The sequence below is a fragment of the Streptomyces sp. NPDC001890 genome (assembly GCF_042891445.1).
Taxonomy (GTDB): domain Bacteria; phylum Actinomycetota; class Actinomycetes; order Streptomycetales; family Streptomycetaceae; genus Streptomyces.
This window is the reverse complement of record NZ_JBIATE010000020.1, coordinates 114,251-161,525: the sequence shown is the minus strand read 5'-3', so window position 1 is coordinate 161,525 and position 47,275 is coordinate 114,251. Positions and strand designations below refer to the sequence as shown.

Below are 47,275 nucleotides of genomic sequence, written 5' to 3'. Positions count from 1 at the left end.
CAACAGCCCGATTCCGCACACGGGAAGACGTCGCCAGGTTCCTCGACCCCGACAAAACCAAGATCAAACCGACGTGTTGATTCCCGGCAAGCCCTAACTGATCGTTTCAGAATGAAGTTCGTTGTGGGTGTTGGCAGTTGGATGTTGTGTCGGCAAAATCTGTTGGGTGTCTGCTGATCTTGTGCCTGATGACCTGTGGGAACGTGTGGCCCCGCTGCTGCCTGCTCGTCCACCTCGGCGGCATCGGTATCCCGGACGGTTGCCGGCGGACGACCGGGCTGCGTTGCGGGGCATCGTTTACGTGCTGTGCAAGAGCGTGAGCTGGCGGGACGTTCCGGCTGAGCAGGTCGGCTGCAGCGGTGTGACGGCCTGGCGTCGGCTGCGGGACTGGACCGAGGCCGGTGTCTGGCCGCAGCTGCACGAGGTACTGCTCGCCGAACTGCGGGCCGCGGGCCTGCTGGACATGACCGACGCGGCGGTCGACGGCTCTCACGTCCGGGCTCTCAAAGGGGGGCTCACACCGGACCTTCGCCGGTCGACCGTGCGCGTCCGGGCAGCAAGCACCACCTGATCGTCGACCGGCACGGCACCCCCTTGGCCGTCTCGCTGACCAGCGGAAACCGTCACGACGTCACTCAGCTGATGCCCCTGCTGGACGCGATACCCCGCATCCGCGGGGTCCGCGGACGGCCGAGGCACCGGCCGGACCGGCTGTTCGCGGACCGTGGCTACGACTACGACAAGTACCGCCGACTTCTCCGGGCCCGCGGCATCACACCCAAGATCGCCCGCAAGGGCACAGCCCATGGATCCGGCCTGGGCAAGACCCGCTGGGTCGTCGAGCGGACCTTCGCCTGGCTCCACCAGTTCAAACGCCTCCGGATCCGCTACGAGATACGCGCCGACCTCCACCTCGGACTGCTCCAACTCGCCTGCAGCATCATCTGCTTGAGACGACTTCGAACCTCATTATGAAACGATCAGTAAGAGCCTTCACGGAGGCCGCACGCCATGCGCTCGACGATTCAGGGGCTGAGGTACCTACAGAAGACGAGCAATGAGCCGCGTCAAGTCTGTAAGCACTGCTGGGGAGTTGCCATGCCGACGCCCCGTCATCGCAATATACCGGCCGGTTCCATAGATCTCCACGGCCGTACCGTCGGGGCGTCGAATGCGCCGTCCATGTCGGACGTCAGCGCGGCCCCAGATGTGCAGGCCATCGCCGGACGGGGACACCTCTACGTAGGTGGCGCCCGCGTCGCGGAGAATGGCTGCGGCCCACGGGGCGAGTCGCCCGGTGAGCGGGTTCAAGCAGTGGTCCAGGTCGAGACAGACGATGTCGTCGACGTCGCTCAGGACGAAGCCCGGACCGGCGCCAACCGTCGAAGCGGCGGCGTCCTTGTAGCTGCTCCACGTCCGCGGGTCCGTGCTGGACGCTGCCATGCCGGCCGTCGTCAGCGGGACTTTCGTGGAGGAGCGTCGGACCCACCTGTCGCGGGTCGTCAGTTCCGTGGGGAGCGCGTTCTTCTTCGCCGCGCGATGGAGCGCTACGCGGCAGCGCGTGGAGCACGTCCGCGCATGCGCCCTGACAGCAAGGGGCATGTCGCTCCCACACCAGTCGCATACTCGGTTGGCTCTCATCATGGCTCCATTGTAGCAGCGGGCGTGTAACACTTTCAGGTGTTTGACCTGCGGGAATCGTCGGATGGACAGGCATCGGCGCGTAACACTTTCCGCCTCCCCCGCTCTCCAGGTGCTCCTAGAAAGCCCTGTGCGGGCACCTGGCGGCCTCCCGGGACAGTCGGCTCCTCAGCCCGATTCCAAAGCCCCAGCCCCGTACAGAGCGCGAGACCCAGCACTCTTACGGTCTCCAAGGTGGCCGGCAGGGGATCACCCCCCTGGGGTCAGGGCTAGTCGATCTTCGCCGCGAAGCCGGCGCGAGGCTCCCGCCGGTCGCCGTCAGCGTGCTCGCCTCGGATCTCCAGGCGAGCCGGCACGAGCATCAGGGTGACCGTCGTCAACGTGCGGCTGTCCTTCGTGCCAACGTCGATCTTCGGTGCCTTCGCAAGACGACCAACATCAACGCCGTTGACGCTCACGCGCGTAACCATGAGTCCATCCTCGCCCGTGTCGTCGGCCTCCTCCAGCACCACATGGGCACCGCTCATGGGCTGCTCCTCCAGGGCCGGATGGATACGGACCGGACAATGCACATTCACGCGCGTGCGTGACGCTGCTGTGCCGCCCTCACTGCTGCTCTTCTGTCTGTGGTGCCACGCGCACAGGAGACGGAGGTTCGTGTCCCTGTGGTCGTCTCCAGGAACGATGTGGTCGAGGTCGGTACCAGGTAGCTCACACCGTCGGCCGTCGCTGTACCGGGCCGTACAGATGCCCCCGTCACGCCGGATGATGCGGCGCCTGATCGCGGGCCAGCCCTTCGGGAGGCGGCTCCTGCGGGTACTTCCGTCCCATGCCATTTCGCCCCCCATCCCGCAGATTGCCCCTACGATTCGGGCATGTTGAAGAAGCTGCTCAAGAAGATCGCGATACCGGGGATCGAAGAAGCCGCGGGCACTGCCTTCAAGCGGGGCGATGCGATCTTCGTCTACAAGTTCCACCCGTCGCCGTCACCCCGGAACCGGGATGCCGACCTGCCCGCGCCATCGCGTCAGTGGAAGCGATCGGATGGACGCTGCTCAGCCAGCAAGCAGAGGGCGAGGGACTTCAGCGGTTCGTGTCCCTGACTTTTCGTCGGGCCGGCGCCTGAAGTTGCTCAGCCCCGCTCACGGGTGCACGTCGTCACCGTGGCGGGGCTGCGTTGTGGTCGGGATAGCAGGATTCGAACCTGCGGCCCTCCGCTCCCAAAGCGGATGCGCTGACCAAGCTGCGCCATATCCCGTGGAACAGAGGCCTCTTGCGTCCCAGCACCGCCAACGCCTAGGATCGCCAGGTCACTTCTACGTCTGAGAGGAGCCCGAGTGCGGCGTCTTTGGCTACGGTAGGGGCAGTCGCCCCCGCCGTCATCTGAAAGCACGTGCCTCGGTGAGGCGTGCCCGCTTTCAGAACCTGACGCGACGACACTTTGGAGGCGCTCCACCCATGACGACCACCTCAGCCCAGCCCACCGCAACGCGGAAGGGGCTGGAGGTCACCACCGTCTTCTTCGCGGCTACGACCGCAGCTCTCGCTGCGGGCATTGTGGCCGCACTCTGCCATGCTCAGGCGCTGGCCATCGTGGGCGCCGGAGGCGCTACGTTCGGCGTCGCATTCGGCATCGGCATGAAGGTCTTCGAGCACCTCAGCCACAACAACTAGGTTGATCGAGGCGGGGGTGGAATCTGCCACCCCCGCCCCACCGTGCGCTGCCGTGGAATCGAACCACGCTAGTCGTCGCCGACGCAGGCTTTACAGGCCCGCTTGCCTCCCAGGGCTCAACGCTTGGCGGAAGGTGAGGGAATCGAACCCCCAACGGGTTGCCCCGTGACGCTTTTCGGGAGCGCTTGGCACGCCAATGCCCGACCTTCCAGCTCCCCGCCGAGGATTCGAACCTCGATTTCCTGGTCCAGAGCCAGGCGTGCTGCCGATTGCACCAACAGGGAAGGTGCTGTCCGTCCTGAACTATGAAACCCTGACGTCGACCGGAGTGTCACCGGGTTTTCCCCGGGTGCGGAGATTTCGCCCCGCCTACGGCCATCCGTCCGTCCGAGCCGTGAGGCCCGGGTGTTGGGCGTCGCGCCACGGTGACAGCACCGAGGCCACGCTCTCTGTACACGGCAGTGGAGCCCCGTTGCCGGCGCCTCGTGTACAGCTCGTCCCTTCGCCCGGAGTCGAACCGGAGTCACCGCGACCACAACGCGGGGCTCTACCACTGAGCTACGAAAGGTGTGTCGTCGGGCCACTCCTCCGCCCTTCCGCTTATCCCGGGTGCGCAAGGCTCCGACGCTTCGGAGAGGTGGATTTTCCGGCCGAAGCCGCCCCGTACCTTTGCCGTGGCGTCCCCGCCAACCCACGGTCAGCCAGGTTCCAGTCGACACCCTGACGAATCCCTCCGCGCTCCCGCATGGCTCATGTCGGCCGTCGCGCCACGGTGCCAGCACCGAGACCACGGCCTCTGTCCGCCACATGCGGGCCGTCGGGCTGAATCACATCCGCGCCCGCGTAGTTGCGGGAGGACCCGATCGGCGCATGCTGGAAAGAGACGTCCAATCGAGAGGTCGCACCATGGCTACCGTCCACCGCCCGACGGAGATCGAGGCGTCCGCCGTCGAGGTCTACAGACTCGAACTGACCGAGGCCGAGCAGGGTGCTCTCAAGGCAGCTCCCGAAGAGTTCCTGAGAGAACTCTTGGAGCGCGATGGGCACACGGTAAACCGCCTGTTGGTCGACACGCGCATACTGAATGGAGGCTGCCCCGAAGGAGAATATGAGGTGGTCCATCTGCTCTCACCCCCATACCGGCGCTCCGATCACGCTGTTAGGTGCATCCCCCGACCGTGAGACGAGGGGCACCCACAGGGTGCTTGGAGGCGGCTGAGTCGGTGCCCTGAACGTTGACGGGGCCTGGACGGCCGGAGCGCTCAACCGCGCTCTACCCGGAGGAGAGTGCGGGGAGCACGGGAGCGCCACCGGCCGTCTAAGGGAAGCGGGCGCCGCGCCATTCGCCGGCGCCGCAGTCCTTCCCTCTGTATTAGTTATGTGGGGCACCTTGCACGGTAACGATCTTGGTCGCCTCTCCCGCCCCTCTCCGACCCCCGGTGTCCAAAATTCAAACTAGACCCCTTTTTTCAAGACTCTCTAACGCACGTAGAGGGTTATAGAAATAAGGGGTCAGTTTGGCACTTTGGCCCCTGATTTGAACTGAGCAATAACCCAGAGCCACCAAGTGACCCACACTTGAAGCTCTCCGCAGTTATCCACAACTCACCTGTGGATAAAGGAGAGGAGCTTAACGTTCAGCAAGACGCTGTACCCGAACTGGGGCCAGGACCACCGCGCCGCGGAGATACCGAAGACGTCGTTCTTCCAGGGCAATGACGTCGTCGTGCTGCAGGAGGCCTTCGACAACTCCGCCTCCGATGCCCTGCTGCGCAACGCGTCCGCCCAGTACCCGTACCAGACGCCCGTGGTGGGCCGGAGCAAGAGCGGCTGGGACGCGACCGGCGGCGCGTACTCGGCGGTGACTCCGGAGGACGGGGGTGTCACCGTGCTGAGCAAGTGGCCCGTGGTCCGCAAGGAGCAGTACATCTACAAGGACGCCTGCGGCAGCGACAGCTGGTCCAACAAGGGGTTCGCCTACGTCGAGCTGAATGTCGGCGGCACCCGGGTCCATGTCGTGGGAACCCACACGCAGTCGACCGACTCCGGCTGCAAGGCGGGCGAGGCCGCCGCCAAGCGCAGCCTGCAGTTCAAGCAGATCGACGCCTTCCTCGACGCCAAGAACATTCCGGCCTCCGAACAGGTCGTCGTGGCCGGGGACTTCAACGTCGACTCGCGCTCCGCCGAGTACGCCTCGATGCTCACCGACGCGGGACTGACCGCGGCCGCCGCCCGCACCGGGCACCCGTACTCCTTCGACACCCAGGACAACTCGATCGCCGCCGACCGCTACCCCGACGACCCCCGCGAGGATCTCGACCACGTGCTGCACCGCACCGGGCACGCGAAGCCGTCCGGGTGGACGAACGAGGTGGTCAAGGAGAAGAGCGCGCCCTGGACCGTGTCCAGTTGGGGCACGAGCTACACGTACACCGATCTCTCCGACCACTACCCGGTGGTCGCGTCGGTGCGATAGCGGCAGCGACGGGCGACCAGCGGTACCGGCAGCGCGCGTTCGGGGGCGAGCCGGTTCCCGGCGGCGGTGCGGACTCCTCCGCACCGCGGTGAACCTGCTCGCACCATCCGGCGCCAAGAAATGGTCTCTTCGTGGTCATCTACGATCGTTCGCGTGTGCGCAAACGTCATGGTCGCCGAAGACGACGAGAAACAGGCCGAACTCGTACGCCGCTATCTCGAACACGAGGGCCACACCGTCACGGTCGTCGGTGACGGCCTCGCGGCGCTCGCCGAGGTCCGGCACCGGGAGCCCGATCTGCTGGTGCTCGATGTGATGATGCCGCGGGCCGACGGTCTGGACGTGGTACGTGTGCTGCGCTCCGAGCATCGGGAGTTGCCGGTGCTGATGCTGACGGCCCGCAGCACCGAGGACGACCTGCTGCTGGGACTGGATCTCGGCGCGGACGACTACATGACCAAGCCGTACAGCCCGCGTGAACTGATGGCCCGCGTACGGACCCTGCTGCGGCGCAGCCGGCGGGGCGCGGAGGGTGCCGGGCCCGCCGCGGACCAGGCGCTGAGAGTCGGTGCGCTCGTCGTCGACCCGGACCGGCACGAGGTGTCCGTGGAGGGCCGGCCGGTCGACTGCACACCCGGCGAGTTCCGGATCCTCGTCGCCCTGGCGACCGAGCCCGACCGGGTCTTCACCCGGCAGCGGCTTCTGGAGGAGCTGCACGGCTTCGACCGGTACATCAGCTTCCGTACGGTCGACGTGCACATCATGAACCTGCGCAAGAAGATCGAACCCGCACCGCGTCGGCCCGCCCGGCTGCTCACCGTTTTCGGTGTCGGTTACAAGCTGACGGACCCGGCGAGGAATGCTTCGCGTGCCTCGTGACCGGCGGCGGAACCGGCCACCGCTCCGCAAGAGCCTGTTCGGCCGGCTGCTGGCGGTCTCCGCGCTGGTGGCCGCCTGTTCGGTGGCCGCCACGGCCTGGATCGCCGTGCAGACCACCTCCGGCGCCATCAGACAGGAGCAGGGCCAGAACCTCACCGCCGACGCCCGGATCTACGACACCCTGCTCGGTTACGCGGCGGGTCACCCCACCTGGGAGGGCGTCGACCGTACGGTGCGCGAACTGGCGCGGAAGTCCGGCCGGCGGATCGCGCTCACCACCGAGCAGCGCCGCCCGCTGGCCGATTCCGCCGCCCGGTCGTCACCGCCCGCGCTGCCGCCCCAGGCGTCGGCGATCGTCGACCCGCTGTCCGTGGACACGGCCCTTTCCCGGACGGCCGACCGGACGGGTGGCGCGGCCGACCGGGTCGACCCACGCGCGGTCGGTCCGTTCCGGTTGCCCGCGGCCGAACGCACGGTGTTGCAGCGCGCCGCCGAACGGAGCGCGGAGTGCCTGAGCCGGGTCGGGATCGCGGCGGACGTCGTCCGCGGCCCGAGCGGACGCCCGCGCGTACAGGTCGTGGGCAACGACCCGGACCGCGTCCAGGGCGTCCGGTGCGCGTCCAAGGACCTGGACTCCCCGACCGCGACCGAACAGAAGGCGCTGACCGCACTCAACGCACTCGCCGACGCCTGCCTGAAGCGCCAGGGCCGCACGGGCATCCACCTCGATCCGGACCTGACCTGGGGCGACCACCCCGCGCAGAAGGCCCCCGCCGATGTCTCCGTCGCGGTTCCCAGCCCCGTACCGAGCGTCCGCAGCGGCGAGGACGACCGTGCCGCCGCCTCGTGCGTGGACACCGCGCGCCGGGAACAGCTCGGTTCGTACGTCGCCTCGCCCGCACTGCTGTTCATCGGCGACGAGGGCGGCACGACCGTTCCCGGCTTCGACCTCTCCCCCACCAACACCGCGAAGATCGCGGGCGCCGCGGCGCTCGTCCTGGCGCTCACCGTCGGAGCGACGGTGCTCGCCGGATCCCGGCTCGTACGGCCGCTGCACGCCCTGACGGGCGCGGCGCAGCGGATGCGGGACGGGGAGGACTCCGCGCCCGTGCAGGTCCCCGACGACAGCGAGATCGGCCGGCTCGCCACGGCCTTCAACGACATGGCCGACCATCGCGCGCGGCTGGAGGCGCAGCGCAAGGACATGGTCAGCGATGTCGCCCACGAACTGCGGACCCCGCTGAGCAACATCCGGGGCTGGCTGGAGGCGGCCCAGGACGGCCTGGCGGAGCCCGACCCGGCGTTCATCGCCTCGCTGCACACGGAGGCCGTTCAACTCCAGCACATCATCGACGACCTCCAGGACCTCGCCGCGGCGGACGCGGGCGCGTTGCGGCTGCACCCCGAACCGGTACGCATCGAGGACGTGCTCGCACAGGTGGCCGCGGCCCACCAGGCACGGGCCGAGACCGCCGGGGTGACGCTCGCGGCGCTTCCGGCGCCGGCCGACGCCCCCTCCCCCGCACTGTGGGCCGACCCGGTCCGGCTGCGCCAGGCCATCGGCAACCTGGTCTCCAACGCCGTACGGCACACCCCGCCGGGCGGACGTGTGACGGTGCGCGCGTACGGGGCGTCGTGCGCTGCGGCGCCCGGCGGGGAAGTCGTGGTCGAGGTCGCGGACACCGGCGGCGGCATCTCCGCCGAGCACCTGCCCCACGTCTTCGACCGCTTCTGGCGGGCCGAGAAGTCGCGCAGCCGCCGCACCGGGGGCAGCGGGCTGGGACTGGCGATCGTACGGAAACTGGTGGAGGCGCACGGGGGTTCGGCGAGCGCGGTGAGCGTCAAGGGGCAGGGCTCGGTATTCACCCTCCGCCTGCCGGCGGACGGGAGTGCGGCGAATCGGACGGCAGCGGCGGGAGCGGTCGGGGCGGTGGGTCCGGACGACGGGGATCGGGACGGCTCCGGCCTGGCCTGATGCGATGACCACAGCGTTCTGACAGCTTCTTCATAACTTCACGCCAGCCTGTCGGCATGCCTCGCGCCCGGTGCGGACCAGCCGCCGCGGAACCGCCACGGCGAACCGGACGCCGGGCGCCGTCGAGGCCGAACTGGAATGGAGTCATCCCCATGCCCCACCGTCTGTCCCTGCGCACCGCCTTCCTCGCCGCCGTCGCGGCGGGCGCGGTGCTCGTCCCGTCCGCCGCGGCGTTCGCCGACGCCGCGCCCTCGCCGTCGGCTCCGTCCGTCGAGCGGTCGGCCGCGGCGGCCCCGGCCGACAAGTCCGGCAGCGCTCCCGCCAAGAGGGCGCAGCCGTCCGCGGTGCCGCGTGGCGGTGTGGCCGCCGGCGACCGCCCCGCTCCCGCCGTGGCCAGGGAAGGAAAGGGCGGTGCCGAGGCTTCGCCCGTGCCCGCGCCGCGCGGCGGTGTCGCCGCGGGTGAGCGAACGGTCGGAACCTCTGCCTCGGGCGACAGCACCGCCACGATCGCCGGATCGGCCGCCGCCGCGCTTCTTCTCGCCGGAGCGGGAACCGTCGTACTGCGCCGCCGCTCGGCCGCACAGCGCAACGGCTGACCGACCGCCTGCCCTTCACTTCGTGGCGCCGTCCGTTCCCGGGCGGCGCCACTGCCCATCTCCGCCCGGCCCTGGAGCCCTCATGCCCCGTACCTCACCCTCGTCCTCCTCCGCGCCCTCGCCCTCGCTCCGACGCGCCCTGCTTCCGGTGTTCGCCTGCCTGCTTCTCGCCGGCTGTTCCGCCGAGGCCGCGGACGACTCGTCCACCGCCGCCCCAGGCACCGCCGCGAGCACCGCTCCCGACGCCCCGGAACAGACCGGGTCGAAGGGAGCGGGCAAGCCCGACGGTCCCCACTCCTCGGCAGCCGTCCCCGTCAGCGTCAGCATCCCCTCGCTCGGCATCCGCAGCGAGCTGATGCGCCTCGGTCTCAACCAGGACGGCACCGTCGAAGTCCCGCCCGCCGAGAAGGGCATGACCGCCGGCTGGTACACCGGCGGCGCCACTCCCGGCGAGCGCGGTGCCGCGGTCATCATCGGGCACAACGACACCCGCTACGGGAAGGCCGTGTTCCACGATCTGAAGAAGATCGACAAGGGGGCGGACATAACCGTCCGCAACGACCGCGGCGCGGAACTCCACTTCCGGGTCACCGGCACCGAGACCGTGAGCAAGAAGGCGTTCCCGACCCAGAAGGTCTACGGTGCCACCGCCACCCGCACTCTGCGCCTCATCACCTGTGACGGCGCCTTCGACGCCCAGGGCCACCCGGTGGACAACCTCATCGTCTACGCGAACTGGAGCTGACGGCGGGGCGGCCAGGACCCCTGGGCCCGGGACATTTCAGCGCCAGGGCCGCCAATGCCTCCCGGGCGCCCTTCGGGCCGCGGATACCCGGGAAGGCGTTGATGTCGACGACCAAGGGCGCCCCCTCGCGGTCCAGCAGGTCGACACCGTAGACGTCCAGGCCGAAGACGTCTCCCGTGCGCAGGGCGAGCCGGGTCCAGGCCCGCGGCAGGTCGCGGACCAGCGGGGCGGGCCGCGCGCCGCCCGGCGGTGCGCCCACCGCTGCGGGACGCACCCCCGCGAACACCTCTCCCGCGATCACCCACAGTTTGTGGTCCCAGCCGCTGTTCGCGATGAACTCCTGCAGCACGACGGGCTCTTCGGACCACTCGGCCGCGAGGGCCCGGAGACCGGCCGGGCCGTCCACGCGGGCGACCAGGTCCACGCGGCGGCTGTGGCGGCTCTTGACCATGAGCGGGTATCCGCTCTCCGGCAGTTCCGGTCCGTGGAGGGCTTCGGACAGCGCGTTCAGGGTCCAGGTCCGGGGCATCGGCAGACCGGCGTCCTCCGCCACGGCGGCGATCCGGCTCCGGTCCTGGCACAGCTCCGTCGCGGCGGCGGAGTTCACCACCCGGGCGCCGAGCCCTTCGAGGAAACGGGCCAGCGCGAGTGCCCGGGGGGTATGGGCCTTCAGGAGGTAGACGTCGGCGAGTTCGTCCGGGCCCACCGCTTGCGACGGCGATGCCGTTCCGGCGTCCGGATCCAGGAACGTCACCCGGTGCCTCGCCCCGGTCAGCGCGGCGGCGGTCTCGGCGAGCAGTGGATGATCCGGCTTGTCGGTCAGCACACAGACCCTCATGTCCGTGCGCCTTCCGGTACGGCTGCCACCATGTCCGGCTCGGGGCCGACGGTGGGGTGCGGACGGTGCCGTCCGTGGGAGGTCTCCGGCTGCACGGGAACGCGCGGGACGGGGGCGATCGCGCCCCTCCGGTCCGCGCCGCCGGTCCTGGCCAGGTCGAGAACGGCTCCGGCCAACCGGGACGCGGCGTCCGGGACCTGGCGGAAACTCGGGAAGTCGTTGATGTCGACGATCACGGGGCCGTCCGGGCCGAGCACCACGTCGATGCCGTAGAGGTCGAGGCCGAAGACCGCTCCCACCTTCGCCGCCGCCTCGGCCACTTCGGCGGGCAGCGGGACGGCTCGCTCGTCGACCGGCGCGTCCGGGTGGAGCGGGGAGCGGCGCACGGTCGCGTGGAACTCGCCCGCGAGACAGTAGACCTTGAGGTCGGAGCCCGCGTTGGACACGTAGGGCTGCGCGATGAGCTGCCCCTCGCCCGCCCACTCCGCGTCCGCCAGCCGCCCCGGCTCCGACACAAGCCGTACCCCGCGCCCCGAGCTGCCGTCGGCCGGCTTCACCACCAGAGGGAAGAGCTCCTCGGGCACATCCGCGAAGAACGAGGCCCTCGGTGCCGAATAGGTCACCGGGACCGGCAGCCCGTGCTGCCGGGCGATGACCGAGGTGAGGACCTTGTCACGTACCGCACGGATCGACCGCGCATCGTTCACCGTGGTCAGTCCCACCGCCGCCGCGGCCTCCAGCAGGGTGAGCCCGGGGCCGCCGGACACGGTCTTGAGTACCCAGGCGTCGTGGGTCCCCGCCCGCACCTCCTCCGATATCCGCAGGAGTGAGCCGCCGGGGCGGACCACGTCCACCTGGTGTCCCCACGACGTCAGTTGCCGGACGACGTCGAGCGGCATGCCGTCACGCCGGTACAGCTCTTCGACGAGGAAGCAGAGCTTCATCCCAAAACCCCTCGGTGCCCCATGGTCGACGGGGACACAACGGTGCCTCGCGGTGCTCCTTCGAACACCACCAAAAGGGCAACGCTACGTCACGCCCACCCCAAGGCAACGTCGGCCGTGGGTTACTGATGGTGTGTTCCTCCGCCGCATGCCCCTGTCAGAAGAAGACCCCGCACCGCAGGAGCACGTTCGCGTACGGCCGCGCCTCCCCCGTCCGCACCACCAGCCGGGCTCCCGTCGAGAGCGCCTTGAGCTCGTCGTGGGGTACGTGGACGAGTCCCGGGAGGCGGTCGTCCAGGAGACGCGCGGCCTCCGGGTTGGCCTCCGTGACCTCGCGGGCCGCCGTCGCCCCCTCCACCACGAGCTCGTCCAGCAGGCCGTCGAGCACCTGGGCGAACGACGGGACGCCGGCCCGGAAGGCCAGGTCGACGACGCGGGGGCCGACCGGTATGGGCATGCCCACGTCGCAGATCAGCACTCCGTCGCCGTGGCCCAGTTCGGCTAGCGCCCCCGCAAGGTGCCGGTTGAGAATTCCTGCCTTCTTCACGGGGCCGGAACCTCCCGCGCGGTCGGGAAGGACGCCTGCGCGCCCTGTCTGGTGACGGCCGCCGCCCCCACCCGCACGGCGAACGCGGCGGCCTGAGCGAGTTCCTCGCCGAGGCCGAGCCGCCAGGCCAGGGCGGCGGTGAAGGCGTCGCCCGCCCCGGTCGTGTCCACGGCCTCGACCCTGGGGCTCGGTACGGTCACGGCCTCGCCCGTGCGGCCGTCCGCGACGAGCGCCCCCGCCGCCCCCAGCGTGACCACGACCGACCGCGGGCCGAGACCCAGCAGTGCGCGCGCCCACTCCTGGGGCGTGCCGCCCGCACCGTCGCCCAGGATGTAGCGCGCCTCGTGTTCGTTGACCACCAGGGGGTCGCAGGCGGCCAGCACATGATCGGGCAGCGGCGCGGGCGGGGACGGGTTCAGCACCAGCCGGGCATCGGCCGGCATCGCGGCGGCCACCTCGGCGACCGTCTCCAGCGGGATCTCCAGCTGTACGGAGACGACCCGGGCGGCGGCGAACAGCGGGCCTGCCGCCCGGATGTCCTGCGGGGTGAGCCGGGCGTTGGCCCCCGGCGACACCACGATGCTGTTGTCGCCCGAGGGATCCACGGTGATCAGCGCGACCCCGGTGGGGGCCCCGCCCACGAGGACGCCGGCGGTCTCGACGCCCGCCGCCCTCTGCGACTCCAGCAGCAGCCGGCCGTGCGCGTCGTCCCCCACCCGGGCCAGCAGGGCCGTACGGGCTCCGAGGCGGGCGGCGGCGACCGCCTGGTTCGCGCCCTTGCCGCCCGGGTGGACGGCGAGATCGGAGCCGAGCACGGTCTCACCGGCGGCGGGGCGCCGTTCGACGCCGATGACCAGGTCGGCGTTGGCGGAGCCCACGACCAGCAGGTCGTACCGGTCGTGATCGTTGACGTGCATGGTTCCTGCTTTCCGAGGTCGGGACGCTGCGCGAGTGGACGACGCGGGAGGACGCCGTTCAGGAGAAGTCGGCGACGTTGTTCCTGGTGACGACCTTGACCGGCACCTTCACCATGCTGTCGACCTTCTTGCCCTCTGCCGCCTTCACCGCGTTCTGCACGGCGATCCGGCCCAGCTCCTTCGGCTGCTGGGCCACGGACGCGTACAGCGTGCCCGCGCCGACCGCCTTCAGGCCGTCGGGAGTTCCGTCGAATCCGACGACGGAGACCGTCTTGCCCGCCTTGGTGCCGAGCGCCCTGACCGCGCCGAGCGCCATCTCGTCGTTCTCGGCGAAGACACCGGTGATCCCGGGGTGGGACTGGAGCAGGTTGGTCATCACGTCCAGCCCCTTCGTGCGGTCGAAGTCCGCCGGCTGCTTGGCCACGACCTTGATGCCCGGATACGCCTTGAGGCCCTCGGCGAAGCCCGAGCCGCGCTCACGGCTGGCCGAGGTACCGGCCGTCCCCTGCAGCACGACGATGCTGCCCTTGCCGCCGAGCCGCTCGGCCAGTGCCTTGGCTGCGAGCCTGCCACCGGCGACGTTGTCGGATGCCACGAGCGTCGCGGTCCGTGCCTTGTTGACCCCTCGGTCGGCGGCGACCACCGGGATGTCCGCCTTGTTGGCGCCCCGGACGGCGGGGCCCGCCGCATCCGAGTCCACCGGATTGACGATGATCGACTTCACTCCCGAACTCGTGAAGTTCTGGAGCTGGTTGGCCTGCTGCGAGGCGTCGTTCTGCGCGTCGGTGACAGTGAGGTCGACCCCGGCCGTCTTCGCCTCCGCCTGCGCGCCCGCCTTCATCTGCACGAAGAAGGGGTTGTTGAGCGTGGAGAGCGACATGCCCACCTTGGTGTTGCCGCCGGAGGAACCGGAGTTGAAGTAGGACACCGCGCCCACGACGACGGCCACGCACAGTGCGGCGATGCCGAACTTGACCGCACCCGCCCCCTTGCGGCCCGATCCCGGGGAGCCCGGCGCGGCGGACGAGCCGCCCGGTGCGACGGCCCCGGATCCGGCCTTGCGGCGGACGGTGTCCAGCAGCACCGCGAGGGCGATGACGACACCGATGACGACCTGCTGCCAGAACGCGGACACGGACAGGAGGTTCAGCCCGTTGCGCAGCACGGCGAGGATGAGCGCGCCGATCAGCGTCCCGGACGCCTTCCCGACACCGCCGGCGAGGCTGGCGCCGCCGATGACGACCGCGGCGATCGCGTCGAGCTCGTACCCCTGCGCGGCCTGCGGCTGCGCGGAGGTGAGCCGGGACGCGAGAACGATGCCCGCGACGGCGGCGAAGAGCCCGGAGAGGGCGTAGATGGCCAGCTTCTGCCGCTTGACGCGCAGTCCGGAGAGGCGGGCCGCCTCCTCGTTGCCGCCGATGGCGTACATCGAACGGCCGATGTAGGTGCGGGCCAGGATCAGCGCCGCGACCAGTCCCATCACGACCATCACGAGGACGGGGACGGGCAGCCAGCCACCGAGCGTGTCGCCGAGCACGGAGACCGAGCCGGGGAAGTCGATCGGCTTCCCCTGGGAGATGACCAGGGACAGACCTCGCGCGATCGACAGCATCGCCAGGGTCGCGATGAACGGCGGCAGTTTGCCGTACGCGACGAGGGCCCCGTTGACGAAGCCGCAGGCGATGCCGGTGACGACGGCGAGGACGAGCGCCAGCCAGACCGGCAGCCCCTGAGAGGTGGCCGACCAGGCGAGGACCGTCGCGGAGAGCGCGGCCACCGAGCCGACGGACAGATCGATGCCCGCCGAGACGATGACGAAGGTGACACCGAAGGCGAGGATCGCGGTGACGGCGGCCTGTACGCCCACGTTCAGCAGGTTCTGCGTGGTCAGGAAGTCGCCGGAGAGCAGCGACATCGCCACCAGGAGGACGACCAGGGCGCTCAGGGCGCCGTTGTCGAGCAGGAGCCGGCGGACCGTGCGCCCTGCGGCGCCACTGGCGCCCGTATCGCTCTTGAGCGTGTCAGTGGCCACGGGGGCTCTCCTCTTCGTTCGCTGCCGGACCGGTCGGGTCGGCCGGCAGATGTGTCATGGGGGCCGTGCTCACGGCGAGGGCCATCACGGCGTCCTGGGTGGCTTCGTGTGCGGGGAGCTCTCCGGCGATCCGGCCCTGGGACATGACCAGCACCCGGTCGCTCATGCCGAGGACTTCGGGCAGATCGCTGGAGATCATCAGAACCGCGTGCCCCGATGCGGTCAGTTCGTTGATGAGCTGGTAGATCTCGACCTTGGCGCCGACGTCGATGCCGCGCGTCGGTTCGTCGAGGATCAGCACCCTGGTGTCGGCGAGCAGCCACTTGCCGATGACGACCTTCTGCTGGTTGCCACCGGAGAGCGTACGGACGTGCTGGCCGAGACCCGCCATCCGTACGCCGAGCTGTTCGGCGATCCGGGCGGCGGCCAGGCGCTGCCCCTTCAGATCGACGAGTCCGGAGCGGCTCGCCGAACGCAGGGTGACCAGGCCGAGGTTCTCCTGCACCGAGGCGTCGAGCACCAGGCCCTGCCCCTTGCGGTCCTCGGGTACGAGTCCGATCCCGGCGCCCATCGCGGCGGTGACGTCGTGCTTGGCCAGCCGCTCGCCGAGCACGTCGACGGTGCCGTCGTCGTAGGGGTCGGCTCCGAAGACCGCGCGGGCGACCTCGGTACGGCCCGCGCCGACGAGGCCGGCGAGACCGACCACCTCGCCCGCACGCACCTCGAAGCTGATGTCGTGGAAGACGCCGTCGCGGGTCAGGCCGCGCACCGCGAGCAACGGCTCGCCGGTCTCCGGGCGTTCACGGGGGTACTGCTGGTCGATGCTGCGTCCCACCATCAGCTGTACGAGCTCCGGCTCGGGCGTCGAGGCCGGGACCTGGTCGATGCTCCGGCCGTCGCGCAGCACCGTGACCCGGTCGCCGAGCGCCGCGATCTCTTCGAGGTGGTGGGTGATGAAGACGACCCCGACCCCGTCCTCGCGCAGCTGCCGCACGATCCTGAAGAGCTTGTCGACCTCTTCCGAGGTGAGGACCGCGGTCGGCTCGTCCATGATCAGGACACGTGCGTCCAGGCTGAGCGCCTTGGCGATCTCCACCATCTGGAGCCTGGCGATGCCCAGTTCACGGACCTTGGCCTTCGGCGAGACGTGCAGGCCGACCCGGCGCAGCAGCACCTCGGCGTCCGCCTCCATGCGGCGGCGGTCGATCATCCCGAAACGGCGCGGCTGCCGGCCGAGGAAGATGTTCTCGGCGACCGTCAGATCGGGCACCAGGTTGAACTCCTGGTAGATCGTCGCGATGCCGAGCCGTTCGGCGTCCTGAGCGCTGTGGATGCGGACCTCGCGCCCCTGGGCGAAGATCCGCCCGCTGTCCGGGCGATAGGCACCGGAGAGCATCTTGATGAGGGTGCTCTTGCCCGCTCCGTTCTCGCCGAGCAGGACATGCACCTCGCCGCTGCGCAGGTCGAAGTCGACGCTGTCCAGCGCGACCACACCGGGGAAGGTCTTGCGTACGCCTTCGATGCGCAGCAACTCGTCCGGATTGCTCACAAGTTGCTCCTCTGGTCCGAAGCGGGCTCGCCGCAGGAACGGCGTACGACGAGGCGGGCGGGAAGGGTGACGGACTGCGGGGACCGGCCCTCGACGATGTCGACCAGCGCGCGGACGGCGGCGCGGCCGAGTTCACCGGTGGGCTGGGCGATCGCGGTGATCGGCGGGGCGGTGTGGACGAACCACGGGATGTCGTCGAACGCGGCGAGCCCGATGTCCTGCGGGACGCGCAGGCCGGCGGCGCGGATGGCGTCCAGCGCGCCGAGCGCCATCAGGTTGTCGGCGGCGAAGACGATCTCGGGCGGCTCGGGAAGCGCCAGGAAGCGTTCGGTGACGCGCCGGCCGCTGTCCACCTGGAAGTCGCCCTGGCCGATGTAGACCTCCGGCAGGTCGAGCTCGTGCGCGCGCAGCGCCTCGCGGAAGGCCTCGACACGCTCGTCGCCCGTGGTGGTGGCCGCGGGGCCGGCGATGATCGCGAGCCTGCGGCGGCCCAGCGCGTACAGATGGGCGACGAGGTCCCGGATCGCGTGGCGGCCGTCGGCGCGTACGACGGGGACGTCGACGCCGGGCATCCAGCGGTCCACGAAGACCATCGGGGTTCCGGCCCGCGCCACGTCCGCCATCAGCGGGGAGTCGCCGTCGGCGGGCGAGACGAGGAGCCCGTCGATCCTTCGGTCGAGGAGTGTGCGGACGTGATGGTCCTGCAGCTCCTGCCGCTCGTCGGCGTTGCCGATGATGACGCTGTAGCCGAGGGCGCGGGCCTCCTCCTCGACGAAGCGGGCCAGCTCGGTGAAGTACGGATTGAGCACATCGCTGATGACCAGGCCGAGGGTGCGCGTCTGATCGGTGCGCAGCGAACGGGCGACGGCGTTGGGCCGGTAGCCGAGGGCGTCGACGGCGGCGAGGACCCGGGTCCGCGCGTCCGGGCTGACGGAGGGATGACTGTTGAGAACACGGGAGACCGTGGCGACAGAGACCCCTGCCTGAGCCGCGACGTCCTTGATGCTCGTCATGTCCGGACCACCTCCTTGTGGTTTCCGTGAGCCTCGAAACCAGCGGGCCGAGCCCGTGGAATCGATTACACGGAAGATTGGAAACGATTACACGGCCGGAAACAAGCCCCCACGGGCTGTCCGAGACCAGATCGTGACGAGCGCTACGGAAGCGGGGCGGGCGCGACGAAGAGGGGGCGCCGGGCGCACAGGCGGGGACGCGGCGTCACGCCCGAGAGCCGGGCACGAGCCCGGAGACGCCCGAGGCGGCCAAGCCCCGCGATCCGAGAACGCTCAGCAGATCGCCGCAGGTCGCCGCAGGCGTTTTTGCCGGTTCACCACACGCCACACGCCATGAATGCCGCACAAGGGACCGGATCGCACCGAGAGAGCGAAGGCACTGTCGAGCTTCCGTCGGATCCCGAGCAATCGCGGTGCAGCGCGACAGCACCCTTCCGCGAACCCTCGATTGAAACTTATCAACTAAGGAGTTTAGTATCAGTCCGGTCCTTTGAACTGTCGATCACCCGCTGGGGGTGGCGGCGAAGGATTCGCCGCATCCGTGCCGTGCGGACGGAGCCGGGATACCGGAGTGGTCCTGGCGGGCGGCCGAGGAAGAAGGAGTTCGCCTCAGTGGCGTCCCATCGTCGTCCTAAGCAGCCCGGCCAGACCTGCGTGACCGTGCTCACCGCAACAGCTGCGGCGGCCGTTGCGCTGTCGGCGCAGTCGGCTTCGGCCGACCCGCTGCCCGATCCGAGCAAAAAGGGTGTCCAGGCCCAAGTCGACCGTCTCTACGAGGAAGCAACGCAGGCCACCGAGAAGTACAACGGGGCCAAGGAGACCGCCGACAAGTTGGAGAAGGAGGTCAAGAACCTTCAGGAAACCGCTGCTCGTCAGCAGGGCGGTCTGAACGGCCTCCGGAACCAGGTCGGTTCCATAGCAGCAGCTCAGTATCGCAGCGGGGGGCTCGACCCCTCCGTCCAGTTGCTGCTTTCTTCGGACCCCGACGGATTCCTCGACAAGGCGTCCGCGATGGATCGCCTGAGTGCACAGCAGGTCGCCGCGCTCCAGCAGTACGAGGCGCAGCAGCGCGGTCTCCAGCAGCAGCGGCGCGAGGCCGCGGAGAAGCTCCAGGACCTGCAAAGCGTCCGCAAGGGGCTGGGTGACAGGAAGAAGGAGATCCAGGGCAAGCTGGCGCAGGCCCAAAAGCTCCTCAACACTCTGACAGCGGAGGAACGGGCCAGGATCGCGGAGAAGGAGGAGCGGGCGAACCGGTCCAGTGAGCGGGTACAACTCGGCAACGAGGCCAGTGCGTCACAGCGTGCCGCAGCGGCGTTCAGCGCAGCCAAGAGCCGGGTCGGCCTTCCCTATGTATGGGGCGCTTCAGGTCCCAACTCTTTCGACTGCAGCGGTCTGACGTCCTGGGCGTTCAACCAGGCAGGGGTGTCCATCCCCCGTACCTCGCAGGCTCAGGCCAACGTCGGTACGCGCATCAATTCGCTGAGTGCACTCAAGCCGGGCGACCTCATCATCATGCGGACAGACCTCAGCCACGTCGGGTTCTACGCCGGCAACGGACAGATCTTGCACGCTCCGAAGCCGGGCGCCCAGGTGCGCTACGAGTCGATCGCACGGAGTGGAATGCCGTTCATGTGGGGCGTACGGATCTGACCGCCGGCACGCGCGAGCAGTGGGGCAGTTCAGCTCCACACCGCACGGCGCCCCTCGCCGAATCCCAGTGGTTCCAGTTGTCGCCCGACGTGCCCGGCCCCCAGCAATTGCTGCTGGTCGGGGAGATGGCGGCCCGGGGGGAGGTTTCGCTGGACATGCTGTTGCCTGCCGCGCACCCGGACTTGGGTACGTGGCCGGGCTTGGCGTACAGCGGGCAGTGGCCGAGAGCGCCGGTGACCAGGAGGTCGAGTCCGGCGACGATGAGCAGCAGCTCCAGGACGAGGGCGAGGACCGATCCCGCGCCGGCGATCAGGACGAGGCCGACGATGATCCCGGCGAGGCCGACGGCGACACGGCCGACGCGCTAGGCGGGGGTGATGTTGATGCTGCGCCGGCGAGGTGTCGGGTGCACCACGGTGGGACGGGCGGTCATGGCGATTCCTTCTCGGCGAGAGCGCGATCACGGAGCCTTGCGGTTGGACTGGTCTCGCGCTGGCCTGGTGTGTCATCCCTGTTTCGTGGAGGGCGGGGAGGCGCGCAGCGCGGTCAGTCGCCGCTGGTATTCGTCCTCGTCGATCTCGCCGCGGGCGAACCGTTCGGCGAGCAGCTGCTCGGGCGAGGGCCTGGCCGGGCTGTGGGTGTGGGTGTGCTCGCTGGTGCGGCCCAGGGCGCGGAAGAGCAGGACGGCGGCGGTGATGATCAGCGCCCAGAAAAGGATCATGCTGGCCGACATCGCGAACCAGCCCCAGCCGCCGAAACCGTGGTCGAACCAGAACATCATCACGATCACGTCCCCAGTCACCCGGACGGCGGGGGCGGGCCACTGTCCGGCTCGGTTGTTGCGTTACTGCCATGGTCACGCGCTGTCGGTCGTGGGGTGCAGGGTCCACCGGTCCCGGCCGTTGGGCCGGTCAGCCCCTACCTGGCACAGGTAGCCGCGCGCGAGGATGGAGGGGAGCGAAGAGGAGCGAACACGCCGGAAGGGCGATCTGCCATGGGTGTCGCAGATGTCGTCGTAGTGGTCCTTGCCGCCGTGCTGATCGCCGGGCTGGGCTGGTTCTTCTTCGGTCCGCGCCGGGCCCGTACAGCGCGGCTGGAAGGCGGAGTGCAGCGGGTCGAGGTGACCGTGCGCGGCGGTTACAGCCCTGACGTCATCCGGGTCCGCCAGGGGGTACCGGTGGAGGTGGTCTTCGACCGGCAGGAGAGCGGGGAGTGCACCTCCCGGGTCGTCTTCCCCGACCTGCGGGTCAGCGCCGGGCTGCCGGCTCACGCACGCACCACCGTGCGCCTTCCCCCGCCCGACGTGGGTTCCCTGGGCTTCGCCTGCGGGATGAACATGATCCACGGCACGCTGATCGTCGAACCGGCGGACGGTCCCGGCGCCACGGAGGCAACCCCGGACGGTGACGGCCGTGACGCGGCTGCCGCCGCCGTGGGATCGGCGAGCGGCGGGGATACCGGAGCCGAGGCGGAAGCGGCGGAGGCCGCCGAGCGGAGGGCGGAGATCGACGACCTGACCCGCCGGGTCGCCGTCGGTGCGGTGCTCACGCTGCCGGTGCTCTTCGCCGTGATGGCCCGTGAGCTCTTCGGCGCCGACTGGGTCCCCGGCTGGATGCTCAACCACTGGCTGCAACTGGCACTGATCACACCGGTGATGTTCTACACCGGCTGGCCGATCCACTCGACCGGCTGGCTGACCCTCAAGCATCGCGGCGCGGACATGAACTCCCTGATCACGCTGGGCACCACGGCCGCCTACGGCTACAGCCTGCTGGTCACCCTCGCCCCCGGCCTGCTCCCGCAGGACGTGCGGGAGGTGTATTTCGAGGCGGTCGGGGTGATCCTCACCCTGATCCTGCTCGGCAGGTTGCTGGAGGCCCGCGCCAAGGCCGGCACCGGGGAGGCCATCCGCGCCCTGCTGGGCCTGCAGGCCCGCACCGCCCGCGTCGTGCGCGACGGGGCCACGACCGAGATCCCGGTGGAGGATGTCACGGTCGGAGACGAGGTGGTGATCCGGCCCGGGGAGAAGGTGCCGGTCGACGCCGTGGTGCTGTCCGGGTCCTCGGCACTGGACGAGTCGATGGTCACCGGTGAGCCGATGCCGGTCACCAAGCGGGCCGGGGACACGGTCATCGGCGCCACCGTCAACGGCACCGGGTCGCTCCGGGTCCGGGCGAGCAAGGTCGGGGCCGACACGATGCTCGCGCAGATCATCCGCATGGTTCAGCAGGCCCAGGCGTCCAAGGCCCCCATCCAGCGGCTCGCCGATGCGGTCTCCGCCTACTTCGTGCCCGCCGTCATCAGCATCGCCATCGCCACCTTCGCCCTCTGGTACACCGTCGGACCCGCCCCGGCCCTGACTCTCGCACTGGTCTCCGCCGTTGCGGTGCTGATCATCGCCTGCCCGTGCGCGCTGGGGCTGGCAACCCCGCTGTCGGTCATGGTCGGTACCGGCAAGGGTGCCCAGGCGGGCATCCTCATCCGCTCCGCCGAGGCGCTGGAGACCGCCCACAAGCTGGACACCGTCGTCCTGGACAAGACCGGCACCGTCACTGCGGGCAAGCCCGTCCTCACGGATACACGCGCCGCCGACGGCTTCCAGGAAGGCGAGTTGCTGGCCCTGGTGGCCGCGGCGGAGGCCGACAGCGAACACCCGCTCGCGGCGGCAATCGTCACCGGGGCCCGCGACCGCGGCCTGACCTGGCCTGCGGCGAGCGGCTTCGACTCGGTCACGGGCAGGGGCGTGCAGGCCACCGTGGACGGCCGCATGGTCCTGGTCGGCACCGCCCGCCTGCTCGGCGATGTCGGCATCGACACCGGTGCGCTCGACTCGGTCGCGGACGGCTTCTCGGCCGAGGGCAAGACCCCGGTGCTCGCCGCGGTCGACGGGCGGCCCGCCGGTGTACTCGCTGTTGCCGACACCGTCAAGGACGACTCTGCTCAGGCCATTGCCGCCCTGCACGGGCTCGACATCGAGACGGTCGTCATCACCGGCGACAACGCCCGCACCGCCGCAGCCATCGCCGCCCAGGTCGGCGTGCGCCGCGTGCTGGCCGAGGTGCTGCCCGAGCACAAGGCCGATGAGATCCGCCGCCTGCAGGGCGAGGGCCGCACGGTGGGCATGGTCGGCGACGGCATCAACGACGCCCCCGCGCTGGCCGCCGCTGACGTGGGACTGGCCATCGGCACCGGCACCGACGTCGCCATCGAGGCTGCCGACATCACCCTCGTCTCCGGCTCCCTGACCGGCGTCGTCACCGCCATCCGGCTTTCCCGCGCCACCATGCGCAACATCCGGCAGAACCTCTTCTTCGCCCTGATCTACAACGCCATCGGCCTCCCCGTCGCCGCCGGAGCCCTCTACCCGCTGTGGGGCATCCGCCTCAGCCCCATCATTGCCGCCGCCGCGATGGCGCTCAGCTCCCTCTCGGTGGTCACCAACGCGTCCCGCCTGCGCCACTGGCGTACCAGCCCGCTGCCACCCGCCACGACGGAACCCGTCGAACCCCAGGTTCACACCGCTGCCGACCTTGCCCGGACCCACCCCGCGACAGCAGGCGACGGGCAGGAACCGCACCACTCGCCCGCGTCCTGAGCCGGGAAGAAACAACACCCAGGCGCCGAGGCAACGGCGGTGGACCCGGTGTGCGGCATGCGCGCACGAACACCCAGGCAACCCGATCGGCTAGATACCCCTAGGGGGTAGTTGACGTGCGAGCGTGTCGAGCCTTACCCTTCCCTTTATCTATACCCCCTAGGGGTATAAGCGATCTGGGAGGCCACCATGTGCACCACTTCCGCCACATCACAAAGCGCCCCCGCCGTCGTCCGAGCGGGCACGAATGACAGCACGCTGCCCGACTGGCACTTACGGGGCGAGTGGTTCGACGTGTGCAGCTGCGCACTGCCCTGCCCCTGCACGTTCGCCCAGACACCGACCCACGGGGACTGCCTCTTCACGCTCGTCTGGCAGGTTCACGAAGGGCACTTCGGGGACGTGCGCCTGGACGGCCTGGGCGTGGTGGCACTGGGAGAGTTCGCCGGGAACATGTGGGTCGGCGACCCGGACGCCACGATGAAGGTGATGCTCTACATCGACTCCAAGGGTGACCAGGCCCAGCGTGACGCGCTGGAGCAGATCTTCGCCGGCCATGTCGGCGGCTGGCCGGGCCAGTTCGGCTCGCTCATCAGCGAACTGCGCGAGGTACGGTACGCTCCGGTCCACTTCGACGCCGCCGAGGATCTCTCGTACTGGCGGGCACGTGTCGAAGACAAGGTCTCCGTCGGCGCGACCGCCCTCACCGGTCCCACTGCCGACCCCTCCCGTCGCGTCCAACTGGTCAATGCCCCGGGCGCCGAGGTCGGCCCCGGCCAGATCGCCACCTGGGGCGTCGTCGAGAGCGACCGCGCGGAAGGGTTCGACTTCTCCCATGAATATCGCGGGGGATCCAGCAAGCACTTCCCGTTCGACTGGCGCCCCTGACCGCGAGACAGGGGCGGGAAGGCCGATCAAGGGCCTCCAGCGGTTGATCGGCGGAACCGGGACGATCGGCCACACCGACAACACTCCGGCCCCGCGTTCAGGGCGTCGGCGCATTCACGGCGCGGTGCGCCCGTACCGTGGCGCACATACAGCACGACGCGAACTCCCGGACCGAGCACGTGAATCGGGCTGCGGCAGCCGAACACCCCGCGAGAAGGAGAGACCTCGGTGAGCACGTCGCCAAGCACCCCCGTGGACCGAATCACGGAGAGGTCGTAGGGCGAAGGCCGTTCGCTCGCCGCAGCCGGCAACGGTGTCCTCGACGCCGCCGCACTCGCCCAGCCCGGCCTCGGCCTTGCCATGGGCGCCGGCATCGACGGCGCAATCGAGGTCGGCGACCTCACCCGTCCGCGGCGACGTGCACGCCGCCGCCGACCCATCCGTACGGCCCGCAAGACGCCGGCACCATCAAGTCCGCCCTGTTCCGCGGGCATCGCGACCGTCGGAGCGAGGCCGAGCCGCCTGCGGCTGTTCGGTTTGAACCGGCCGTGGTGTGGATCCAGAACACTGCAGCCGGGTGGCCCGCCGGACCCTGATTCCCAGGTCCGGCGGGCCACCCAGCGCCCGCTACCACCAGAAAATCCGGCCAGTGACCCACCAGGAGGTCCTCCATGGTCACACCGTCATGGACCAGCACGGTATACCGGGTAGCCAGCCATCCCCTCGTCAGGATGACAGCCACCGCCGCACTGCAGGCCCTGGCTTCCCATCTCGCACAGCAGAACAGCCCTCGCCCGTCCTGCACGGACGCGTGTGCCCTCGTGCGCGCAGGCGGTGCCAGATCCCCTGCCGCACGTCGGCAGATGCACTGACCCGTTCGCACCGTCCGGCCGAGGCAGCCACCGCCGGGGCAGTCATGCCGTATCAGCGCCATGGTGCCGACAGGCGGGTGACTCCACCCGGTGGATCCACTTCGGCAATCCCTCTCGCAAGATTCCAACCGTCGAGACTCCCGGAATACCCCCAGGGGGTATATGGTTGTGATCGTTGTCCTGAACGGACGACGCCAGAAGGCGCATCACACCCATGGAGACGTCATGAGGAATCACTCCGGCCACGACCAGACCGACCACAGCCACCACGGCGGTCACGGCGGCCATGGCGGAGCCCGGCCCGGAGGGCTGTCGGTCTCCGAGAACGGGTACACCCTCGAACTCGACTCGACGATCCTCACCGCCGGCGTGCAGCCGGTCAGCTTCCGGCTGATCGGCCCGGACGGGCAGGCAGTGACCGAGTTCATACCGGAACACGAGAAGGAACTGCACTTCATCGCCGTCCGGCGCGACACGGCCGGGTTCCAGCACGTGCACCCCGTGATGGACGAGAAGGGCACCTGGAGCGTCGAACTGGCCCTGGAACCGGGGGACTGGAGGTTCTTCACGGACATCCACCCGGTCGGCCACGACGGGACCATGACGCTGGGGATCGACGTCGCGGTCGCCGGACCGTACGACCCGCGGCCGCTTCCCGAGGCCACGGGGATCGCGCAGATCGGCGAGTACACCGTCGTGCTCGACGGCGAACTCCTGCCCGGCGAGACGAGCGAACTGACCCTCACCGTCAGCCGGAACAACCGCCCGGTCACCGACCTGCAGCCCTACCTGGCCGCGTACGGTCACCTGGTGGCCCTGCGGGTCGGCGACCTGGGCTACCTCCACGTCCACCCGGAGGGCGACCCCGGTGACGGCACCACCGCACCGGGACCCGAGATCGCCTTCATGGCCGTCGCGCCTTCGGCCGGCACCTACCGCCTGTACCTGGACTTCCAGCACAACGATGTCGTCCGGACAGCGGAGTTCACGGTACGGACCGCCGCGACCACCCACCGCTCGGACACCGCACCCCTGGCCGCCCCCGAGCACGGGAGCCACCACCACGGCCACCACGCGCACCACTGACCGCATGTACGCCACTGATCAGCTGCTGCGGCATCCGGCACGGCCGAGGGGCGCTCGCCCCGCCGCGCCCCACCGTTCCAGCGCATCCATCACACCGGAAGGAGCGTCATGCCACGCCTGACCCGACTTACGCCCGACACGGCGGTCGGCGCCTCGCGCGACCTCCTCGCCGACCTGGTCTCCCGCCATGGCCAAGTCGGTGACATGGTCTCCACGATGGCGCACTCGCCGGCCGTACTGGGCGGCTACCTCCAGCTCAGCCGGGCCATGGGACGAGCCAAACTCGACCGAAGGATCAGCGAACGGATCTCGATCGCCGTCCAGGCGCTACAGGGCTGCGGACTGTGTCTCGACGCGCATGTCGGTGCCGCCCGCGCCCTGGGAGTGGACGAGGAAGAGATCGAGCGTGCCCACGCAGGCACCTCGGTCGATCCCGCGATCGCGGCGATCATCGCTCTCGCCCTCCAGATCTATCGCGAGCCGACATCGATCACCGACGAGCAGGTCACCGCATTGCGTGAGCACGGCTACAGCGACCGCGCGATAGCCGATGTTGTCGGCGTCGTCGCTCTCAACATCCTCACCGGCGCCTTCAACCTGCTCGCCGGCCTCACACCGGGGGGCGACACCGGTGCGTAAAGACACCCCCGCCTGTACTCGCGGGGCACGGTCCCCACCCCGGGACCGTGCCCCGCCGCATGGACACGGAAGGAACCCGCCATGCGTCTCTTCGCCATCCGCGACTACCGCCACCTGTTCGGCGCCCAGGTCATCGCCCTGTTCGGTACCGGGCTGACCACCGTGGCCCTCGGGCTGCTCGCCTACGACCTCGCCGGCCCGCACGCCGGCATGGTCCTCGGCACCGCCCTGACCATCAAGATGGTCCTGTACGTCGTCATAGCCCCGCTGGCCGCCGCGTACGTCGACCGGCTCCCCCGAAGAACTCTCCTGGCCCTCCTCGACGTGATCCGCGGCGCGGTGGTCCTGGCACTGCCACTGGTCACCGAGGTCTGGCACATCTACGTCCTGATCGGTCTGCTCCAGTCCGCCTCCGCGGCGTTCACCCCGACGTTCCAGGCCGTCATCCCCGACATCGTCACCGACGAGTCCGACTACACGCGTGCGCTGTCCGCCTCCCAGGTCGCCTCCACCATGGAGAGCCTGCTCAGCCCCGTGCTGGCCGCCGTCGCCCTGACGTTCATGACTTTTGACCGGCTGTTCCTGGGAACGTCCGCCGGATTCCTCGTCTCCGCGTTGCTCGTCCTGTCGACGCGCATCCCCGACGCCCGCCCCAGCACCCACACCAAGGCGTGGGACAAGGCGGCAGCAGGTATCAGAACCTTCCTGCGGACGCCGCGACTGCGCGGCATCATGGCGCTGAACCTCACGGTCGCGGCCGCCGGCTCGATCGTCGTCGTCAACACCGTCAATTACATCCGTGACGTGCTCGGCGGCTCCCAGTCGGATGTCGCCTGGATGCTCGCCGCCTCCGGCACCGGAACCCTCCTGGCCGCCCTCGTCCTGCCCCGCGTCCTCGACCGGATCGCTGCCCGCACCGTCATGATGACCGGCGCCGGAGTCCTGGTCGGCGGCACGACCGCCGCGGTGACGCTCATCGCGGCCGGCCTCGCCTCATGGACCGGTACGGCGATCATCTGGACCGTGATCGGCATCGGCATGGCACTGATCATCACCCCGACGGGCAAGGTCCTGCGCGCCTCCGTCGGCCGGAACGCGATCCCCGAGGCATTCGCGGCCCAGTTCTCCCTGTCCCACCTGGCCTGGCTGATCACCTACCCCATCGCGGGATGGCTCGGCACGAGCGCCGGCTTCACCCTCGCCTGGTCCGTCCTCGCGGTCCTCGCCGGAGCGGGAGCGACGGGTGCTCTCCTCCTGTGGCCGCGCCACGACGGACGAGGAGTGACGACCGCACCCGCGACACCCGCCCGGCACGCACCCAGCGAGGACCGGTCCACCCTGGCCAAGGCCGCGTGAAGCGCCGCGTACAGGGCTCTGACCGAACGGCCTGGCCAGGAACCCGGGCCAGGCCGTTCTCCGGAGGTGTCCCGGTCTACTTGAGGTAGCCGAGGACCGTCATCATCCCCGACTCGGCGTGGTAGACGTTGTGGCAGTGGATCATCCACAGCCCGGGGTTGTCGGCGTCGAAGTCGACGTCGAGCCGCTTCCCCGGCAGCACGATCGAGGTGTCCTTCCGTGCGCCGCCGTCGGCGAGCGCGTACGTGTGGCCGTGCAGGTGCATGGGGTGCCACATCGTCGTGTTGTTCACGAACGACAGTCGTACGCGCTCGCCGGAGCGAACCGCATAGCGCTGGGCGGGGTCGTACTTCTTGCCGTTGATGGCCCAGTCGTACTTCATCATCGAGCCGGTGAGTTCGAACTCGATCGTCCGGTCCGGGCGCCCGGGCTCAAGCCGTACGGGCTCGGCTGCCTTCAGCTGACCGCCATGGACGACCTTCCCTGCGAGCTCCTTCGGGCGTACGGAGGCGGTGGGCGCAGCGCCGCCCCCGGTGCGCAGGACGGCGTGGGCGGAGCGGCGTTTGCCCTCGGCGAGCGCGGTGAGCGGGAAGGCGCCGTCCCCGACGGTCACGACGGCGTCGATGCGTTCGCCCATACCCAGCAGGAGTGCGTCGGCCTGCGTCTGTTCGACGGGGAAGCCGTCGGTGTGCGTGACGGTGAGCTTGTGTCCGCCGAGGGCTATACGGAAGGCGGTGTCGCCGCCGGCGTTGATGATCCGGAGCCTGATCCGGTCGCCTGGCCGGGCCGTGAAGGTCTGCGGCTTGTCCGGCGTCCGGCCGTTGATCAGATAGTGCGGGTACCCGACGTCCCCGGCGTCGCCGCCCAGCAGGTCGCTCGTTGCGCCCATGAGCATCCGGGAGGGACCGGAGGGCTTCGGCGAGGGGGACTTGCGGGTGGTCATCGACATATTCGACATGTCGTGGCCCTCCATGCCGCCCGATCCCCCGTGGTCCATGCCGCCCATGCCCTTGCTCAGCTCGGCGAGCACGGCGTCCGGAGTGGAACCGTCGACGCCGTCGACCCAGTCGTCGAGGACGATCACCCACTCCTTGTCGTACTTGAGCGGCTCCTTGGGGTCTTCGACGATCAGCGGGGCGTACAGCCCGCGGTCCTGCTGAACGCCTGAGTGCGGATGGAACCAGTAGGTGCCCGGGTGGGAGACCGCGAAGCGGTAGTCGAAGGAACCGCCCGGCTTGATGTCTCGCTGAGTGAGACCGGGGACACCGTCCATGTCGTTGCGCAGGGCAAGTCCGTGCCAGTGGACGGAGGTGGCCTCGTGAAGGTTGTTCGCGAGGGTGAGCGCCAAGGTGTCGCCGGCGGTGACCCTGACTTCCTTGCCGGGGAGGTCGTCCCCGTACGCCCACGACCGGACGATCCGTCCTCCGCCGAGGTCGAGCGGGGTCTCGACAGCGGTCAGCTTGAACCGCCGTTCCGGGCCGGGCTTGCGGAGGGCTTCGGTCGCGGCGATCTCCTTGCTTTCCGGGCCGAGGTAGTCGGCGCTCGACGACATCCCACTCCCTGCGGAGGAGTGGTCCATGTCGCTCATGGAACCTGAGCAGGCGGTCAGCAGACCGGTGCCGGCGGCGGCGAGGCCGGCGCCGAGGACGGTACGACGGGTGGGTCGGGACATGACTGTGAAACCCCTTGAGGTGGTCGTTGCATGAACAGGGCGTTCCGCTCACGATGTGGAGCGGCCGGTCCGCCTATATGCGCAACAACGAGAGGCGGGTCAGCAGGGACCTGGGTGGCTCGGGAGGCGGGATCGCACAGAGGGCATGGGCGAGCCGCACGGCAGTCGGCAGCCCGCCGGCCGCACAGCGTCGGCCTCGTCGTACGAGCGCGCCACGGACCGCCAGCACGATGCCGGCCCCGGCGCCGAGCACCGCCAGGCACACGCCCGCGAAGCCGACCCCGTGCGTGGGGGCGGGATCAGGGTGCGTGGCATGGCCGGCGTCGGCCACCACATGCTCCATTGCGGCGGCCACATGCCCGCCTGATACGTGAGTGGTATCCACATGCTCGCCAAGGTGGCCGAGGCCGTGCATCAGCACGATGCCGACGAGCAGCGCGACGGCGAGCACGAACCGGCCCCACCACGTCGCGGCCCTCGGGCGCCTCGTCACCTCGGATTCCACCCGCTCATCATACGGTGAGGGGGTATGCGGTGCGTGAGCGGGAGGAGCGGTGACGGTGATGCCTGTGGCGACCATGGGCCGGGGCACGCTGCACCTCGGACCCGCCCCCCGCGCGGGACGGACGCCCGTCTGCAGCTCGACGGCCGCTGTGACGCGACCTCGTGAACCGGCGGGTGCCTGGCAGCTGCCCGGCGAGCGGGCACGTACGGATGGGGGTCGACTGCAGGGGTGGCTACGGATGGTCTGCGTGGCCGGCTGGAGATTCTGCGGCGTCGAGCGCATCCTCCGGACGATGGTTCTTCCCGAGCAGGGTGCCTATGAGGGCAGCGCCGAGTGCAAGGAGGGCGGCAGCGACGGTGAGCGCGAGTGAGAAGCCTTCCGTTGCGGTCAGGGTGTTGCTTCGGCGCGAAGCCAGAGCGACAAGCACCGCCACCCCCACGGCGCCGCCGACCTGTTGAACGGAGCTCAGGACGGCCGAGCCGAGTCCGGCGTTCTCCTCTGTGGTGTCCGTGAGCGCGGCGACGGTCAGGGCGGGCAGACTCAGTCCGCATCCGAGGCTCGTGACGAGCATGCCGGGCAGCACTCCGGAGGCATAGCCGTCACTCGGTGCCACGCCGGACAGCAGGAGTAGTCCGACCGCGCTGATCAGGAAGGACATGACGAGGGCAGGGCGCACGCCGAGCCTGAGCACGGCTCGGGAGGAAAGCCACATGCCCGCAAGGATCCCGGCGCCATAGGGCAGGTAGGCGACGCCGGCCATGAGCGGGCGGTAGCCCAGCACGGTCTGCAGGTGCACCATCAGCAGGAAGGCCATCGCGTACATGGCGGCGGAGAACAGCAGTGTCGCCCCATTGGCGACGGCGCGTATGCGGAAGGACAGGAACGACAACGGCACCAACGGCTCGGCGGTCCGTGCCTCGGCCGCAACGAAGGCAACGGTCAGAATCACGGCCAGAGCCAGGGGCCCGACAACAGCGGTGTCGCCCCAGTCCGATGCCCCGGTCCGGAGCAGCCCGTAGACCAGGGACACCAGGGCACCGGTGCCGAGCACCGCACCCGGTACGTCGAGGCGCCCTGCGCGCCCGGCGCGGCTCTCGGGGACCAGGCGCGGGAGCAGCAGAACGGCTGCAAGGGCCACCGGCAGGTTGATCAGGAAGATCCAGCGCCAGGACGCCAGGCCGGTCAGCGCGCCGGAGACGACCAGGCCCGTCGTGCCGCCCAGACCCGCGATGCCGCCCCAGATGCCGAACGCCTTGGCGCGCTCCTCGGTACCGGGGAAAAGCAGCGTGATCAGTGCCAGAGCGGCGGGGCTGGCCATGGCCGCGCCCGCGCCCTGGACGAACCGTCCGGTCACGAGCTGCCAGGGCTCCTGCGCGAGCCCACAGACCAGGCTCGCCGCACCGAACAGCGCCACGCCGGTCAGGAAGACGCGCCTGCGGCCCAGCAGGTCGGCCATACGGCCGAACAGCAGCAACAGCCCGCCGAAGGCGAGAAAGTATGCGTTGACGACCCAGGCCAGGCCCGCGGTGCTGAAGCCGAGATCCTCCCGCATGGTGGGGAGCGCCACGCTCACCACGCTGTCGTCCAGGACGAGCATGAACTGTACGAAGCACAGCACCACCAACGCCGGTCCGCGGCGCCCGAGGCCGTTGGCAGTGGCTGTGGTTGGTACCGGCGTCATACCGGGCGTCCTGTCCTCGTGAACGGCCCCTGTGAACTGCGGTAGCGCCCGTGGCGCGGTGGGTGATTGATCGGCATGCGAATGACGCTATGCACCGGCTGCGCTGACCGCGATGCGCTACCAGGCCACGTCGTATCGCGTTGAGGACATAGGCTGGTGGCCGTGACCAAGGCCGTCGTGGGAGCCGTCCCGCCTGGGGTGGGCGCAATCGTCGTCGGGAACTTTCCGTTGGCGTATGGGCAGTGGTTCGTCCCGCACAGCCACCCGCAGCACCAGTTGGTCTGGGCTCGGCGCGGTGTGCTCGGCGTCGCCGTCGACGACGCCTACTGGGTCCTGCCACCCACACGGGCGCTGTGGTTGCCGGCGGGGGTGGTCCACCGAACCGGTGCGACCCGCGAGGCGGCGCTGTGCAGCCTCTACCTCGAACCGGACAGATGCGCCCTGGACTGGGCGGATCCCACGCCGGTCGGCGTCGACGGGCTGCTGGCCCACCTCATCGCCTATCTCAGCCGCGACAACCTCCACGATGATCAGCGGCTACGGGGCGAGGCGGTCGTCCTGGATCTGCTGCGGCCCTTGCCGGCCACCCCCATCGATGTCCCGCACCCCACCGACGACCGCGTGCGCGCTGTGGCCGACGCACTGCTTGACAACCCCGCGGATTCACGGAGCCTTGAGGCGCACGCACAAGCCATCGGGGTGAGCCGACGCACTCTGACGCGGTTGTTCGTCCATGACACCGGCATGCACTTCGACCGCTGGCGCACCCATGTGCGGCTGCGTGCCGCGCTTCCCCTGCTTGCCGAGGGCCAGCCCGTTTCCCGGGTCGCACACACCGTGGGATACGCGACAGCGAGCGCCTTCCTCGCGGCGTTCCGTCGAACTGTCGGTACTTCCCCGGGACGCTATCTCAATGGCGACGCTTCGTTCGACGCACCTGCCACGGGCCCCGCCGATGACGACCAGGCGGAAGGTGGGATGGAGCCGACCGGCCTCGAACCGGCGTCCTCCCCCATGCGGTGAAGGCGCGACGACGGCTGCGCTACGAGCCCCATCGTGCTCACGACGATGCGAGCCACCTGCACTTCACCGCTCTTGAGCTTTCGAAGGCGACGGATCGCTCGGCGTGGCCTCAAACGCATTGCAGCCAGGGGGCCGTCTGGATGCTTCCGCGTTCGGACGGGATGGCCGGAACGTGAGCCGAGGGCGATTCCTCAGCCTTCCGGCCTCCGGGCGACGCCGATGACGCATGGTGAGCTGGGCATTGCGCGACCGTTGACGAGGAAGTCGAAGTGCCGTGCCCGCTCGATCGTGAATCCGGCGTCCATGATGGCCCGTTCGCTGTCCCGGTCGAGGTTGCAGCCTCCGCCGAGCAGCGGCCAAACGATGTTGATCCTGCGTTGCTTCCTCGCGAACCGGGGGTCGGCGGAGCGGATGTGCTCGTAGAAGTACAGCCGGCCGCCGGGCCGCAGTACGCGAGCAGCCTCGGCCAGCGCCCCTTCGACATCGGCGATGCTGCACAGGACGAGCGAGAAGACCACCCCGTCGACGGACCCGTCCGCCACTGGCAGATTCTCCGCCCGTCCCTCGCGGACCTCCACGGAAATGGATGAGTCGGCCGCCGCCCGCGTGGCGAGTACCCGCAGTCGTGGCTCGGGTTCCACCGCGATGACCTTGCTCACGTGCGCCGAGTAATGCGGGAAGTTGGCCCCCGTGCCGGCGCCGACCTCGACGACACAGCCCTTGGTGTCGGCGAGCAGCTCTTTGCGGTGCTCCACGGCGCCATGGGCTTCTGCGTAGGCGTTGATCTTCGGATAGATCCGCGCGAAGAGCGGGTGCCGCAGTCGTGACTGTCTGGCGGTAGCAGTGGACATGACGCGGCTTCCCTCGGTGGGTGACAACCTCAAGCTACTGTCCGCAGATTAAGGTGCCGAAGCTGCTTGAGTCAGTCCTTCGCCGGCTTCGTGCGAGCTCGTTTCTCCTCGACGCGGCCGTGGCGCCGGATGAGCAGTGCGGACGCCCAGGTCTCACGGCGTCGCCGCTGACCCTGATCCGCCCGTTCTCGTACCCGAAGACCGTGCCCTGCCCCCCTTTGCAGCCGGTCCTCGGACGCGCCGGTACCCCGTACGGAAGTGCTCGGCCACGCACCACTGGTGGCATCGGCCGATGGTTCGTTCCCGATCCGGACCCCTCTGGGTGACTGTGGTCAGTCGAGACCGGGTGGGCAGACCACCAGCAGCGGAAGCACAGGAGCCGCCGCAGCCATGACAGCGACGGACCACCGCAGCACGGGGTGCGGAGCTTCGCGCGGTCCCAGGACCCGCTTCGCACGGATCAGGACGGATTGGCCGCCCGCTGAGATCGCTCCCTGCGGGGTCTGCGCCGCAGCCATCTCGTACATCGCGGTGACGAGCACCTCGTGGGAGTGGCTGCGCAGTGCGCGATCGTCCGCGGCCATCTCCAGCAGGAGCGCTGTCTGCTCCCGGACGTGGCGAGCCAGCGGCAGCCGACGGAACACGGAGTGGAACGCCTCGGCAGCGGCCAGCGCGAGGTGGTGACGGCCCGCGATGTGCGCCTGCTCGTGCCGCAGTACGGCATCGAGCTGCTCGGGCGTCAATCGGTGTACCGCCGCGTCGCTGATCACGATCCGTGGGCGGCGGCCGGGCAAGCAATACGCGGCGGGAACGTCGTACGGCAGGACTGTGGCACGCAGCCGGGCCGAGTGGCGGCCCACCAGGTCCACGGCTTGCCGATGCCGTGCTCGGGCTCTGCATGCTCGTACGACGTGCCGGCAGAAGCTCGCGACCAGGGCGAGCGCGAGGGCAGCCGGCAGAGCGATGGCGAGCCGGTGCACCGTGCCGGGATCGGGTCGACCCGCACTCGCCTCCAGTCCGCAAAGGTGCAGCAGGCCCACCAGGCCGGCGTGCAGATGCTCCGTCGGCAGCGCGAGGGCGTAAGCGGTGAGCGTGGCAGCGACCGAGAACGAGACCGCCAGGGCCTGCCACACCACTGCCGCCAGGGCAGGAGCGCGATGAGGCCAACTGCTGCGCAGCAGCACTCTCGGGGCGACGAATCCGACGGCTGCCGTGTAGCCGATCAGAGCGGCTGCCGAGATCACGGCTCGGCCTGTCGCCCTACGCTGCGGAGCGCGCTGCGGAGGGCGGCCACCTCGTCCTCCGACATGCCCTCGACGAAATGCACCAGCGCCGCCGAGCGGTCCTTGCTGGCCCCGAGGCCGTCCTCCATCAGCGCGGCAGCGTACGCCTCGCGGCTGCGGACCGGTGCGTACAGCCAGGCGCGCCCCTCCTTCGCACGCGACAGCCAGCCCTTGGAGTACAGGATGTTGGTGACGGTCATCACGGTGGTGTAGGCGAGAGGGCGGGTCTTGTTGATGTCATCGACGACCTCGCGCACAGTCGCAGGACGATTCCACGTCCAGAGGCGGTCCATGATCTCCGCCTCAAGGTCCCCCAGCCGCCGCATTGCTCTGACTTCCTTCTGCCGCCCGGTACGCGGATCCATGGTAGACGGGCGCCGGCTCAGGCCCCCCGTACGGATACCGAGAAGGAGACACGCACCGGACAAAAACACCTGGCCCTCTGCGAACCCGCAGAGGGCCAGAACCTTATCCGCCACAACAACAGAGCCGGTCAAAGCGACAGGGTGTCGCTTTGACCGGCTCCGCTTGGTCGATTGACCATGGTGTCCGAGGGGGGACTTGAACCCCCACGCCCGATAAAGGGCACTAGCACCTCAAGCTAGCGCGTCTGCCATTCCGCCACCCGGACCAGGTGGTCGGCCCCGGTTTCCCGCAGCGACATGGAAAACAATACCAGGGGTTCAGGGTGGCTCTCACCTGCATTTCCGGTGGTCAGTGCGGTGCGGCGGATCCGGTCGACGTGATCCCGGGCCATTTCGCCCACTCCACCCACGATGCGTAGTCACACCCGTACGCATGGTGCAAGACCGCCCGGCGGTCGCGGCATCGGGAAAGGACGACGACGGTCCTCCCCGCCCCTTGCGAGGAGGACCGTCGTACGCGCGGGTCCTAGCAGCCCTTCCGGCGCAGGGTGTGGAGGTGAGCGGCCGAGCGGCGGGCCGTGGTGAAGGAGTCGACGATCGGCTGGTCGTGCTCCACCTGCCAGTGGTGGTCACGACGGCCGCCCTGGGTCCTGGTGACGGCGGAGAGGAACTTCTTGTAATCGATGTCGCCGTCCCCGACGTCCACCATGCGGTAGCCGTCGCGGGCCGCGATGTCGTGCTCGCCGTCCTTGACGTGGAAGAGCGGGTACCGGTCGGGCTGCTTCAGTACGTAGTGCAGCGGGTCGAAGGTGTCCGGGGTGCCGTCGGCCCGCTTGCCGAAGCGGAACTGGCCGACGTAGGCCCAGTAGATGTCCATCTCCAGGAAGACGAGATCGGGATCGGTCTCGGCGAGCAGTACGTCGTAGAGGCGGACGTCGGGCCGGTCGGTGGCGAAGGAGAACTCCTCTGCGTGATTGTGCTGGTAGAACTTCATGCCGCGCTCCCTGGCCGCGGCGCCGTAGGCGTTGAAGTCGGCGGCGGCGCGCTTCCAGGCGTCGACCGTCGATCCGTAGCGGAACGGGCCCGAGGCGGTGCCGACGTGCTGGAGGCCGAGGGCCTGGGCGTCGTCGAGGACCTTGGTGAGGTTCTGCGCGAAGGTGTATGCATTGGGGTTGTTGTTGTCGTAGTAGCCGACGTGGCTGCCGATGCCCTTGAGCCCGTGGTCGCGGGTGAGCTGCTTGAGCTGGGCGAGGGTGATGGCGCCGGCCGAGCCCTGGGTGTAGCCGGCGTACTCGACCTCGTCGTAGCCGTACGCCTCCAGTTCGGCGAAGACCTTGTCGAAGCCGAGGGTCGAGACCTTGTCGCGCAGGGTGTAGAGCTGGATTCCGAGACGGCCGGGCGGCAGCAGGGGGTCGCCCTGGGGCATGCCCTGGGCGGTGGCGGCCGGGGCGGCGGCGCCCAGGAGGGCGGCTGCGGTGGCTCCGGCTGCCACGCCGAGCATGGAGCGCCGGCTGAGCCTGTGGGCGAGCTCGGCGTCGACGGGGGTGCGGCGGCTCATGGGGGAACTCCTTCTGGGGGCGGGACGTTGTCAGTGCAGTCCGGCAAGCTGGAGAAGCAAGGACTTCACTTCGGTGGCCCGGACGGGGCCGGTGAACGCGTGGGGGGTGGAGCACAGGATGAGCGGACCTTCTTCGTCGCTCTGCGGAAGGCGGCCGTGGCTGCCGCGAATAGGTGACGGGTCCAGCGGCACCACCGCCATGCGATAGCGCATGCCCAGCTTCTTGCGGGCGACGGCCGTTGCTGCCTTGACCCTGACGTACGGGTCCTGGGGGTCCAGGAAGAGTTCGACCGGGTCGTAGCCGGGTTTGCGGTGGATCTCGACGAGCTGGGCGAAGTCGGGCGCGCGGGCGTCGTCGAGCCAGTAGTAGTACGTGAACCAGGCATCCGGCTCCGCGACGGCGACCAGTTCGCCCGAGCGCGGGTGGTCCAGGCCGTGTGCCTTCTTGCCCTCGTCGTCGAGGAGCTGCTCGATGCCCTGGACGTCCCGGAGGGCTTCGCGGGTGGCTTCGAGGTCCTCGGGGCGGCGTACGTAGATGTGGGCGAGCTGGTGGTCGGCGACGGCGAAGGCGCGGGAGGCCATCGGGTCCAGGTACTCCATGCCGTCCTGGGTGTGGACCTCCAGGAGGCCGGCACGGCGCAGGGCCCGGTTGATGTCGACGGGCCGGTCCACGCGGGTGATGCCGTATTCGGAGAGGGCGACGACGGTGCGGCCCTCGCGGCGGGCGTCGTCCAGGAGGGGGGCCATGGCGCGGTCGAGTTCGGCCGCGGCCCGGTAGGAGCGCGGGTCGTCGGGGCCGTAGCGCTGGAGGTCGTAGTCGAGGTGCGGGAGGTAGCACAGGGCCAGGTCGGGGTGGCGGGTGTCGAGGATGTGCCGGGTCGCGTCGATGATCCACTGCGAGGAGACGAGGTCGGCGCCGGGGCCCCAGAAGTGGAAGAGGGGGAATGTGCCGAATTTCTCGGTGAGTTCGTCGTGCAGGGCGGGCGGCCGGGTGTAGCAGTCGGGTTCCTTGCGGCCGTCGGCGTAGTAGACGGGGCGTGGGGTGACGGTGATGTCGGTGTCGGCGCCCATCGCGTACCACCAGCAGATGTTGGCGACGGTGTAGCCGGGGTGGGCACGGCGGGCGGCGTCCCAGAGCTTGTCGCCCGCGACCAGTCCGTTGTGCTGGCGCCAGAGCAGGACGTCGCCGAGCTCGCGGAAGTACCAGCCGTTGGCGACGATGCCGTGCTCGGCGGGGGTGGTGCCGGTGAGGAAGGTGGACTGCGCGGCGCAGGTGACGGCGGGGAGGACGGTGCCGAGGGGAGCACGGGTGCCTGACTGCCCCAGGGCCTTGAGGTGCGGCATGTGGTCGAGGAGCTGCGGGGTGAGGCCGACGACGTCGATGACGAGGAGAGGGGTGGGGGTGACGGTCCCGGCGGGCTGCTCGGCTGTGGTCATGGGAGCTCCTTGAGGCCGAGGTCGACCAGGAGGTCGCGGGCGAGGGTGAGTTCGGCGGCGATGCCGTCGGCGAGCTGGGTGCGGGTACGGGGGCGCAGCGCGGCCGGGAGCGCCTGCCAGGTGTACGTCTCGACCTCCAGGTGCCTGGTGAGGGGGTGTCCGCCGCCCACCAGGCGGGTCAGTGCGGATCGGAGTACGGGAAGGGTGGAGGTGAGCGGTGGTGCGGGTGGTGTGTGCAGGGGGACGTGGAAGTGGGCGCGCCAGGGGGCTCCGTCCGGCAGGGCCCGGCCGGTGACGGCCTCGTCGAGGTCGTCGGTGCCGCGCAGTCCGGCGGCGGTGCGGGTGCGGGTCTGGTGCAGGAAGCGGGGTTCGGCGAAGGCGGCGAGTGCGGTGCGTACCTCGGGAAGGTGGGGGTGTTCGGCGTGCAGGGCGGCGGAGAGCTGTGCCTTGGCGATCGGGATGTCCGCCGCTCCGAGCGCGTCGACGGCGTTGTCGGGGTCCTCGAAGGAGGTGGCGAGGTGGCAGGTGTCGATGCAGATGCCGATGCGTGGGTGTCCGACGGCGGTGAGCGGGGCGATGGCGTCGGCGGTGGTCTCGACGGTGCAGCCCGGTTCGGGTTCGAGGCCGATACGGATGGATTTGCCGGTGAGTTCGGCGAGTGCGTCGAGGCGTTCGCCGAGGGTGGTGAGCGCGGTGTGTGCCGTGCGGGCCGCTTCCGGGTCGGAGGCGAAGGGGGTGCGCCAGGCGATGGGGAGGGTGGAGACGGTTCCTTCGGTGGCGTCGTCGGGGAGCAGGCCGGCCAGGAGCCGGGCGAGGTCGGTGGTGTGGGCGAGCCGCTCCGGGTCCGTCCAGTCCGGCTTGTACACCCGGTACTTGACCTCGTCGGCGCCGAATCCCTCGTACGGGAAGCCGTTGAGGGTGACGACCTCCAGGCCGCGGCGGTCCAGTTCGGCGCGCAGGGACCGCAGCTCGGCCGGGTCGTTGATCAGGGTGCGGGCGGCGTCCCTGGCGAGCCAGAGGCCGATGCCGAGCCGGTCGCGGCCGAGGCGTCTGCGGACGGGTTCGCAGTGGTTGCGGAGTTGGGCGCGGACGCCGTCGAGCGTCTCGGCGGGGTGGACGTTGGTGCAGTACGAGAGGTGGACGGTGGAGCCGTCGGGGTGGCGGAAGCGCATCGCCTCACTCCCCGCCGCGCAGGATGGAGTTGCCTTCATGGAGCGGTTGTGGCGTGGCGGTGCCGAGCTGGAGCCGGCCGCTCTGCCCGTAGAACTCGACGGGGTTGCGCCAGAGCACCTTGTCGACGTCGTCGTCGTCGAACCCGGCGGCGAGCATCGCGTCGCCCACCTTGCGGGTCTTGAGCGGATCGCTTCGGCCCCAGTCGGCGGCCGAGTTGACCAGCATCTTCTCGGTGCCGTGGGTCCTGAGGATCGCGACCATGCGGTCCTCGTCCATCTTGGTGTCGGGATAGATGGAGAAACCGGCCCAGCAGCCGCTGTCCCTGGCGTCCTTCACGGTCGTCTCGTTGAGGTGGTCGAGCAGCACCCGCTCCGGGGGGAGTCGGGACTCGCGGATGACGTCGATGGTGCGGTGCAGCCCGGCGAGCTTGTCCCGGTGCGGGGTGTGCACGAGGGCGGGCAGGCCGTGGTCGGCGGCGAGCTGGAGCTGGGCGGCCAGGGCGGTGTCCTCGGCCGGGGTCATGGAGTCGTAGCCGATCTCGCCGACGGCGACGACGGAGTCCTTGACGAGATAGCGGGGCAGGGCGTCCAGGACGGGGACGCAGCGCGGGTCGTTCGCCTCCTTGGGGTTGAGGGCGAGTGTGCAGTGGTGGGCGATGCCGTACTGGGCGGCGCGGAAGGGTTCCCAGCCGAGCAGGGCGTCGAAGTAGTCGAAGAAGCTGGCGGGTGAGGTGCGGGGCTGGCCGAGCCAGAAGGAGGGTTCGACGAGGGCGCGGACCCCCGCGTCGTACATCGCCTGGTAGTCGTCCGTGGTGCGGGAGGTCATGTGGATGTGCGGGTCGAAGATGCGCATCAGGACTCCTCCGTGGTGGCGGCACCGGGGGTGGTGAGTTCGAGGACGCGGGTGAGACCGGCCGGGACGCTGCGGCCCGCCGCGATGCGTTCGGCGGCGAAGTCGCCCAGCATGCGGGCGAGTTCGGCGTCACCGCGGGCGCGTCGGGCCAGTTGGCCGACGGCTTCGACGTCGACCCCGGTGAAGAGGCATTTGAGAACGGCGTGGCGCCAGTTGTGCGCGTCGAGGTGGGTGGCGGCGTACGGGCCGACGGCCGCGGCGATCAGCCGGGTGTCATTGGTGCGCAGGGCGTCCTGGACGAGCGGAAGGGCGGTGGGGCCGAGGTCCAGCCGGTGCAGGGTGAGCAGGACGGCGCGTCGTTCGGCGGCGGTGCCCTGTTCGTAGAGCCTGGTCAGAGCGGGCAGCGTGGCACGGGCCTCGATGAGCAGGAGGGCGCGTACGGAGTCGGCGTGTTCGAGTCCGCAGTGCCGGCCGGCCGCGGCGTAGCGCAGTTCCCACGGTGGGACGGCGTAGGGGCTGCCGGGCTGCTCGGTGTCCTGGTGGGAGGCCGCGTGTTCGGCCTCGGCGAGCGCCTCGTCGAGCCAGGCGCGCGCGGCTCCGCCGAGCTGTGCGTCGAGTTCCTTGCGGCTCAGCAGCGTGGGGTTCGTCGGGGATATCGGCATGGCGTCGCTCCCTTCGGCGGTTTCAGCGGCTCGATGGGCTGTGCTTCGACGGGCTGTGGCGCGACGGACTGTGGCGCGACGGACTGTGACTCGACGGGCTGTGTTTGCGGAGGAAGTCGATCGAGTTGCGGGCGAGTTCGGGGCCGGCGTGGGAGTGGCGGGGCAGTTCGACGACGGTGAGGCCTTGGTAGCCGGTGTCCGAGAGGGTGTCGAGTGCTTCGAGCACGGGCGGGAAATCGATCTCGCCCTCGCCGAAGGGGAGGTGTTCATGGACTCCGCGGCGCATGTCCTCGATCTGGACGTGGCGCAGCCAGGGTGCTGCCTCGCGGATGCAGTCGACGGGCATGGCGGGTTCCAGGCACTGGCAGTGGCCGATGTCGAGGGTGAGGCCGAGCGGTGGCGGGTCTCCGCTGAGGACGCGCAGATGGTGGAAGTCGGCGAGCGTGGCGAGGAGGTGTCCGGGCTCGGGTTCGACGGCCAGTGGCATGCCGGAGCGGTCGGCGGCTTCCAGGACCGGGGCGAGGGAGTCGGTGAGCCGCCGCCAGGCGGTGTCGGGGGCGGTGTCCGGTGGGGTGATGCCGCTGAAGCAGTGCACGGCGTGGGCGCCGAGGTCGGCGGCGACGCGGACGGCCCGGACGAGCAGCCGGGTGCGGGCGGCGCGGGCCTCCGGGTCCGGGTCGAGGAGGGAGGGGCCGTGCTTGCGGCGTGGGTCGAGGACATAGCGGGCGCCGGTCTCGACAGTGACACCGAGCCCCAGCTCCTGGAGCCGGGACGCCACGTGGCGGGTGCGGGCGGCGAGGTCCGGGGCGAGGGGGTCGAGGTGCATGTGGTCGAGGGTCAGGCCGACCCCGTCGTACCCGAGGTCGGCGAGGAGTCCGAGGGCGTCGTCCAGGCGGAGGTCGGTGAGCCCGTTGGTGCCGTAGCCGAGGCGGATCGTCATGTCGGGCTCACCTTCCGGGCGAGGGTGCGGGCGATCGGTACGAGTCCCATGACGGCGAGCGCCGTGCCGACCGCTCCGGTGCGGGCGGCGAGCGCGGCCTGGAGCGGGATCACCGCCCGGATGCCGCCGCCGACGGCGCGCTGGGTGAGTGGCGGGGAGGGGTTGAGCGCGGCGTGCAGGAGCGGTACCGCGGCGGTCCGGAGGTAGGAGCCGGTGAGTGCGGTGCGCACGAGGCCGGACGCGGTGCGGGCGGGGGGTGCCGGTGATCGGTGCGAGGGATGCGGTCGGGGCGGCGCGTCCTGCCCGTGGACTCCCGTGCGCGGGGCCGGCGCCGGGTCTTCGCGCCGCTCCTGCCTCGTGTGCAGCGACGCCGCGCCCAGTGCGGCGACGGCCGCGAGTGCGGCCAGGGGTGCGGTGGTCGATCCGCCGTGTGCCTCGTGCCGGGAGACGGCGGTGACGGCGTAGGTGTGCGCACCGAGCAGACCGGCGGCCGGAAGCGCGCTGAGCGCGGATCCGCGCGCGGCCGGAGCCGAACCGCGGGCGGCCCACGGAACCGGAGCCGGACCACGGCCGGACCCCGCAACCGGAGCCGAACCGCGGTCGGACCCCGAACCCGCCCCCGTGCCCGGAACCACCACCGCGCCCGTCGTCCGCCCGGCCCCGCCGGTGGCGGTGGCGCCGAGCAGCAGGTCCAGTCCACGGGCGGCGGCCATCGCCGCGGGCCCGGCCGGGGTGTGCTTCAGCCGGAGGTCGTACGCCCACACGGTCGCCGCCAGTCCGGTGGCCACCGCGAGGGCCGGGCGGCCGGCCCGTGCGGCGAGCCCCAGCCCGGCGGCGGTCAGCGCGCCCGCCGCCACGAGAGCCGCAGCGGGCGCGATCCGGCCCGAGGGGATCGGCCGGTGCGGGCGGTCGACGGCGTCCTCCTCGCGGTCGGCCCAGTCGTTGAGCGCCATGCCCGCCTCGTACAGGCAGAGCGAGGCGCCGACGGCGAGCACGGTTCCGCGGTCGGGGCGCCGACCGCTCGCCGCCGCCCCGGCCAGCGCGTCGCCGGGGACGGTGAACAGCGCGGACACCCGAAGCAGTTCCGCCCAGGCGCGTGCCGTCATCGTTCCCCCCGCAGCGTCCCGGCGAAGGCGAGCAGCGCCTGATACTGCTCGAAGAGCGCGGCCGGGCCGCCGTCCGGGTCCTTGAAGTAGAAGCCGAGCTGGGGCAGCGGGCCGCTCAGCCCGAGCTCGTGGGCGCGGGCCACCAGCCTGGCGAGGTCCAGGACCAGGGGCGCGGCCAGTGCCGAGTCGCAGCCCTGCCAGGTGGTCTGGAGCACCATCCGCGCGCCGAGGAATCCGTCGAACGCGATGTGGTCCCAGGCGGTCTTCCAGTCGCCGAGGGCCGGTACGTCGTCGATGTGGACCTCGCCCTCGGGGGCGGTGCCCAGAGTGTCGGCGAGGACGCGTTCCTTGCCCGCGTTCTTGGCGGCCGCCGCGCCCGGGTCGGCCAGCGCCGCTCCGTCTCCGCCGCCCAGCAGGTTGGTGCCCGACCAGGCCCGTACGGGCAGGGCGCGTTGCACGAACATCGGGGCGAGTACGGAGCGGAGCAGCGTCTGGCCGGTCTTGCCGTCGCGGCCCGCGTGAGGAAGTCCGCAGTCCGCGACGGTGTCCTGGAGGGCGGGGGTGCGCAGCCCGGTGGAGGGGGTGAAGTTGATGTAGGGGCAGCCGGCCCGCAGCGCGGCGGCCGCGTAGAGCGAGCTGGCGGGCAGCCGTGGTGCGCCGGGGTCCGGGAGGGGTTCGGTGGACGCCACGTTGATGACGACCGTCCTGGCCAGGTCGTTGCGGCGGGTGAAGTCGGTGAGGTCGGCGGCGAAGGCGTCGATGAGTTCCTCGTCGCCGCGGGTGTCGCCGGGCAGTGGTCCGCCGGGCCGGATCCCGGCGTCCGCGGCGGCGAGTTCGGCGCGTACCGCCGACGGGAGTCCGTGCGGCAGCACTCCCCCGGCGGCCAGTGCCTCGGCGCGCTTGGGCAGGGGGCAGCCGGTCGTGTCGTGTCCGCCGAAGACGAGTGAGGTGAGTGGGGGCAGCCCGCTGTCGGTGAAGGGCGGGGTCTCGGTGACCATGCCTGCCGCCGGGTGGAGCCCCGCCGCGACCGCCGCGCACCCCGCGGTGGCGGTGGTGGCGACGGAGCCGCGTGCTCCGATGAACCAGACTCCGGTACGTACGGCGGGTGCTGACACGGGCTGCCTCCCTGGCTGGGGGTGCTGGGGGTGCTGGCTGGGCGGAGCGGGTGGCGCTGTGCGACGGAAGGGCGCTGACGGCGGGCGGGGAGGGGGTCCCTCCGCGCGGGGAGGGGTGTCCTGCCCCACCCGCCGTCGCCGGGGTGGCTGCCCTAGGCCGAGGGCAGTTCCTTCAGCTCGATGTTGCGAAACGACACATGGTCATTGGCACCGTGGTTCTGGATGCCCACGTAGCCGCTCTTCAGGCTCCGTACCGGATCGGTGTTGGTGAAGTCGTTGATCTTCACGCCGTTGAGGAAGACCTGGAGGCGTTCGCCCTGGACCCTGATCTCGTAGCTGTTCCACTGGCCGGGCGGCCGAAGGACCTGGTCGCGGGCCTTGGCGTCCGCCGCCTTGAAGGTGTAGATCGAGCCCGTGGTGCGGTCGGCCGCGTCGGTGGCGTCGATCTGGACCTCGTAACCGTTGTTCACGGCCGACCAGGGGTCGTCGGACTCCGGGAAGCCGACGAAGACACCGGAGTTGTCGTCGCCCTGCATCTTCCAGTCGAGCTTGAGGGAGTACGAGCCGAGCTCCTTGGCCTGGTAGGTGAGCAGGCCCATGCCGCCCTCGGAGCGCAGTTCACCGTCGACGACGTCGAACTTCCCGGGGCCCGCCTGCTTCCAGCCTTCGAGCGTCTTGCCGTTGAAGATCGACCGGTAGCCGGTGTCGGGCTTGCAGTCGGCCTTGACCTGGCCGGCCGCGTACCGCATGCCGCCGAGGAGCAGCTTGCGGAACTCCGGTTCGGCGTAGGACTCCTTGGTGTGGCCGAGGCCGGTGTAGAAGGAGCGGCCGCCCTGGTAGGTCTGGCACCAGGTGATGGGGTGGTCGCCCTTCATGGTGCCGCCGGTGTAGGTGGTCTCGTCCAGGGTGGCGAGGACCTTGGCCTGACTACGCGGATTGGTGCGGTAGTTGTACCACTCGTCGGTGCGGTTCCACTCGTCGCCGAGGTGCGCGGTGGCCGGGTGGCCGTGGTCCTCGACGCGGACGGTGGCGGGCTGGATGGCGGGGTGCGAGGAGAAGTACGCCCCGACGAGTCCGCCGTAGAAGTCCCAGTCGTACTCGGTGTCCGCCGCGGCGTGGACGCCCATGTAGCCGCCGCCGGTGGCCACGTAGTTCTCGAAGGCCTTCTGCTGGTCGGTGTTGAGCACGTCCCCGGTGGTCGAGAGGAAGACCACGGCGTCGTAGCGGGCCAGGTTGCTGGTGGTGAACTGGCCGGCCGTCTCGGTGGCGTCGACGGTGATGTTGCTGTCCTTGCCGAGTTCCTTCAGCGCCGCGATGCCGTCGGGAATCGCGTCGTGGCGGAAGCCGGCCGTCTTCGAGAAGACCAGCACGCGCTTGGCGGTCTTGTCGGGGGCGCTGTTGGAGAGCTCGAAGTCGTCGATGTCGTAGAGCGCTCCGGCACCGCCCTTGAAGACCAGGAACAGTTCGGTGGAGGTCGTCGGGACGCCACGCAGCGCCACGTCGATGTCCTGGAAATTGTCCCAGGCACCGGTCACCGGGACGGGTGCGGAGCCGAGGATCTTGCCGGTCGGCGAGCCGGTCCGGACTTCGAGGAAGCCGCCGGCGCCGCCGGAGGAGATCCGCGCGGTCAGCTTGGTGGATCCGGTGAGGAGGTACGGCTTGAAGGAGATCCAGTCGTTGTTGTGGATGTCACCGACCGTCTTGCCGCCGTGGGCGGTCGCCTTGTTCTGCGGGGCGACGCCCTGGGAGGCGTTGTAGTGCTCGGCCTGCCGGTGGCGGGGCTGGAGTTCGGACTGGTCGTGGCCGGACAGGGGGGCCTGGCCGCCTCCGCCGCCGTCGGTGTACGAGGCGTCGATGACGCCGAAGATGTTGGCGTTGGGGTCGTGTCCGCCGTCCATCTCCGTCTTGATGGTGCCGGTGCAGCCGTGCGCCGAGGTGATGGGGTGGCCGTGGCTGTCGTGGCCGAGGATGAACCGGACCTCGATCTTCGAGCAGTCGATGGTTCCGTCCTCGGGATCGGTGACGGTCACCTTGAACGGGATCTCGTCGCCGAAGGAGAACAGCTGTCCGTCACCGGGGAGTTCCAGCTTCACCTTGGGAGCGGTGTTGCCGACCGTGACGTGGACGTTGGCCGAGCCGGTGCGGCCGGTGGGGTCCGTCGCGGTGACGGTGGCGGTGTAGGTGCCGTTCTTCTTGTACGTGTACGTGGGGTCGGCGGCGGTCGATGTGCCGCCGTCGCCGAAGTCCCAGCTGTAGCTGAGCGTGTCGCCGTCGGCGTCGGTGGTACCGGCCGAGGAGAACGCGACCTTGAGGGGAGCGGTTCCGGAGGTCTTGTTGGCGGATGCCTCGGCGATCGGCGAGCGTCCGCCGGTGGCGTTCTCGATGCGGTAGAGCGCCGAGTTCTGGTCGCCGCCGAAGTAGCCGGTGCCGTAGTCGAGTACGTACAGCGCGCCGTCGGGACCGAACGTCATGTCCATCACCTGGGTTCCCGACCACGGGAAGGCGTTGATGGACTTGACCGTGCCGTCGGTGTCCTGGTCGATGCGCTTGATCCAGCGCCGTCCGAACTCACCGGCGAAGAAGTTGCCGTCGTAGGCCTCGGGGAACTTCACCGGCGAGTCGAGGTCGGCGTCGTAGTGGTAGACCGGTCCGCCCATCGGGGACTCCGAGCCGGTGCCGAACTCGGGCACGGACGCGCCGTCGTACGGGATCCAGGCGGGCTGGGCCGGCGGCAGGTCGACCAGACCGGTGTTGTACCGGGAGGTGTTCTTGGGTGCGGCGCAGTCGAAGGCCGCGCCGGAGGTCTTGGTCGCGAAGTCGTAGTCGATGAAGGGGTCGTTCTTGCCGGTGCAGTACGGCCAGCCGAAGTTGCCGGCCTTGGTGACGCGGGCGAATTCGACCTGTCCGGCCGGTCCGCGCTTGGGGTCGGCCGCGCCGGCGTCGGGCCCGTAGTCGCCGACGTACACGATGCCGGTGGGCTTGTCGACGGTGAAGCGGAAGGGGTTGCGGAAGCCCATCGCGTAGATCTCGGGCCGGGTCCTGTCGGTGCCCTGGGCGAAGAGGTTGCCTTCGGGGACGGTGTACGTGCCGTCGTCGGCGACCTTGATGCGGAGGATCTTGCCGCGCAGGTCGTTGGTGTT

General features: G+C 70.1%; 41 protein-coding genes, 5 tRNA genes and 1 pseudogene (1 of these 47 only partly in view). 16 read left to right on the top strand and 31 right to left on the bottom strand.

Translation table 11 applies throughout. From position 1 onward, the window contains the following. Nucleotides 1-166: 166 nt before the first annotated feature. A protein-coding gene (locus ACFYY1_RS33630) for an IS5 family transposase (RefSeq protein ID WP_388592264.1) occupies nt 167-975 on the top strand; the annotation gives its coding sequence in 2 pieces (ribosomal slippage) (nt 167-506 and nt 506-975; 810 coding nt in all). A 935-nt stretch (nt 976-1,910) separates the two neighbouring features. On the opposite strand, the gene ACFYY1_RS33625 is transcribed toward ACFYY1_RS33630, so the two are convergent. Then, a complete protein-coding gene (locus ACFYY1_RS33625; RefSeq protein WP_388592262.1) occupies nt 1,911-2,168 on the bottom strand; it encodes a hypothetical protein in 258 nt (85 codons plus the stop codon). 348 nt (nt 2,169-2,516) lie between these two features. Here ACFYY1_RS33625 and ACFYY1_RS33620 point away from each other — a divergent pair, with 348 nt between their 5' ends. Further along, nucleotides 2,517-2,744, top strand: a complete 228-nt coding sequence (locus ACFYY1_RS33620) for a hypothetical protein (protein ID WP_388592260.1) — start codon at nt 2,517-2,519, stop codon at nt 2,742-2,744. A gap of 77 nt (nt 2,745-2,821) precedes the next feature. On the opposite strand, the gene ACFYY1_RS33615 is transcribed toward ACFYY1_RS33620, so the two are convergent. Continuing rightward, nucleotides 2,822-2,899, bottom strand: a tRNA-Pro gene (locus ACFYY1_RS33615). 200 nt (nt 2,900-3,099) lie between these two features. Here ACFYY1_RS33615 and ACFYY1_RS33610 point away from each other — a divergent pair. Then, nucleotides 3,100-3,315 carry a hypothetical protein gene (locus ACFYY1_RS33610; RefSeq protein ID WP_388592259.1) on the top strand — a complete coding sequence of 72 codons (216 nt, stop codon included), beginning with the start codon at nt 3,100-3,102 and terminating at the stop codon, nt 3,313-3,315. Between the two features lie 124 nt (nt 3,316-3,439). Here ACFYY1_RS33610 and ACFYY1_RS33605 read toward each other — a convergent pair. From ACFYY1_RS33605 to ACFYY1_RS33595, 3 genes are all read right to left on the bottom strand, one after another. After that, nucleotides 3,440-3,525: transfer RNA gene (locus ACFYY1_RS33605), tRNA-Ser, on the bottom strand. Between the two features lie 2 nt (nt 3,526-3,527). Next, nucleotides 3,528-3,599 (bottom strand) — tRNA-Gln (locus ACFYY1_RS33600). A gap of 213 nt (nt 3,600-3,812) precedes the next feature. Beyond that, nucleotides 3,813-3,883: transfer RNA gene (locus ACFYY1_RS33595), tRNA-His, on the bottom strand. 338 nt (nt 3,884-4,221) lie between these two features. Between ACFYY1_RS33595 and ACFYY1_RS33590 the strand changes: the two genes are divergently transcribed. From ACFYY1_RS33590 to ACFYY1_RS33565, 6 genes and pseudogenes are all read left to right on the top strand, one after another. After that, on the top strand, nt 4,222-4,497 hold the full coding sequence (locus tag ACFYY1_RS33590; RefSeq protein ID WP_388592257.1) for a hypothetical protein: 276 nt from the start codon (nt 4,222-4,224) through the stop codon (nt 4,495-4,497). A gap of 454 nt (nt 4,498-4,951) precedes the next feature. Further along, nucleotides 4,952-5,791 (top strand): annotated as a pseudogene (gene sph / locus ACFYY1_RS33585) (sphingomyelin phosphodiesterase); the annotation flags it as partial. A 168-nt stretch (nt 5,792-5,959) separates the two neighbouring features. After that, on the top strand, nt 5,960-6,670 hold the full coding sequence (locus ACFYY1_RS33580) for a response regulator transcription factor (protein WP_388592274.1): 711 nt from the start codon (nt 5,960-5,962) through the stop codon (nt 6,668-6,670). After that, complete coding sequence (locus ACFYY1_RS33575; protein ID WP_388592255.1) at nt 6,651-8,645, top strand: ATP-binding protein; 1,995 nt, start codon at nt 6,651-6,653, stop codon at nt 8,643-8,645. The genes ACFYY1_RS33580 and ACFYY1_RS33575 overlap by 20 nt, the downstream gene beginning before the upstream one ends. Before the next feature lie 152 nt (nt 8,646-8,797). Next, nucleotides 8,798-9,241, top strand: a complete 444-nt coding sequence (locus ACFYY1_RS33570) for a hypothetical protein (protein ID WP_388592254.1) — start codon at nt 8,798-8,800, stop codon at nt 9,239-9,241. An 82-nt stretch (nt 9,242-9,323) separates the two neighbouring features. Next, nucleotides 9,324-9,986 (top strand): class F sortase, encoded by a 663-nt coding sequence (locus ACFYY1_RS33565; protein WP_388592253.1) that lies wholly within the window; start codon nt 9,324-9,326, stop codon nt 9,984-9,986. Here the strand turns inward: ACFYY1_RS33565 and ACFYY1_RS33560 are convergent. The 7 genes from ACFYY1_RS33560 to ACFYY1_RS33530 all read right to left on the bottom strand — a co-directional run bounded on the left by ACFYY1_RS33560 (nt 9,961) and on the right by ACFYY1_RS33530 (nt 17,826). Beyond that, nucleotides 9,961-10,824 carry a RimK family alpha-L-glutamate ligase gene (locus ACFYY1_RS33560; RefSeq protein ID WP_388592251.1) on the bottom strand — a complete coding sequence of 288 codons (864 nt, stop codon included), beginning with the start codon at nt 10,822-10,824 and terminating at the stop codon, nt 9,961-9,963. The genes ACFYY1_RS33565 and ACFYY1_RS33560 overlap by 26 nt on opposite strands. Next, entirely contained in the window at nt 10,821-11,768 is a 948-nt protein-coding gene (locus ACFYY1_RS33555; protein ID WP_388592250.1) for a RimK family alpha-L-glutamate ligase, read from the bottom strand. The genes ACFYY1_RS33560 and ACFYY1_RS33555 overlap by 4 nt, the downstream gene beginning before the upstream one ends. Nucleotides 11,769-11,925: 157 nt before the next feature. Beyond that, on the bottom strand, nt 11,926-12,315 hold the full coding sequence (gene rbsD, locus ACFYY1_RS33550; RefSeq protein ID WP_388592248.1) for a D-ribose pyranase: 390 nt from the start codon (nt 12,313-12,315) through the stop codon (nt 11,926-11,928). Further along, nucleotides 12,312-13,232 (bottom strand): ribokinase, encoded by a 921-nt coding sequence (locus ACFYY1_RS33545; protein ID WP_388592247.1) that lies wholly within the window; start codon nt 13,230-13,232, stop codon nt 12,312-12,314. Before ACFYY1_RS33545 ends, rbsD begins: the two co-directional genes overlap by 4 nt. A gap of 58 nt (nt 13,233-13,290) precedes the next feature. Beyond that, entirely contained in the window at nt 13,291-15,264 is a 1,974-nt protein-coding gene (locus tag ACFYY1_RS33540; RefSeq protein ID WP_388592245.1) for a substrate-binding domain-containing protein, read from the bottom strand. After that, the gene (locus tag ACFYY1_RS33535; protein WP_388592243.1) at nt 15,254-16,813 is read right to left on the bottom strand and encodes a sugar ABC transporter ATP-binding protein; all 1,560 of its coding nucleotides are present in this window, start codon (nt 16,811-16,813) and stop codon (nt 15,254-15,256) included. The genes ACFYY1_RS33540 and ACFYY1_RS33535 overlap by 11 nt, the downstream gene beginning before the upstream one ends. Beyond that, the gene (locus ACFYY1_RS33530) at nt 16,810-17,826 is read right to left on the bottom strand and encodes a LacI family DNA-binding transcriptional regulator (RefSeq protein WP_388592242.1); all 1,017 of its coding nucleotides are present in this window, start codon (nt 17,824-17,826) and stop codon (nt 16,810-16,812) included. The genes ACFYY1_RS33535 and ACFYY1_RS33530 overlap by 4 nt, the downstream gene beginning before the upstream one ends. A 612-nt stretch (nt 17,827-18,438) precedes the next feature. Here ACFYY1_RS33530 and ACFYY1_RS33525 point away from each other — a divergent pair. Continuing rightward, nucleotides 18,439-19,476, top strand: a complete 1,038-nt coding sequence (locus tag ACFYY1_RS33525) for an NlpC/P60 family protein (protein ID WP_388592240.1) — start codon at nt 18,439-18,441, stop codon at nt 19,474-19,476. Here the strand turns inward: ACFYY1_RS33525 and ACFYY1_RS33520 are convergent. After that, entirely contained in the window at nt 19,454-19,804 is a 351-nt protein-coding gene (locus tag ACFYY1_RS33520) for a DUF2892 domain-containing protein (RefSeq protein ID WP_388592273.1), read from the bottom strand. The two genes, ACFYY1_RS33525 and ACFYY1_RS33520, sit on opposite strands and share 23 nt — an antisense overlap. Before the next feature lie 177 nt (nt 19,805-19,981). Next, complete coding sequence (locus ACFYY1_RS33515) at nt 19,982-20,257, bottom strand: SHOCT domain-containing protein (RefSeq protein WP_388592272.1); 276 nt, start codon at nt 20,255-20,257, stop codon at nt 19,982-19,984. Between the two features lie 213 nt (nt 20,258-20,470). Here ACFYY1_RS33515 and ACFYY1_RS33510 point away from each other — a divergent pair, with 213 nt between their 5' ends. The 5 genes from ACFYY1_RS33510 to ACFYY1_RS33490 all read left to right on the top strand — a co-directional run bounded on the left by ACFYY1_RS33510 (nt 20,471) and on the right by ACFYY1_RS33490 (nt 27,912). Further along, on the top strand, nt 20,471-23,071 hold the full coding sequence (locus ACFYY1_RS33510; RefSeq protein WP_388592238.1) for a heavy metal translocating P-type ATPase: 2,601 nt from the start codon (nt 20,471-20,473) through the stop codon (nt 23,069-23,071). A 189-nt stretch (nt 23,072-23,260) separates the two neighbouring features. Next, nucleotides 23,261-23,959 (top strand): DUF1326 domain-containing protein, encoded by a 699-nt coding sequence (locus ACFYY1_RS33505; protein ID WP_388592237.1) that lies wholly within the window; start codon nt 23,261-23,263, stop codon nt 23,957-23,959. Nucleotides 23,960-25,056: 1,097 nt separating this feature from the next. Next, nucleotides 25,057-25,917, top strand: a complete 861-nt coding sequence (locus tag ACFYY1_RS33500) for a hypothetical protein (protein WP_388592235.1) — start codon at nt 25,057-25,059, stop codon at nt 25,915-25,917. A gap of 108 nt (nt 25,918-26,025) precedes the next feature. Further along, a complete protein-coding gene (locus tag ACFYY1_RS33495; protein ID WP_388592233.1) occupies nt 26,026-26,556 on the top strand; it encodes a carboxymuconolactone decarboxylase family protein in 531 nt (176 codons plus the stop codon). An 81-nt stretch (nt 26,557-26,637) separates the two neighbouring features. Next, entirely contained in the window at nt 26,638-27,912 is a 1,275-nt protein-coding gene (locus ACFYY1_RS33490) for an MFS transporter (protein WP_388592232.1), read from the top strand. A gap of 76 nt (nt 27,913-27,988) precedes the next feature. On the opposite strand, the gene ACFYY1_RS33485 is transcribed toward ACFYY1_RS33490, so the two are convergent. From ACFYY1_RS33485 to ACFYY1_RS33475, 3 genes are all read right to left on the bottom strand, one after another. Further along, nucleotides 27,989-29,584, bottom strand: a complete 1,596-nt coding sequence (locus tag ACFYY1_RS33485) for a multicopper oxidase family protein (protein WP_388592230.1) — start codon at nt 29,582-29,584, stop codon at nt 27,989-27,991. A 73-nt stretch (nt 29,585-29,657) separates the two neighbouring features. Continuing rightward, the gene (locus ACFYY1_RS33480; RefSeq protein WP_388592228.1) at nt 29,658-30,089 is read right to left on the bottom strand and encodes a hypothetical protein; all 432 of its coding nucleotides are present in this window, start codon (nt 30,087-30,089) and stop codon (nt 29,658-29,660) included. Nucleotides 30,090-30,321: 232 nt separating this feature from the next. Then, a complete protein-coding gene (locus ACFYY1_RS33475) occupies nt 30,322-31,770 on the bottom strand; it encodes an MFS transporter (RefSeq protein ID WP_388592227.1) in 1,449 nt (482 codons plus the stop codon). A gap of 162 nt (nt 31,771-31,932) precedes the next feature. Here ACFYY1_RS33475 and ACFYY1_RS33470 point away from each other — a divergent pair, with 162 nt between their 5' ends. Beyond that, nucleotides 31,933-32,793, top strand: a complete 861-nt coding sequence (locus ACFYY1_RS33470) for an AraC family transcriptional regulator (RefSeq protein ID WP_388592225.1) — start codon at nt 31,933-31,935, stop codon at nt 32,791-32,793. Between the two features lie 191 nt (nt 32,794-32,984). Here ACFYY1_RS33470 and ACFYY1_RS33465 read toward each other — a convergent pair whose 3' ends face one another. The 14 genes from ACFYY1_RS33465 to ACFYY1_RS33400 all read right to left on the bottom strand — a co-directional run. Further along, nucleotides 32,985-33,644 (bottom strand): methyltransferase domain-containing protein, encoded by a 660-nt coding sequence (locus tag ACFYY1_RS33465; RefSeq protein ID WP_388592224.1) that lies wholly within the window; start codon nt 33,642-33,644, stop codon nt 32,985-32,987. A gap of 332 nt (nt 33,645-33,976) precedes the next feature. Beyond that, nucleotides 33,977-34,888 (bottom strand): M56 family metallopeptidase, encoded by a 912-nt coding sequence (locus tag ACFYY1_RS33460; protein ID WP_388592222.1) that lies wholly within the window; start codon nt 34,886-34,888, stop codon nt 33,977-33,979. Then, the gene (locus ACFYY1_RS33455; protein WP_388592220.1) at nt 34,885-35,253 is read right to left on the bottom strand and encodes a BlaI/MecI/CopY family transcriptional regulator; all 369 of its coding nucleotides are present in this window, start codon (nt 35,251-35,253) and stop codon (nt 34,885-34,887) included. Before ACFYY1_RS33455 ends, ACFYY1_RS33460 begins: the two co-directional genes overlap by 4 nt. Before the next feature lie 217 nt (nt 35,254-35,470). Next, nucleotides 35,471-35,558: transfer RNA gene (locus tag ACFYY1_RS33450), tRNA-Leu, on the bottom strand. Beyond that, nucleotides 35,529-35,693, bottom strand: coding sequence for a hypothetical protein (locus ACFYY1_RS33445; RefSeq protein WP_388592219.1), 165 nt, complete (start codon nt 35,691-35,693; stop codon nt 35,529-35,531). The genes ACFYY1_RS33450 and ACFYY1_RS33445 overlap by 30 nt, the downstream gene beginning before the upstream one ends. Nucleotides 35,694-35,818: 125 nt before the next feature. Then, a complete protein-coding gene (locus tag ACFYY1_RS33440; protein WP_388592218.1) occupies nt 35,819-36,850 on the bottom strand; it encodes a sugar phosphate isomerase/epimerase family protein in 1,032 nt (343 codons plus the stop codon). Between the two features lie 30 nt (nt 36,851-36,880). Further along, a complete protein-coding gene (locus tag ACFYY1_RS33435) occupies nt 36,881-38,287 on the bottom strand; it encodes an alkaline phosphatase family protein (RefSeq protein ID WP_388592216.1) in 1,407 nt (468 codons plus the stop codon). Beyond that, nucleotides 38,284-39,459, bottom strand: coding sequence for a metabolite traffic protein EboE (gene eboE / locus ACFYY1_RS33430; protein ID WP_388592270.1), 1,176 nt, complete (start codon nt 39,457-39,459; stop codon nt 38,284-38,286). The genes ACFYY1_RS33435 and eboE overlap by 4 nt, the downstream gene beginning before the upstream one ends. A gap of 4 nt (nt 39,460-39,463) precedes the next feature. After that, nucleotides 39,464-40,312: a TatD family hydrolase gene (locus ACFYY1_RS33425; protein ID WP_388592215.1), complete on the bottom strand. Its 849-nt coding sequence runs from the start codon at nt 40,310-40,312 to the stop codon at nt 39,464-39,466. Then, a complete protein-coding gene (locus ACFYY1_RS33420; protein WP_388592213.1) occupies nt 40,312-40,974 on the bottom strand; it encodes an EboA domain-containing protein in 663 nt (220 codons plus the stop codon). The genes ACFYY1_RS33425 and ACFYY1_RS33420 overlap by 1 nt, the downstream gene beginning before the upstream one ends. A 22-nt stretch (nt 40,975-40,996) precedes the next feature. Continuing rightward, entirely contained in the window at nt 40,997-41,914 is a 918-nt protein-coding gene (locus ACFYY1_RS33415) for a sugar phosphate isomerase/epimerase family protein (RefSeq protein ID WP_388592211.1), read from the bottom strand. Continuing rightward, complete coding sequence (locus tag ACFYY1_RS33410) at nt 41,911-43,020, bottom strand: SCO3242 family prenyltransferase (protein ID WP_388592209.1); 1,110 nt, start codon at nt 43,018-43,020, stop codon at nt 41,911-41,913. Before ACFYY1_RS33410 ends, ACFYY1_RS33415 begins: the two co-directional genes overlap by 4 nt. After that, complete coding sequence (locus ACFYY1_RS33405) at nt 43,017-44,135, bottom strand: inositol-3-phosphate synthase (protein ID WP_388592208.1); 1,119 nt, start codon at nt 44,133-44,135, stop codon at nt 43,017-43,019. Before ACFYY1_RS33405 ends, ACFYY1_RS33410 begins: the two co-directional genes overlap by 4 nt. 152 nt (nt 44,136-44,287) lie before the next feature. Further along, a protein-coding gene (locus ACFYY1_RS33400) for a ThuA domain-containing protein (protein ID WP_388592206.1) crosses the window boundary here: on the bottom strand, nt 44,288-47,275 show its 3' portion. The gene runs 741 nt beyond the window's last position; only the last 2,988 of its 3,729 coding nucleotides appear in the window; its start codon lies off the right edge, out of view; it ends in the stop codon at nt 44,288-44,290.

Coding starts and splice junctions, on each gene's coding strand:
- ACFYY1_RS33625 (WP_388592262.1), bottom strand. CDS start 2,168: ATGAGCGGTGCCCATGTGGTGCTGGAGGAGGCCGACGACACGGGCGAG.
- ACFYY1_RS33620 (WP_388592260.1), top strand. CDS start 2,517: ATGTTGAAGAAGCTGCTCAAGAAGATCGCGATACCGGGGATCGAAGAA.
- ACFYY1_RS33610 (WP_388592259.1), top strand. CDS start 3,100: ATGACGACCACCTCAGCCCAGCCCACCGCAACGCGGAAGGGGCTGGAG.
- ACFYY1_RS33590 (WP_388592257.1), top strand. CDS start 4,222: ATGGCTACCGTCCACCGCCCGACGGAGATCGAGGCGTCCGCCGTCGAG.
- ACFYY1_RS33580 (WP_388592274.1), top strand. CDS start 5,960: ATGGTCGCCGAAGACGACGAGAAACAGGCCGAACTCGTACGCCGCTAT.
- ACFYY1_RS33575 (WP_388592255.1), top strand. CDS start 6,651: ATGCTTCGCGTGCCTCGTGACCGGCGGCGGAACCGGCCACCGCTCCGC.
- ACFYY1_RS33570 (WP_388592254.1), top strand. CDS start 8,798: ATGCCCCACCGTCTGTCCCTGCGCACCGCCTTCCTCGCCGCCGTCGCG.
- ACFYY1_RS33565 (WP_388592253.1), top strand. CDS start 9,324: ATGCCCCGTACCTCACCCTCGTCCTCCTCCGCGCCCTCGCCCTCGCTC.
- ACFYY1_RS33560 (WP_388592251.1), bottom strand. CDS start 10,824: ATGAGGGTCTGTGTGCTGACCGACAAGCCGGATCATCCACTGCTCGCC.
- ACFYY1_RS33555 (WP_388592250.1), bottom strand. CDS start 11,768: ATGAAGCTCTGCTTCCTCGTCGAAGAGCTGTACCGGCGTGACGGCATG.
- ACFYY1_RS33545 (WP_388592247.1), bottom strand. CDS start 13,232: ATGCACGTCAACGATCACGACCGGTACGACCTGCTGGTCGTGGGCTCC.
- ACFYY1_RS33530 (WP_388592242.1), bottom strand. CDS start 17,826: ATGACGAGCATCAAGGACGTCGCGGCTCAGGCAGGGGTCTCTGTCGCC.
- ACFYY1_RS33515 (WP_388592272.1), bottom strand. CDS start 20,257: ATGATGTTCTGGTTCGACCACGGTTTCGGCGGCTGGGGCTGGTTCGCG.
- ACFYY1_RS33510 (WP_388592238.1), top strand. CDS start 20,471: ATGGGTGTCGCAGATGTCGTCGTAGTGGTCCTTGCCGCCGTGCTGATC.
- ACFYY1_RS33505 (WP_388592237.1), top strand. CDS start 23,261: ATGTGCACCACTTCCGCCACATCACAAAGCGCCCCCGCCGTCGTCCGA.
- ACFYY1_RS33500 (WP_388592235.1), top strand. CDS start 25,057: ATGAGGAATCACTCCGGCCACGACCAGACCGACCACAGCCACCACGGC.
- ACFYY1_RS33495 (WP_388592233.1), top strand. CDS start 26,026: ATGCCACGCCTGACCCGACTTACGCCCGACACGGCGGTCGGCGCCTCG.
- ACFYY1_RS33490 (WP_388592232.1), top strand. CDS start 26,638: ATGCGTCTCTTCGCCATCCGCGACTACCGCCACCTGTTCGGCGCCCAG.
- ACFYY1_RS33485 (WP_388592230.1), bottom strand. CDS start 29,584: ATGTCCCGACCCACCCGTCGTACCGTCCTCGGCGCCGGCCTCGCCGCC.
- ACFYY1_RS33475 (WP_388592227.1), bottom strand. CDS start 31,770: ATGACGCCGGTACCAACCACAGCCACTGCCAACGGCCTCGGGCGCCGC.
- ACFYY1_RS33465 (WP_388592224.1), bottom strand. CDS start 33,644: ATGTCCACTGCTACCGCCAGACAGTCACGACTGCGGCACCCGCTCTTC.
- ACFYY1_RS33455 (WP_388592220.1), bottom strand. CDS start 35,253: ATGCGGCGGCTGGGGGACCTTGAGGCGGAGATCATGGACCGCCTCTGG.
- ACFYY1_RS33440 (WP_388592218.1), bottom strand. CDS start 36,850: ATGAGCCGCCGCACCCCCGTCGACGCCGAGCTCGCCCACAGGCTCAGC.
- ACFYY1_RS33435 (WP_388592216.1), bottom strand. CDS start 38,287: ATGACCACAGCCGAGCAGCCCGCCGGGACCGTCACCCCCACCCCTCTC.
- eboE (WP_388592270.1), bottom strand. CDS start 39,459: ATGCGCTTCCGCCACCCCGACGGCTCCACCGTCCACCTCTCGTACTGC.
- ACFYY1_RS33425 (WP_388592215.1), bottom strand. CDS start 40,312: ATGCGCATCTTCGACCCGCACATCCACATGACCTCCCGCACCACGGAC.
- ACFYY1_RS33420 (WP_388592213.1), bottom strand. CDS start 40,974: ATGCCGATATCCCCGACGAACCCCACGCTGCTGAGCCGCAAGGAACTC.
- ACFYY1_RS33415 (WP_388592211.1), bottom strand. CDS start 41,914: ATGACGATCCGCCTCGGCTACGGCACCAACGGGCTCACCGACCTCCGC.
- ACFYY1_RS33410 (WP_388592209.1), bottom strand. CDS start 43,020: ATGACGGCACGCGCCTGGGCGGAACTGCTTCGGGTGTCCGCGCTGTTC.